The 53705-nt window shown below is 65.4% G+C and carries 62 protein-coding genes and 14 tRNA genes; 52 read left to right on the top strand and 24 right to left on the bottom strand.

The window, feature by feature from the left end; all coding sequences use genetic code 11:
* The first annotated feature begins 302 nt into the window (after positions 1–302).
* Genes AC4ELS_RS06315 through AC4ELS_RS06270 form a run of 10 tightly spaced genes read left to right on the top strand, consistent with a single transcriptional unit; the run spans position 303 to position 10020 of the window.
* Positions 303–1856: an ABC transporter substrate-binding protein gene (locus AC4ELS_RS06315; protein WP_499046408.1), complete on the top strand. Its 1554-nt coding sequence runs from the start codon at positions 303–305 to the stop codon at positions 1854–1856.
* A 5-nt stretch (positions 1857–1861) separates the two neighbouring features.
* Positions 1862–2791: an ABC transporter permease gene (locus AC4ELS_RS06310; protein WP_064883304.1), complete on the top strand. Its 930-nt coding sequence runs from the start codon at positions 1862–1864 to the stop codon at positions 2789–2791.
* An 11-nt stretch (positions 2792–2802) separates the two neighbouring features.
* Positions 2803–3789 (top strand): ABC transporter permease, encoded by a 987-nt coding sequence (locus AC4ELS_RS06305; RefSeq protein ID WP_448445025.1) that lies wholly within the window; start codon positions 2803–2805, stop codon positions 3787–3789.
* Positions 3790–3812: 23 nt separating this feature from the next.
* The gene (locus AC4ELS_RS06300; RefSeq protein ID WP_448445027.1) at positions 3813–4844 is read left to right on the top strand and encodes an ABC transporter ATP-binding protein; all 1032 of its coding nucleotides are present in this window, start codon (positions 3813–3815) and stop codon (positions 4842–4844) included.
* Complete coding sequence (locus AC4ELS_RS06295; RefSeq protein ID WP_064883310.1) at positions 4837–5826, top strand: ABC transporter ATP-binding protein; 990 nt, start codon at positions 4837–4839, stop codon at positions 5824–5826. Before AC4ELS_RS06300 ends, AC4ELS_RS06295 begins: the two co-directional genes overlap by 8 nt.
* The gene (locus AC4ELS_RS06290) at positions 5823–6545 is read left to right on the top strand and encodes a sulfite exporter TauE/SafE family protein (protein ID WP_064883426.1); all 723 of its coding nucleotides are present in this window, start codon (positions 5823–5825) and stop codon (positions 6543–6545) included. Before AC4ELS_RS06295 ends, AC4ELS_RS06290 begins: the two co-directional genes overlap by 4 nt.
* A 1-nt stretch (position 6546) precedes the next feature.
* Positions 6547–7347: an IclR family transcriptional regulator gene (locus tag AC4ELS_RS06285; RefSeq protein WP_064883312.1), complete on the top strand. Its 801-nt coding sequence runs from the start codon at positions 6547–6549 to the stop codon at positions 7345–7347.
* Between the two features lie 25 nt (positions 7348–7372).
* Positions 7373–8722 carry an enolase C-terminal domain-like protein gene (locus AC4ELS_RS06280; RefSeq protein WP_448445031.1) on the top strand — a complete coding sequence of 450 codons (1350 nt, stop codon included), beginning with the start codon at positions 7373–7375 and terminating at the stop codon, positions 8720–8722.
* 1 nt (position 8723) lies between these two features.
* Entirely contained in the window at positions 8724–9683 is a 960-nt protein-coding gene (locus AC4ELS_RS06275) for a 2-hydroxyacid dehydrogenase (RefSeq protein ID WP_448445033.1), read from the top strand.
* Between the two features lie 55 nt (positions 9684–9738).
* Positions 9739–10020, top strand: coding sequence for a WhiB family transcriptional regulator (locus tag AC4ELS_RS06270; RefSeq protein WP_082941700.1), 282 nt, complete (start codon positions 9739–9741; stop codon positions 10018–10020).
* A 615-nt stretch (positions 10021–10635) separates the two neighbouring features.
* Here the strand turns inward: AC4ELS_RS06270 and mbp1 are convergent.
* Positions 10636–10878 (bottom strand): microaggregate-binding protein 1, encoded by a 243-nt coding sequence (gene mbp1 / locus AC4ELS_RS06265; protein WP_064883428.1) that lies wholly within the window; start codon positions 10876–10878, stop codon positions 10636–10638.
* Between the two features lie 218 nt (positions 10879–11096).
* Here mbp1 and AC4ELS_RS06260 point away from each other — a divergent pair, with 218 nt between their 5' ends.
* Positions 11097–12116: an iron-containing redox enzyme family protein gene (locus AC4ELS_RS06260; protein ID WP_448445036.1), complete on the top strand. Its 1020-nt coding sequence runs from the start codon at positions 11097–11099 to the stop codon at positions 12114–12116.
* A 1-nt stretch (position 12117) separates the two neighbouring features.
* Here AC4ELS_RS06260 and AC4ELS_RS06255 read toward each other — a convergent pair whose 3' ends face one another.
* The 8 genes from AC4ELS_RS06255 to AC4ELS_RS06220 form a co-directional block, all read right to left on the bottom strand.
* Positions 12118–12306, bottom strand: a complete 189-nt coding sequence (locus AC4ELS_RS06255; protein WP_448445038.1) for a CDGSH iron-sulfur domain-containing protein — start codon at positions 12304–12306, stop codon at positions 12118–12120.
* Positions 12303–13001 (bottom strand): HemK2/MTQ2 family protein methyltransferase, encoded by a 699-nt coding sequence (locus tag AC4ELS_RS06250; protein ID WP_448445040.1) that lies wholly within the window; start codon positions 12999–13001, stop codon positions 12303–12305. The genes AC4ELS_RS06255 and AC4ELS_RS06250 overlap by 4 nt, the downstream gene beginning before the upstream one ends.
* Positions 13002–13099: 98 nt before the next feature.
* Positions 13100–15283, bottom strand: a complete 2184-nt coding sequence (locus tag AC4ELS_RS06245) for a catalase (protein WP_499046405.1) — start codon at positions 15281–15283, stop codon at positions 13100–13102.
* 171 nt (positions 15284–15454) lie between these two features.
* Positions 15455–15793, bottom strand: coding sequence for an MGMT family protein (locus tag AC4ELS_RS06240; protein WP_448445044.1), 339 nt, complete (start codon positions 15791–15793; stop codon positions 15455–15457).
* On the bottom strand, positions 15790–16335 hold the full coding sequence (locus tag AC4ELS_RS06235; RefSeq protein WP_064958350.1) for a DUF488 domain-containing protein: 546 nt from the start codon (positions 16333–16335) through the stop codon (positions 15790–15792). The genes AC4ELS_RS06240 and AC4ELS_RS06235 overlap by 4 nt, the downstream gene beginning before the upstream one ends.
* On the bottom strand, positions 16328–16543 hold the full coding sequence (locus AC4ELS_RS06230; protein ID WP_499046402.1) for a hypervirulence associated TUDOR domain-containing protein: 216 nt from the start codon (positions 16541–16543) through the stop codon (positions 16328–16330). The genes AC4ELS_RS06235 and AC4ELS_RS06230 overlap by 8 nt, the downstream gene beginning before the upstream one ends.
* Before the next feature lie 37 nt (positions 16544–16580).
* Positions 16581–16874, bottom strand: coding sequence for a molybdopterin-dependent oxidoreductase (locus AC4ELS_RS06225; protein ID WP_499046410.1), 294 nt, complete (start codon positions 16872–16874; stop codon positions 16581–16583).
* A complete protein-coding gene (locus tag AC4ELS_RS06220) occupies positions 16795–18354 on the bottom strand; it encodes a molybdopterin-dependent oxidoreductase (RefSeq protein WP_499046400.1) in 1560 nt (519 codons plus the stop codon). Before AC4ELS_RS06220 ends, AC4ELS_RS06225 begins: the two co-directional genes overlap by 80 nt.
* A gap of 701 nt (positions 18355–19055) precedes the next feature.
* On the opposite strand from AC4ELS_RS06220, the gene AC4ELS_RS06215 reads away from it, so the two are divergent.
* On the top strand, positions 19056–19757 hold the full coding sequence (locus tag AC4ELS_RS06215; protein ID WP_499046397.1) for a response regulator transcription factor: 702 nt from the start codon (positions 19056–19058) through the stop codon (positions 19755–19757).
* Positions 19758–19806: 49 nt separating this feature from the next.
* Here the strand turns inward: AC4ELS_RS06215 and AC4ELS_RS06210 are convergent, their stop codons facing one another.
* The gene (locus tag AC4ELS_RS06210) at positions 19807–20925 is read right to left on the bottom strand and encodes a sensor histidine kinase (RefSeq protein ID WP_499046394.1); all 1119 of its coding nucleotides are present in this window, start codon (positions 20923–20925) and stop codon (positions 19807–19809) included.
* On the bottom strand, positions 20918–21613 hold the full coding sequence (locus AC4ELS_RS06205; RefSeq protein WP_064883431.1) for a response regulator transcription factor: 696 nt from the start codon (positions 21611–21613) through the stop codon (positions 20918–20920). Before AC4ELS_RS06205 ends, AC4ELS_RS06210 begins: the two co-directional genes overlap by 8 nt.
* Before the next feature lie 88 nt (positions 21614–21701).
* Here AC4ELS_RS06205 and AC4ELS_RS06200 point away from each other — a divergent pair, with 88 nt between their 5' ends.
* The gene (locus tag AC4ELS_RS06200) at positions 21702–22226 is read left to right on the top strand and encodes a hypothetical protein (RefSeq protein WP_499046391.1); all 525 of its coding nucleotides are present in this window, start codon (positions 21702–21704) and stop codon (positions 22224–22226) included.
* Positions 22227–22255: 29 nt separating this feature from the next.
* Here the strand turns inward: AC4ELS_RS06200 and pyrE are convergent, their stop codons facing one another.
* Positions 22256–22795, bottom strand: coding sequence for an orotate phosphoribosyltransferase (gene pyrE / locus AC4ELS_RS06195; protein ID WP_499046389.1), 540 nt, complete (start codon positions 22793–22795; stop codon positions 22256–22258).
* Positions 22796–23082: 287 nt separating this feature from the next.
* Here pyrE and AC4ELS_RS06190 point away from each other — a divergent pair, with 287 nt between their 5' ends.
* The gene (locus tag AC4ELS_RS06190; RefSeq protein WP_499046387.1) at positions 23083–23802 is read left to right on the top strand and encodes an alpha/beta fold hydrolase; all 720 of its coding nucleotides are present in this window, start codon (positions 23083–23085) and stop codon (positions 23800–23802) included.
* Here the strand turns inward: AC4ELS_RS06190 and AC4ELS_RS06185 are convergent.
* Positions 23731–24294 carry an HAD family hydrolase gene (locus tag AC4ELS_RS06185; RefSeq protein ID WP_499046384.1) on the bottom strand — a complete coding sequence of 188 codons (564 nt, stop codon included), beginning with the start codon at positions 24292–24294 and terminating at the stop codon, positions 23731–23733. The two genes, AC4ELS_RS06190 and AC4ELS_RS06185, sit on opposite strands and share 72 nt — an antisense overlap.
* A gap of 507 nt (positions 24295–24801) precedes the next feature.
* On the opposite strand from AC4ELS_RS06185, the gene AC4ELS_RS06180 reads away from it, so the two are divergent.
* The 27 genes from AC4ELS_RS06180 to AC4ELS_RS06050 all read left to right on the top strand — a co-directional run bounded on the left by AC4ELS_RS06180 (position 24802) and on the right by AC4ELS_RS06050 (position 35113).
* On the top strand, positions 24802–25533 hold the full coding sequence (locus AC4ELS_RS06180) for a hypothetical protein (protein ID WP_499046381.1): 732 nt from the start codon (positions 24802–24804) through the stop codon (positions 25531–25533).
* Positions 25534–25544: 11 nt separating this feature from the next.
* Entirely contained in the window at positions 25545–25970 is a 426-nt protein-coding gene (locus AC4ELS_RS06175; protein WP_499046378.1) for a PaaI family thioesterase, read from the top strand.
* 76 nt (positions 25971–26046) lie between these two features.
* Entirely contained in the window at positions 26047–26319 is a 273-nt protein-coding gene (locus tag AC4ELS_RS06170; protein WP_499046376.1) for a hypothetical protein, read from the top strand.
* A 191-nt stretch (positions 26320–26510) separates the two neighbouring features.
* A tRNA-Leu gene (locus AC4ELS_RS06165) sits at positions 26511–26598 on the top strand.
* Between the two features lie 60 nt (positions 26599–26658).
* Positions 26659–26731 (top strand) — tRNA-Lys (locus AC4ELS_RS06160).
* 12 nt (positions 26732–26743) lie between these two features.
* Positions 26744–26818: transfer RNA gene (locus AC4ELS_RS06155), tRNA-Lys, on the top strand.
* 9 nt (positions 26819–26827) lie between these two features.
* Positions 26828–26900: transfer RNA gene (locus AC4ELS_RS06150), tRNA-Gly, on the top strand.
* Between the two features lie 11 nt (positions 26901–26911).
* Positions 26912–26988, top strand: a tRNA-Trp gene (locus AC4ELS_RS06145).
* A gap of 38 nt (positions 26989–27026) precedes the next feature.
* Positions 27027–27521: an HNH endonuclease gene (locus AC4ELS_RS06140; RefSeq protein WP_499046374.1), complete on the top strand. Its 495-nt coding sequence runs from the start codon at positions 27027–27029 to the stop codon at positions 27519–27521.
* Between the two features lie 71 nt (positions 27522–27592).
* Positions 27593–27666 (top strand) — tRNA-Asn (locus AC4ELS_RS06135).
* A gap of 4 nt (positions 27667–27670) precedes the next feature.
* Positions 27671–27755 (top strand) — tRNA-Tyr (locus tag AC4ELS_RS06130).
* Between the two features lie 7 nt (positions 27756–27762).
* Positions 27763–27836: transfer RNA gene (locus AC4ELS_RS06125), tRNA-Gln, on the top strand.
* A gap of 5 nt (positions 27837–27841) precedes the next feature.
* Positions 27842–27912, top strand: a tRNA-Glu gene (locus tag AC4ELS_RS06120).
* Between the two features lie 10 nt (positions 27913–27922).
* A tRNA-Glu gene (locus AC4ELS_RS06115) sits at positions 27923–27993 on the top strand.
* Between the two features lie 12 nt (positions 27994–28005).
* A tRNA-Ser gene (locus AC4ELS_RS06110) sits at positions 28006–28093 on the top strand.
* Between the two features lie 2 nt (positions 28094–28095).
* Positions 28096–28172 (top strand) — tRNA-His (locus tag AC4ELS_RS06105).
* An 11-nt stretch (positions 28173–28183) separates the two neighbouring features.
* A tRNA-Arg gene (locus AC4ELS_RS06100) sits at positions 28184–28257 on the top strand.
* Between the two features lie 11 nt (positions 28258–28268).
* Positions 28269–28342: transfer RNA gene (locus AC4ELS_RS06095), tRNA-Arg, on the top strand.
* 144 nt (positions 28343–28486) lie between these two features.
* The gene (locus AC4ELS_RS06090) at positions 28487–29569 is read left to right on the top strand and encodes a catalase family peroxidase (protein WP_499046372.1); all 1083 of its coding nucleotides are present in this window, start codon (positions 28487–28489) and stop codon (positions 29567–29569) included.
* The gene (locus tag AC4ELS_RS06085; protein ID WP_499046370.1) at positions 29566–30141 is read left to right on the top strand and encodes a cytochrome b; all 576 of its coding nucleotides are present in this window, start codon (positions 29566–29568) and stop codon (positions 30139–30141) included. The genes AC4ELS_RS06090 and AC4ELS_RS06085 overlap by 4 nt, the downstream gene beginning before the upstream one ends.
* Before the next feature lie 19 nt (positions 30142–30160).
* Entirely contained in the window at positions 30161–30613 is a 453-nt protein-coding gene (locus AC4ELS_RS06080; RefSeq protein ID WP_499046368.1) for a COG4315 family predicted lipoprotein, read from the top strand.
* Between the two features lie 5 nt (positions 30614–30618).
* Positions 30619–31164, top strand: a complete 546-nt coding sequence (locus tag AC4ELS_RS06075) for a sigma-70 family RNA polymerase sigma factor (protein ID WP_236735471.1) — start codon at positions 30619–30621, stop codon at positions 31162–31164.
* Positions 31161–31808 (top strand): zf-HC2 domain-containing protein, encoded by a 648-nt coding sequence (locus tag AC4ELS_RS06070; protein WP_064958360.1) that lies wholly within the window; start codon positions 31161–31163, stop codon positions 31806–31808. Before AC4ELS_RS06075 ends, AC4ELS_RS06070 begins: the two co-directional genes overlap by 4 nt.
* Positions 31809–31815: 7 nt before the next feature.
* Entirely contained in the window at positions 31816–32730 is a 915-nt protein-coding gene (locus tag AC4ELS_RS06065) for a ribonuclease Z (RefSeq protein WP_499046365.1), read from the top strand.
* An 82-nt stretch (positions 32731–32812) separates the two neighbouring features.
* The gene (locus tag AC4ELS_RS06060; protein ID WP_131811651.1) at positions 32813–33376 is read left to right on the top strand and encodes a hypothetical protein; all 564 of its coding nucleotides are present in this window, start codon (positions 32813–32815) and stop codon (positions 33374–33376) included.
* A 300-nt stretch (positions 33377–33676) separates the two neighbouring features.
* Positions 33677–34357: an MspA family porin gene (locus AC4ELS_RS06055; protein WP_064883362.1), complete on the top strand. Its 681-nt coding sequence runs from the start codon at positions 33677–33679 to the stop codon at positions 34355–34357.
* Positions 34358–34420: 63 nt separating this feature from the next.
* The gene (locus AC4ELS_RS06050) at positions 34421–35113 is read left to right on the top strand and encodes an MspA family porin (protein WP_064958363.1); all 693 of its coding nucleotides are present in this window, start codon (positions 34421–34423) and stop codon (positions 35111–35113) included.
* Here AC4ELS_RS06050 and AC4ELS_RS06045 read toward each other — a convergent pair.
* From AC4ELS_RS06045 to AC4ELS_RS06020, 6 genes are all read right to left on the bottom strand, one after another.
* Positions 35089–36558 carry a glyceraldehyde-3-phosphate dehydrogenase gene (locus tag AC4ELS_RS06045; protein WP_064883367.1) on the bottom strand — a complete coding sequence of 490 codons (1470 nt, stop codon included), beginning with the start codon at positions 36556–36558 and terminating at the stop codon, positions 35089–35091. The two genes, AC4ELS_RS06050 and AC4ELS_RS06045, sit on opposite strands and share 25 nt — an antisense overlap.
* A gap of 118 nt (positions 36559–36676) precedes the next feature.
* Positions 36677–36958 (bottom strand): Ada metal-binding domain-containing protein, encoded by a 282-nt coding sequence (locus tag AC4ELS_RS06040; RefSeq protein ID WP_448445076.1) that lies wholly within the window; start codon positions 36956–36958, stop codon positions 36677–36679.
* The gene (locus tag AC4ELS_RS06035; protein ID WP_448445078.1) at positions 36955–37677 is read right to left on the bottom strand and encodes a 2OG-Fe(II) oxygenase; all 723 of its coding nucleotides are present in this window, start codon (positions 37675–37677) and stop codon (positions 36955–36957) included. The genes AC4ELS_RS06040 and AC4ELS_RS06035 overlap by 4 nt, the downstream gene beginning before the upstream one ends.
* Positions 37674–38225: a methylated-DNA--[protein]-cysteine S-methyltransferase gene (locus tag AC4ELS_RS06030; protein WP_448445248.1), complete on the bottom strand. Its 552-nt coding sequence runs from the start codon at positions 38223–38225 to the stop codon at positions 37674–37676. The genes AC4ELS_RS06035 and AC4ELS_RS06030 overlap by 4 nt, the downstream gene beginning before the upstream one ends.
* Positions 38226–38281: 56 nt before the next feature.
* On the bottom strand, positions 38282–38791 hold the full coding sequence (locus tag AC4ELS_RS06025; protein WP_448445080.1) for an RNA polymerase sigma factor: 510 nt from the start codon (positions 38789–38791) through the stop codon (positions 38282–38284).
* 55 nt (positions 38792–38846) lie between these two features.
* Complete coding sequence (locus AC4ELS_RS06020; protein ID WP_236734781.1) at positions 38847–39446, bottom strand: TetR/AcrR family transcriptional regulator; 600 nt, start codon at positions 39444–39446, stop codon at positions 38847–38849.
* Between the two features lie 90 nt (positions 39447–39536).
* Between AC4ELS_RS06020 and AC4ELS_RS06015 the strand changes: the two genes are divergently transcribed.
* Positions 39537–41141, top strand: a complete 1605-nt coding sequence (locus AC4ELS_RS06015) for an FAD-binding protein (RefSeq protein ID WP_498886838.1) — start codon at positions 39537–39539, stop codon at positions 41139–41141.
* Here the strand turns inward: AC4ELS_RS06015 and AC4ELS_RS06010 are convergent.
* The gene (locus AC4ELS_RS06010) at positions 41133–42047 is read right to left on the bottom strand and encodes a L,D-transpeptidase (protein WP_498886836.1); all 915 of its coding nucleotides are present in this window, start codon (positions 42045–42047) and stop codon (positions 41133–41135) included. The two genes, AC4ELS_RS06015 and AC4ELS_RS06010, sit on opposite strands and share 9 nt — an antisense overlap.
* Positions 42048–42154: 107 nt before the next feature.
* Here AC4ELS_RS06010 and AC4ELS_RS06005 point away from each other — a divergent pair, with 107 nt between their 5' ends.
* The 4 genes from AC4ELS_RS06005 (at position 42155) to AC4ELS_RS05990 (ending at position 45126) form a co-directional block, all read left to right on the top strand.
* Complete coding sequence (locus AC4ELS_RS06005; protein WP_448445087.1) at positions 42155–42895, top strand: DsbA family protein; 741 nt, start codon at positions 42155–42157, stop codon at positions 42893–42895.
* Positions 42892–43731, top strand: coding sequence for a cytochrome c biogenesis CcdA family protein (locus tag AC4ELS_RS06000; protein WP_448445089.1), 840 nt, complete (start codon positions 42892–42894; stop codon positions 43729–43731). The genes AC4ELS_RS06005 and AC4ELS_RS06000 overlap by 4 nt, the downstream gene beginning before the upstream one ends.
* Positions 43732–43816: 85 nt before the next feature.
* Positions 43817–44191: a BlaI/MecI/CopY family transcriptional regulator gene (locus AC4ELS_RS05995; RefSeq protein WP_064883381.1), complete on the top strand. Its 375-nt coding sequence runs from the start codon at positions 43817–43819 to the stop codon at positions 44189–44191.
* Positions 44188–45126 carry a M56 family metallopeptidase gene (locus AC4ELS_RS05990; protein ID WP_064958369.1) on the top strand — a complete coding sequence of 313 codons (939 nt, stop codon included), beginning with the start codon at positions 44188–44190 and terminating at the stop codon, positions 45124–45126. Before AC4ELS_RS05995 ends, AC4ELS_RS05990 begins: the two co-directional genes overlap by 4 nt.
* Before the next feature lie 7 nt (positions 45127–45133).
* Here the strand turns inward: AC4ELS_RS05990 and AC4ELS_RS05985 are convergent, their stop codons facing one another.
* On the bottom strand, positions 45134–45553 hold the full coding sequence (locus tag AC4ELS_RS05985; RefSeq protein WP_064883443.1) for a DUF5313 domain-containing protein: 420 nt from the start codon (positions 45551–45553) through the stop codon (positions 45134–45136).
* Positions 45554–45620: 67 nt separating this feature from the next.
* Between AC4ELS_RS05985 and AC4ELS_RS05980 the strand changes: the two genes are divergently transcribed.
* Complete coding sequence (locus tag AC4ELS_RS05980) at positions 45621–45998, top strand: ArsR/SmtB family transcription factor (RefSeq protein WP_055110904.1); 378 nt, start codon at positions 45621–45623, stop codon at positions 45996–45998.
* Here AC4ELS_RS05980 and AC4ELS_RS05975 read toward each other — a convergent pair whose 3' ends face one another.
* Positions 45999–46691 carry a thioredoxin domain-containing protein gene (locus tag AC4ELS_RS05975; RefSeq protein ID WP_448445092.1) on the bottom strand — a complete coding sequence of 231 codons (693 nt, stop codon included), beginning with the start codon at positions 46689–46691 and terminating at the stop codon, positions 45999–46001.
* A 139-nt stretch (positions 46692–46830) separates the two neighbouring features.
* Here AC4ELS_RS05975 and AC4ELS_RS05970 point away from each other — a divergent pair, with 139 nt between their 5' ends.
* Both AC4ELS_RS05970 and AC4ELS_RS05965 read left to right on the top strand, forming a co-directional pair.
* The gene (locus AC4ELS_RS05970) at positions 46831–48123 is read left to right on the top strand and encodes a lipase family protein (RefSeq protein ID WP_082941705.1); all 1293 of its coding nucleotides are present in this window, start codon (positions 46831–46833) and stop codon (positions 48121–48123) included.
* A gap of 118 nt (positions 48124–48241) precedes the next feature.
* Entirely contained in the window at positions 48242–48805 is a 564-nt protein-coding gene (locus AC4ELS_RS05965) for a TetR/AcrR family transcriptional regulator (RefSeq protein WP_064883385.1), read from the top strand.
* On the opposite strand, the gene AC4ELS_RS05960 is transcribed toward AC4ELS_RS05965, so the two are convergent.
* The gene (locus AC4ELS_RS05960) at positions 48745–49407 is read right to left on the bottom strand and encodes a TetR/AcrR family transcriptional regulator (RefSeq protein ID WP_498886830.1); all 663 of its coding nucleotides are present in this window, start codon (positions 49405–49407) and stop codon (positions 48745–48747) included. The genes AC4ELS_RS05965 and AC4ELS_RS05960 overlap by 61 nt on opposite strands.
* Positions 49408–49475: 68 nt before the next feature.
* Between AC4ELS_RS05960 and AC4ELS_RS05955 the strand changes: the two genes are divergently transcribed.
* The 3 genes from AC4ELS_RS05955 to AC4ELS_RS05945 all read left to right on the top strand — a co-directional run bounded on the left by AC4ELS_RS05955 (position 49476) and on the right by AC4ELS_RS05945 (position 52885).
* Positions 49476–50585 carry a DUF1214 domain-containing protein gene (locus AC4ELS_RS05955; RefSeq protein WP_448445098.1) on the top strand — a complete coding sequence of 370 codons (1110 nt, stop codon included), beginning with the start codon at positions 49476–49478 and terminating at the stop codon, positions 50583–50585.
* A complete protein-coding gene (locus AC4ELS_RS05950) occupies positions 50582–51844 on the top strand; it encodes a sulfotransferase family protein (RefSeq protein WP_448445100.1) in 1263 nt (420 codons plus the stop codon). The genes AC4ELS_RS05955 and AC4ELS_RS05950 overlap by 4 nt, the downstream gene beginning before the upstream one ends.
* Positions 51845–51907: 63 nt before the next feature.
* Positions 51908–52885: a glycoside hydrolase family 6 protein gene (locus tag AC4ELS_RS05945; protein ID WP_064883449.1), complete on the top strand. Its 978-nt coding sequence runs from the start codon at positions 51908–51910 to the stop codon at positions 52883–52885.
* Positions 52886–52891: 6 nt separating this feature from the next.
* Here the strand turns inward: AC4ELS_RS05945 and AC4ELS_RS05940 are convergent, their stop codons facing one another.
* Positions 52892–53521, bottom strand: a complete 630-nt coding sequence (locus AC4ELS_RS05940) for a hypothetical protein (RefSeq protein WP_064883392.1) — start codon at positions 53519–53521, stop codon at positions 52892–52894.
* Positions 53522–53705: the final 184 nt, after the last annotated feature.

Raw genomic sequence — 53705 nt, 5'->3', positions numbered from 1 at the left:
GGGATGCAGCTACGGTAAGCCTGCGTGCAAATACCCGTCCAACACGGAAATAGCATGGGTTGATACGCAAGCTGCATAATTCTCCCCGCGGCATTGCTGCGGACGTATCGGTCAGCCCCGTTTTTGGTCGGAACCCCAGTTCAGAACCGCTTTTAGGGTGACCTTGCCCGCTGTTCAGCGCGCTCCATCAGCGCTATTTCTCCCGATTTCGGCGGGTTGACGGGCGGAGTGAGCCGTTCTTAGCGTGTGTCTGCGGTCACAACCAGCATCTACATACGTGGACATCACACCCTGGAGGATCCATGAGGCGAGTTCTCGCCGCTCCGGCAGTCGCTCTGGCCGCCTGCGCGCTCACCGCGGGGTGCACCGTCGCCAACACCGCGCACGGCGGCTACGACCCGGACACCTTGCGGATCGTCATCTCCCAGGAGCCGCCGACGCTGGAACCCTGCGAGAGCTCGTTGACGTCGACCGGCATCGTGGTGCGGTCCAACATCACCGAACCGCTCATCGAGCGCGATCCCGATACCGGCGACCTGCAGCCGCTGCTGTCCACCGCTTGGCGCCAAACCGCGCCCGACCAATGGGCATTCGACATCCGCAGAGGTGTCACGTTCTCCGACGGTGCGCCCTTCACCGCCAAGGACGCCGCCTTCTCCATCGACCGGGCGGTCAACTCCGATCTGCAGTGCAACGTCGACGGCTACGTGTTCGGCGACGACAAGCTCGTCGTCACCGCGCCTGACGACAACACGGTCGTCATCGGCACACCGAAGCCGGATCCGATTCTGCCGCTGCGGATCTCGTTCGTGGAGATCGTGCCGTCAGGAACCAGCACCACCGAGAAGGTGCGCGAGCCCATCGGCACCGGCCCGTATGCGATCGCCGACTGGGAGTACGGCCAGAAACTGCTGCTCAAGCGCAACGACCGCTACTGGGGTGCCAAGCCGGCCTTCGCCCGCGCCGAATACCAGTGGCGCAGCGAGGGCAGCGTGCGCGCCGCCATGATCACCAACGACGAGGCCGACATCGCCACCTCTCTCGGCCCCGAGGACGGCGCCGGCGACCGTGGAGTTCCGTTCCAGAACAACGAGACCACCGCGCTGCGCATGCAGGCGGGAGAAGCGCCGCTCGACGACATCCGGGTCCGGCAGGCCATCAACTACTCCGTCAACCGGACCGGCATCGTCAGAGCTCTGTTCCGAGGACTCGGGGAGCCGGCCTCCCAGCTGATCCCGTCGGGTGTCGTCGGGTACAACGACCAACTGCCGCTGTGGCCCCACGATCTCGACAAGGCCAAGGCGCTCATCGCCGAGGCAAAGGCGGACGGGGTACCCGTGGACCGCCAGATCCGGCTGATCGGCCGCACCGCTCAGTTCCCGAAGATCTCCGAGACCATCGAGGTGCTGCAGAGTGAATTCGCCGAGATCGGTCTCAACGTCAAGATCGAGATGATGGACACCGCAGGCCAATTGCAGTACCAACTGCGCCCGTTCCCCGCGGACACCGGGCCCTACCTGCTGATGATCATGCACGGCAACCAGGCGGGCGATGCCGCCTTCACCATGGACCAGTACATGCTCTCCGAGGGGCCGCAGAGCGCCTACGGCACACCGGAATTCGACGGCAAGATCCGCGCCGCCGAAGCCCTTACCGGCCAGGCCCGCCAGGACGCGTTCGCCAAACTGTTCGCCGAAGAGCCGCAGCAGATCATGCAGTTCGCCTACATCGCCCACATGAAAGGCATTCTCGGCAAGTCCCCGCGCGTGGACTACACGCCCAACTCCGCCACCGGCGACGAGATGCGGCTTTCGGAGATGACGCCCGCCGCGATCGACCGTACCGACAGGAGCTGAGCCCGATGTTCCCCTTCCTCCGTCGCCGGATGTACACCAGCACCATTCCGTTGATCGTCGTGCTGCTCGGCGTGTTCCTGCTCGCCCGGCTCACCGGCGATCCGACCAACCTGTACCTGCCCGAGTCCGCCACCGCCGACCAGCGTGCAGCGTTCGCCCACCAGCACGGGTTCGATCAGCCGTTGTTCACCCAGTTGGTGGACTACTTCAAGGGCGTGATCCACCTCGACTTCGGAACCTCGTTGCGCACAGGAGAATCCGCGTCGGCGATGGCGCTGCGGGCGTTCCCGGCCACGCTGCAACTGGCCTTCGTCACCATGCTCCTGGCGATCATCGGCGCGGTCATCGTCGGCTGCTGGGCCGCCTACCGGCCCAACTCACTGGCCGACCGGTTCTCCAGCCTGCTGTCGATGACCGCGGCCAGCATTCCCGATTTCTGGTTCGCCATCACCGGGGTGTGGCTGTTCTCCGTGCTGATGGGATGGCTGCCCACCTCGGGCACCGACGACGGCATGCTGTCCTGGATCCTGCCGATCGCCACCCTGATGATCCGTCCCCTCGGCGTGCTCACCCAGGTGGTCCGAGGCGCCATGGTCTCGGCACTTTCGGCGCCCTACATCCGGCTGGCCCGGAGCAAGGGTGCCGGCGATCTCAGGGTGGTCAGCCACCACGCGCTGCGCAACGCCGCCGCACCCGCGCTGACGGTGGCGGGCGATCTCGCGGTCGGCCTGATCAACGGCGCTGTGGTGGTGGAGGCCATCTTCGGCTGGCCCGGCATCGGCAAGCTCATGATCGACGCGATCCTGCAGCGCGACTTCGCGGTCCTGCAGGCGGCCGTCCTGCTCACGGCGGTGAGCATCTTCGTGCTGAACATCATCATCGACGCCTGCTACGCGCTGCTGGACGCACGTGTGCGGGAACCGGCAAAGGTCTAGGGGTACGAATCGTGAGCACGCAAATCGACCTGGTACCAGTCAAACCCACCACCGCGATCGTCGGCGAACCGGAGGCCGAACCGACGCGGAGGCGCTCGGTGTGGCTCCGGTTGCTGGTCAACGACCGGGTGGCCGCCGCGGCTGCCGTGGTGCTCGGCCTGGTGGTCCTCACCGCGGTGTTCGGGCCCATGCTGGTCGGCAACCTCGCCACCCATATCGACCTGGACAACTCGAATCAGGCGCCGTTCACCCTCGCCCACGGCTGGGCCAACGTGCTCGGCACCGACCCGCTGGGACGCAGCATGCTGGCCCGGCTGATCGTCGCTTGCCGCACCACATTGTCGGTGGCCATCCCCGCCGTGGTGATCTCGGCGGTCGTCGGTTCGCTGATCGGGATGTGGGCCGGCTATTACCGCGGCTGGCGGGAAACGCTGGCCATGCGGGTGGCCGACGTCATCATGAGCTTCCCTTCGCTGTTGCTGGCCGTGGTGGTTCTCTACGTGTTCTCTCCCAGCGCGGCCAATATCGTTGCGGTGCTGGCGATCACCCGCATCCCGGTGTACCTGCGCACGGCTCGGGCCGAGTCGGCCGAACTGTCCAGCCGGGTATTCGTCGACGCGGCCCGCACGTTCGGGGCCAGCGGACGTTCCATCATCGTGCGGCATGTGGTGCCGATCGTTCTGCCCACCCTGCTGACCGTGGCCACTCTGGACTTCTGCTACGTCATGTTGGCCGAATCCTCGCTCAGCTTCCTGGGTATCGGCATCCAGCCGCCGGATGTCAGCTGGGGCCTGATGGTTTCGCAGGGCCGCACGTACCTTCACACCGCATGGTGGCTCTCGTTCTTCCCCGGGCTGGCCATCGTCATCACCACGGTCTCGGCCACCATCCTGGCCGCCTGGGCCCGGATCGCGACTGATCCCGGCCAGCGCTGGCGGCTCACAGTCCCGCAGAAACGACTGTCCCGCTTCACCAAGTCCGGAAAGGCCCTCGGATGACCTCCCAGTCGAGAAGCAGTGTCATGGAACAGCCGGCCAGGTCCGAGCACGCCGACAGAGATCCCGCACTGGTGGTGGACGGGCTCACTGTCGACATCCGCACCATCACCGGAACGGTGCGCGCCGTCGACCATGTCAGCTTCGCGGCGCACCGCGGTCAGACCCTGGCCCTGCTGGGCGAATCAGGTTGCGGCAAATCGATGACCGCCACCGCGCTGGTCGGGCTGCTCGAGCCGGTCGCGGAGGTGGTCGACGGTACCGCGACGCTGGCCGACGTGGACATCCTCGCCGCCGACCGCAAGACCCGGCGCAAACTGGCCGGACCCGAGTTGGCCATCGTGTTCCAGGATGCGCTCACCGCACTCAACCCGCTCTACACCGTCGGCACGCAGTTGGCCGAGCCGTTCCGCATCCACCACGGGATGAATGCCAAGGACGCCAAGCGCAAAGCGGTGGAACTGATGGCGCGGGTGGGTATCCCGCAGCCGGAGGAGCGGATGAAGTCCTATCCGCACCAGTTCTCCGGCGGGATGAGGCAGCGGCTGCTGATCGCGATGGCTGTCGCGTTGAACCCGCGGGTGCTGATCGCCGACGAACCGACCACCGCACTCGACGTCACCGTGCAAGCACAGATCATGGCGCTGCTCAAGAGCCTGCGCACCGAGTACGACATGGCCGTCGTCCTGATCACCCACGACCTGGCGCTGGTGGCAGAGGAAGCCGATAGCGTCGCGGTCATGTACGCCGGCCAGGTTGTCGAAACCGGACCGGTGGCAGAGGTTTTCGCCAACCCCAGGCACCCCTACACCAAGGGGCTGCTCGACTCCGTCCCGGTGAGCGCGGTCCGCGGCGAGACCCTCAAGTCCATCGGCGGTGCCCCGCCCGATCTGCACTCGATCCCGGCCGGCTGTGTCTACCAGGACCGCTGCCCGTTGGCCCGGGACATCTGCGTGACAAACAGGCCCGCGCTCGAGGGCGGCAGCCGGCGTAGCGCCTGCCACTTCGCCGATGAGGTTGAGGCCGGCACCCGAGAAGGAGAAGCAGCAGATGTCTGAAAACCTGCTCACGGTCCGTGATCTGCGCAAGTCGTTCCGGGTGGGCAAGAAACAGCTCGCCGCGCTCGACGGCATCAACCTCGACCTGGGACGTGGCGAAACACTCGGCCTGGTCGGCGAATCCGGGTGCGGCAAGTCCACCCTGGCGCGGACCCTGATGATGCTCGAGCGCCCGGATTCGGGCAGCGTGACCTTCGACGGCATCGACCCATTCCGCCTGCGGGGCGCCGACCTGCTGAAGTTCCGGCGCCGAGTCCAGATGGTGTTCCAGGATCCCTACGCGTCGCTCAACTCCCGCATGACCGCGGGCGACATCATCGCCGAGCCCTGGCGCACTCATAAGACCCTGCACCCGAACCGCAAGGACCGGGAGATGCGGGTGCGAGGCCTGCTCGACATGGTCGGCCTGGGCGCCAAGGCCGCGGGCAAGTACCCGCAGGAGTTCTCCGGCGGACAACGGCAACGCATCGGTATCGCACGGGCGTTGGCACTCAATCCCGACGTCATCATCTGCGACGAACCGGTATCGGCACTCGACCTCTCGGTCCAGGCCCAGGTGCTCAATCTGCTGAACGATCTACAGCAGGAACTCGGTATCTCCTACATCTTCATCTCGCACGACCTGTCGGTGGTCCGCCACGTCGCCGACCGCGTCACGGTGATGTATCTGGGCCACATGATCGAGAGCGGCCGCACCGAGGACGTCTACCAGAATCCTCGGCACCCCTACACCGCTGCCTTGATGTCGGCAGCGCCGAAACTCGATGCGGCCCAGCGCAACAACCGGATCCTGCTGAAGGGCGAGGTACCGTCACCGCTGAATCCGCCGTCGGGCTGCCGCTTCCGGACCCGGTGTCCGAAGGCCACCGAGATCTGCGCGGCGCAAGCGCCGACGGCTACCGCTGCCCCGGACGTCGACGGTCATATATCCGAATGCCATCACCCGTTGGAACCGGCGGTGCCGGTTTCGGTGCCGGCGTGACCATCGCCGGTTACGGGATCGTCGCCGCCGCCATCGTGCTGGCGTCATGCATGCAGGCCTCCATCGGATTCGGCATGGGCATGCTGGCGGCGCCGATCGTGGCGATCGTGGACCCTGGGCTGATCCCGGGCACCCTCATCATGCTCGCCACGATGGTGACGCTCATGGTGGTGATCCGCGAACGCGAGGACATCGATCTCGCCGGAACCGGATGGGCCCTGGCCGGACGGGTTCCCGGCACCGTGGCCGGGGCACTGCTGCTGGTGGTGATGCCGAAGGAGATGCTGGCGTATGCGTTGGCCGCGGTGGTGCTCGGCGGCGTGGCGCTGACGAGCATGGGCTGGATCCCCACGCCCCATCGACGGAATCTGGTGCTGGCCGGCGCTACCTCGGGCTTGCTCGGTACCGCGACCTCCATCGGTGGTCCGCCGATGGCACTGGTGTGGCAGAACAACACCGGAGCCCGGTTGCGCGGCACGATGAGCGGATTTTTCCTCGTCGGCTCGGCCCTGTCGCTCGTGCTGCTCGCGCTCACCGGTTCCGTTGATCACCACACTGTCGTGGTGTTCGCGATGCTCGTCCCGGCGTGTGTCGTCGGCTATGCGTTGTCGCGGTGGGTCAACCGGCATCTGGATCGGCAGCGTCAGCGGTGGGCGGCCATCGCGATATCCACCATCGGCGCCGTGGTGCTGATCGTCCGTCAGTTGATGGGAGGCTGAAGTGACTACCGAGGACAGTGTTTCGGTGCGCAAGGTGAAATCCGCGGTGCGCACGGTCGAGCTGCTGGAGTTCCTGGCGGCTCGACCCGATCAGCCCGTGCGTATCAGGGAAATCTGTACGGCACTTGAGATGCCGCGCAGTTCCGCGCATGCGCTGCTTCGCACGCTGGTGGGGCAGGGCTGGGTGAGGTCCGACGATGCGGGCACGCAGTACAGCATCGGCATGCGGGCCCTGCTGGTGGGAACCAGCTACCTCGATGCCGACCCGTACCTGCCGATGATCGCGCCGTTCCTCGAAGACCTCCGCGGTCAGCTCGACGAGACGTTCCATCTCGCCCGGCTCGACGGTCACGACGTCGTCTACCTGGCCACCCGGGAATCCCGCCAGTATGTACGCACCGCCAACAAGGTGGGCCGCCGGTTGCCGGCCTATGCCACCGCACTCGGCAAGGCGCTGCTCGCCGAGCGGTTCGGTGCCGAACTGGATTCGCATATCCCGGACGCGCTGGCACCGCTGACTCCCCGCACGTTCACCGACCGGACCGCTCTCGACGCGGCTCTCGACGAGGTCCGGGTTCGGGGCTATGCCACCGACGACGAGGAAAACACGCAGGGTATCAAGTGTTTCGCGGTCACCCTGCGCTACCGGCATCCAGCGCAGGACGCGATCAGCGCGTCGGTCCCGCTGTCGCGACTCACACCGGAACGCGAGCGCGAGATCGTCGACGCCCTGCGCCTGGTGTGCGACAAGGTGTCTCGGGTGGTCCGCCCGGTTGCCAACGGGGACAAGTGGTTCGCATGAGTTTGCCCACCAGATTGGAGTACCGATGAGTGCACAGAACTCGACCCCGGTCGTAACCGAGTTGATCGTGATACCGATCGCCGGCCACGACAGCATGCTGCTCAACCTCAGCGGCGCCCACGGCCCGTTCTTCACCAGAAACCTGTTGATCCTCAAGGATTCCGACGGGAACACCGGGGTGGGGGAGGTGCCGGGCGGCGAGGCCATCCGGAGAACTCTGGACGACGCGAGGCCACTGGTGGTGGGCCGCTCGCTCGGTGGCTACCACGCCATCCTGGGGAGCATCCGCCGCGAGTTCGCCGGCCGCGACAGCGCGGGACGTGGCGCACAGACCTTCGATCTGCGGGTCATGGTGCACGCCGTCACCGCCGTGGAGTCCGCGCTGCTGGACCTGCTCGGCAAGCACCTGGGCGTCCCGGTCGCCGCACTGCTGGGCGACGGTCAACAGCGCGCTCGGGTGCGGGCGCTGGGCTACCTGTTCTTCGTGGGGGACCGCAACCGCACCGATCTGCCGTACCAGTCCGCGGCGGACGAGCCGGCCGACGCCGACGCCTGGCTGCGCATCCGACACGACGAGGCGCTCTCACCCGAAGCCGTGGTGCGACTCGCCGAGGCCGCGCGCGACCGCTACGGATTCCACGATTTCAAGCTCAAGGGTGGAGTGCTGCCCGCGGCCGACGAGGCCAAGGCCGTCACCGCACTGGCCGAACGATTCCCGGATGCGCGGATCACCCTGGACCCCAACGGCGGCTGGCTGCTGGCGGACGCGATCCAGACCTGCCGCGGGCTCACCGACGTGTTGGCCTACGCCGAGGACCCGGTCGGACCCGAAGGCACGTTCTCGGGGCGTGAGGTGATGGCCGAGTTCAAACGGGCCACCGGCCTACCGACCGCCACCAACATGATCGCCACCGACTGGCGCGAGATGGGGCACGCGATCCGGGCCGGTGCCGTCGACATCCCGCTGGCCGACCCCCACTTCTGGACGATGAACGGCTCGGTGCGGGTGGCGCAGCTCTGCGACGCCTGGGGCTTGACCTGGGGTTCGCACTCCAACAACCACTTCGACGTGTCCCTGGCCATGTTCACCCATGTGGCCGCGGCCGCGCCGGGCGACATCACGGCCATCGACACGCATTGGATCTGGCAGGACGGTCAGCGGATCACCAAGGCGCCCTATCGAATTGTCGACGGCTACCTCGACGTGCCCGAGACCCCGGGGCTCGGCGTGGAGCTCGACGAGGAGCGGGTCGCCGCGGCGCACGAGCTCTATCTGGCGAACCGATTGGGCGCCCGCGACGATGCGGTGGCCATGCAGTACCTGATCCCGGGCTGGAAGTTCGACAGCAAACGACCTGCACTGCAACGGGGTTGACATGAAGATCGTCGTCATCGAACCGAATATTCTCGTGCACCGCGATCGCTTCGAAGCAGCGTTACCGTCGAGTGCCGAGGTGGTCTGGAACGGCGGCATCGAAGACCTGCGGGACGCCGACGTGCTCGTGGGTGGCCGGTTCACCGCCGAGATGGCGTCCGTCGCCGAGAAACTGCGCCTCGTGCACGTCGCCGGGGCAGGGACCGAGAAGATCGACTTCGCCGCGCTGCGGCCAGAGGCCCTGGTAGCCAACACCTTCCACCATGAACGCTCCATCGCGGAGTACGTGCTCGCGGCCGCGGTGTTGCTGCGCCGCGATTTCCTGGCGCAGGACCGGGCGCTGCGCAGGGGGGTCTGGGCCACCTCGGTTTACGACGCCAACCTGCCGCAGTTGCCCGCGATCGGAGCTGCCCGCATCGGGCTGGTCGGTTTCGGCCACATCGGCAGGCGCGTCTGGGAATTGTTCCGCGGCCTCGGCTCGACCGGGGCCGCGGTGACCGGATCGGGTCGGGTCGACAGCGCGGCCCACGGCCTGTCCTGGGCGGGTGACACCTCCGCGCTGAACCGGCTCATGACGGAGTCCGACGTGGTCGTGGTGTCGGCGCCGCTCACCGCGGCGACCGAAGGGATGATCGGCGCCGAGCAGCTTCGGGCGCTGGGCGCCGACGGCGTGCTGGTCAATGTCGGGCGCGGGCCCCTGGTGGCCGAGCGCCCGCTCTACGACGCGCTGTTGGAGGGCTGGATCCGGGCTGCCGCCATCGACGTCTGGTACCGATATCCCGGTCCCGGTGGGCAAGGGGTGCCGAGTGAGCTGCCGTTCGGCGAACTGGCCAATGTGCTTATGACGCCGCATTCGTCGGGCGTCACCACCGACACGTTCGGAAGCCGGGCCGCGGAGATCGCCGCCAACATCGGCCGGCTCGATCGCGGTGAGCCGCTACGCAATGTGGTGTCGCAGTAGCGCGCACGGGAACTGGTCTGAGGGTCTGGTTGCCCCTCTTGGTTAGGAGTTGACAATGCAATTGCCGCAGCAGCTGCCGGGTCCGAATGTGGATCATTGGGATTGGCAGATGGGTGCGCGTTGTCGAGGTGTGGACTCTTCGGTCTTCTTCTCGCCCGAGGGTGAACGCGGCCGTGCACGGGCTGAACGTGAACTGCGGGCCAAAGCGTTGTGCCGAAACTGTCCTGTCCTGGCGCAGTGTCGAGCCCACGCGTTGGAGATTGTCGAACCGTTCGGAGTGTGGGGTGGGTTGTCCGAGGGGGAGCGCCAGCTCTTGCGGAAGGGCAGCGGCCGATGACGTCGGCAATGGTGTCTCCCCGATAACCTTCAGGGCGGGTCGATGTCGGCCAGTGCAGGCTCGGGGAAAAGGTAGTCGGTGACGTCGACCGATCGCTTTCGCACGAGCATGACGGACGCGGCGGCGATCAGGCTGGCGACAGCCAGTGCGTACGACCCACGCGCAGTTCGCTTGACCGAGGTGTCAGAGTGTCAATGATTCCGGCGAGTTCGTTACATAACGTAACTCCGGCCCCGTCGGCGCGCGGCCTAAGGTCTGCGTTGTGCGCGACGAGAGCGTACCGCAAGAGCGTCAGTTCGTCCGTAAAGGTTGCTTCATGAGTGGTGTTCTAGAGCGGCTGCAAACTGCCATATATCTAACGCTCACGGCAGCGTTCTTGGGGTTGGCACTCTCGGCTCTCCTCGCGGTCCTCGTCGCTGCCGCGCCTCTCAAGCTCTTGGCATTGATCGACAGACAAGCTTGATCGGCAACTCGTCAAGCTCCGTGACGACCGGCCTTCCGTAAGCACAATCGGCAGTTGGGTCTGGTTCTGAGCCAGAAGGAGGCCGCACTGGCCTCCCGACGAGAGATAGCCCAACCCGCAGGGGGCTGGGCTATCTCTTCAAACACGCCCGGTTACGGTCGCTGGTAAGCCTCTTGCCGCTTCTCGGCCGCCTTGGCTCCGGCCCGTGCCGACTCCGCCTCGGCCTCCTTCTTCGCGACGTCCTTTTGAGCGTCGGCCTTGTCTTGCTGAGCTTTGCCCTCGCGAATCAGATCGTCGCGACCGGTCACGGTACCTACAGCTTCCTTGGCCTTGCCCTTGACATCCTCGACGACGGCCTTGATGCCTTCTTCAGGACCTGAGTTCTTCTCGGTCATGCTTGCCTTCCGTTCCTGGTGTTTGGCGGGTTCCACGAGGCCTCGGCCTCTCCAAGCGGCAGCAGGATTGCCCAAATGGCCTCGCAGTAAACGGCTGCCCTTTCGGCTGCGACGGGGTTCACACTGCTGTCGGCGATTTCGTCGATGTTCCGCCGCCCGCCCGGCAACCGCCCGAGCATCCCGATTACTCCGCCGCTCTTCTGGGTAGGTATACCGCCGTGACGTCTGCGCCAATCCTTAACGAGCCCACGCTGCCAGACCCCCGTGGTCCGTTGTCGGCTGCGGTCATCAGGTTGTTGGGGGAGCGGGCGCCCTGTAACCAGCTGTCTCGCGTCGAGGCGTCGCTGGCCGATTCCGACCCCTGCGGTCTCGACCTACACCTGGCGCTCTATGTCTGCTACGAGCTGCATTACCGCGGCTTCGCCGGCGTGGACCCTGGCTGGGAGTGGGATGCCGGTCTGCTGCACTTGCGTGGGAAGTTGGAGCGGGAGTTCCTGACGGAAGTGCGGCGTGGCGTCGGTGAGGTTCACCCCGGAGACACCGCGCCGGCCGAGATGGAGAAGATCTCGATCGAGCCGGTCGACGGTGAAGGCCTGTCATATCACCTGCGCGACAAGGGAACCTGGGAGCAGATGCGCGAATACTTCGTGCACCGCTCGCTGTATCACCTCAAAGAAGGTGATCCGCACGCCTGGGCCATCCCGCGGCTGACAGGCCAGGCCAAAGCGTCCTTCGTCGCGGTGGAATTCGATGAGTTCGGCGGCGGCCGCGGGCCGCGGCTGCACCAGCAGTTGTTCGCCGACCTGATGTGCGCCGCCGGCTTGGATTCGAGCTACCTCGGCTACATCGGCAATGTGCCGGCCGAATCGCTGGCGGCGGTGAATCTGATGTCCCTGTTCGGTCTGCATCGCAAGCTGCGCGGTGCGGCGGTCGGGCACTTCGCCTCAACTGAAATCACCTCCTCACCGGGTTCGCGGCGGCTGGTGGAGGCCTTGGAGCGCCTTGGTGCTCCGCAGGAGTGCGTTGGGTTCTACGCAGAACATGTAGAAGCCGATGCCGTGCACGAACAGGTGGTCCGCACCGACGTGGTGGGTGATCTGTTGGCCCGCGAGCCCGACCTCGAGGCGGATGTGGTGTTCGGGATTCGAGCCCACGCTCTGGTTGAGGACCGGCTGGCCGATCACATGATGGGTCGATGGGCCAAAGGTCAGTCCTCGCTGCGCTGTCCGCTGAGCTGAGTCATCGCCGGCGCCGGTGGCTGGTGTCGCACAGCGGATAATCCTTGCTGCGCCGGCACGCGCAAATAGCCACCATGAAGCGGTCGGAGCCCACCACCGTGCCATCAGGCATCTCGATTCGAACGGGGCCCTGCACCATCACAGGGCCCCCTTGCACCGGCCGCACAGTGCGGCGGTCGGCGTCACTCATGGCTTGTCCGCGCGGATCACCAGCAGTTCCTCCTCGCGTCGGCCGGGTTCAAGACGCCCGGTTTCTTCGAGCCAGTCCGCGCGGGACGACAACACCGGGCCGAACGGAACCCACTGCCAGGCAACGATATCGGCGTCCAGGCCGGCAGCGGACAGATCCGCCAAAGTCTTACGGGGGTTGGCGAATTCCGATTGGACCAGCAGTAGGCTGCCGCCGTCGGCGAGCAGGTCGGGCGCCGCGGCGCACAGCGGGTCCAGAATCATTCGCCCGTCCTCACCGGCATCCCACGCGCGCGCCTGACCGGTCACTCCCGTCGGCGCCGCGTTGTCCGGGTCATGTGGAACGTACGGTGGGTTGCAGGTGATCAGGTCGAAAGGCCCGAACTCGGCGGCCCGGGCCCAGGATCCCAGATGCACGTCGACGGCGACATCGTGCGCCAAGGCATTGGACCGGGCGCACCGCACCGCACGCTGGCAGATGTCGAAGGCCGCGACGGCCGACGCTCCCTGGGCCGCGGCGTTGATCGCCACCACGCCGCTGCCGGTGCACAGATCCGCAACGGTCCGGCCGACTGCCAGGCCGGCTTCTTCCATCACATCGATCAACAGTTGAGAATCTTCTTGTGGGGCATAGACACCATCTGCCACGACAATCGTGCTGATCGGGTGGAGCTCCGGGTTGTATGCGGTTGTCACATCGGCCTCTCAACGGTGAAGGGGTCAACACTGCCCGTGGTTAATGCCCGCTATCGCCGCTGTTCAAACGCTGTTGATCTCAGCCGAGCGTCGGTGTCCTACTTTGCGCGGGCGCGCCGAGTCGCCTTCTTGGCGGCAGACCGTTTACCCGAGACCGCGGGCGGGAGAGCGGGTTTCGACGGTGGAATGGCAGAAGCGGTGACCACATCGGCGCGGTCCCAGACCCGGTGCAGGCCGAGGGCGGCGACGAGTTCGGTGGTGAACGTCTTGTCTGCCTCACCGGCCAGCAACACTCCGGGCAAGGTGCGGTCGATCCCCGCGGCATCGAGTTGCGCAACTCCGTCGCCCCAGGCGCCCAGTGCCTTGCAGTGTCGCAGCAGTTCCTGCAACAACACGATGGCCCGGATGTCCGTGGTCGGTGCCGTGCCCGCCGCCACGACGGCTGCGTCGAATTCGATCGAGCGGGCGGTGGCGAACGTGCGTTCCACCACCACCGAACGCCGCCCTGATTTGAGGGTGCCGCCGTGCGGGGCGACGACCAACGCCTGCACACCCAGTTTGTCCAGAGACTTTGTCAGCGTGGCGATTCCGGCCAGATCTGAATTCGCATCAGCGATTACCGCGACCTTGCGCCCCGCGACGGGACCAGGCTCGGTGACGATCTGGGACAACGCCGGTGAGATCAGAACGTCCTTGGGCGGGTTGCCCTTCGGCGCAGGCAGACCCAGACCGGCGGCCACTTTCTGGCACAGTTCGGTGTCGACGTTGGCGAGCACCTGCAGTTCGCGTTCTTTGATGGACTGCTCGAAGCACTTGCCGAGTTCGAAAGTGAACGCATCTGCGACGTGGTCCTGCTCGATCTTGGTCAGGCTGCGGTAGAACATCGCCGCCTGGCTGAAGTGATCGTCGAACGACGCCGGCTGTGCCCGCTCTACCGGGCCGTCCACGACCCGCGGCGTCGGGACGTAGCCGCCTTCCTCGGCGTCGGCGACCAACGGTTCCCCACCGTCGATGCTGTTGGGCCGGTAGGGCGCCTGGCCGGTGTGCACGGCGGTCTGATGCATGCCGTCGCGCAGCATGTCGTTCACCGGGCAGTGCGGCCGGTTGATCGGCAGCTGGGTGAAGTTCGGCCCGCCCAGGCGGGTGAGCTGGGTGTCCAGGTAAGAGAAGAGCCGAGCCTGCATCAGCGGATCGTTGGTGACCTCGATGCCGGGCACCAGGTTGCCAGTGTGGAATGCCACCTGCTCGGTCTCGGCGAAGAAGTTGGTGGGGTTGCGGTCCAGCGTGAGCTTGCCGATCAGCTGCACCGGAACCAGCTCCTCGGGCACGATCTTGGTCGGGTCCAACAGGTCGATGCCCTGAAACGCGTCCGTGCCGTCGTCGGGCATCACCTGGATGCCGAGTTCGTATTCCAGTGGAGCACCGGCCTCGATGCCGTCGGCCATGTCGCGCCGGTGAAAGTCCGGATCCACCCCGGCGGTGATCTGCGCTTCTTCCCAGACCAGCGAGTGCACCCCGGCGATGGGCTTCCAGTGGAACTTCACCAGGCTGGTTTCGCCCTTGGCGTTGACCAGTCGGAAGGTGTGTACGCCGAATCCTTCCATGGTCCGGAAGGAACGCGGGATGCCGCGGTCGCTCATGTTCCAGAACACGTGGTGGGTGGCTTCGGTGTGCAGCGACACGAAGTCCCAGAAGGTGTCGTGCGCCGACTGCGCCTGTGGGATCTCGCGATCTGGATGCGGTTTGCCGGCGTGGATGATGTCAGGGAACTTGATGCCGTCCTGGATGAAAAACACCGGCATGTTGTTGCCGACCAGGTCGAAGTTTCCCTCGTCGGTGTAGAACTTCACCGCGAACCCGCGGGTGTCACGTACGGTGTCGGCCGAACCGCGCGAGCCCAGCACGGTGGAGAACCGGCAGAAGACCTCGGTCTTCTTGCCCTTCTTGCCCAGAAAGTCCGCTTTGGTGACGCCGGCGGCATTGCCGTAGGCCTCGAATGTGCCGTGTGCGGCCGCTCCGCGGGCGTGCACCACCCGCTCCGGAATACGTTCGTGGTCGAAGTGGGTGATCTTCTCGCGGAGGTGGAAGTCCTCCATCAGGGTGGGGCCGCGGCGACCGGCCTTGAGTGAGTGATCGGTGTCTGGGATGCGTACGCCCTGCGCCGTGGTCAGATACCGTCCGGTCTGTGCTCGTGAGTCCGCCTGTCCGAGAAAACCTTCGGCGACCCCCGCGGGTCCGACGGGGGCGGGGGATTTCTGGTCTCGATTTCGTGAAGGGGGCATCGGACACTCCAAGCGTAGAGAGAGTTGGGGCTGTCAGCGCCACACCGCGGCCCGCACGGGACGGCGCGGCGGCTGCGCGCCGGGAGTTACCTGGTACCCGGCTGCATCGGATCGCAAACGCAGCGGGTCGAACGAGAGCCAAAAACCTACGGCGCCTGCGTGACCCGACCTCTACGCGGAAGGGTCGTGGTGATCAGCATGGTCCACGACGCGTGAAGCGTCCCACGGATACCGGGCCCGGGCCAGGTCGACGCGTCCGCCCTGGAACGCAACCCCTTCGGACTTGAGCAACACCACAGCGCGACCATCGCGGCAGGCTGCCGGTTCGCCATCCGCACGCACGACGCGCCACCACGGAACATCGTCAGGCACTCTGCTCACTTCCTGTCCAGCTTGTCGTGGCGAGATGCCCAATCGCCGGCCGACGTCGCCATAGGTCGCGACGAATCCCGGCTCGATGTCGTCCAGCACCGCGCGTACTGCCTCGTTGAGAGCTTCTCGCCTGGTCATGGTCGTTCTCCGGCGGCTGGATAGGTGACTGTGTCGGCAGGCCCGATGACGGCGCCGACGCTGAGTTGCGCCGTCTCGACATGTCCCGGGCCCATGATGTGACACACCGTCTCGTTGTGGGAGAGCAGATGATCGGCGATGATCCGCCGGTGGCAGCGCCACCACACTGCCTCCGAGCACATCACGGCGATCCGTGAGGTGCGTCTCCACTCGCGTAACTCATCGAGGGCGCGCCGGAAGTCCTCGGACATCGCGTAGTCGGCATAGTTGTGGAAGCTGCGGTTCTTCCACCATGCGTTGACCGCGAACGGCACTTCGGTGCTGACGGTACGGCGGCCGGTCAATCCCGGCGCGTACTGATAGCCGATTCCCGCATCGCCGAGCGACGCCGACAGCGAGTCCTGATCGAACTGCGGATATCGAGTGGAGCCTGGCAGCTTCCGGACATCGACGATCAATTGGACGCCGCTGTGGCGGAGCAACCCCGCGAACTCGGCGAACGTTCGGGTGGAGTGTCCGATCGTGAAGACGGGTTCACTCATCGACGAGTCGCAGGGCGCCGCCTTTGTGAGCGGCGACGTGGTCGGTCTTGTCGCTTTTGATCTCGTACTGTGGATCGTCGGTCGAGGCCCGATGGGTGTGGCCCTTGTACTGGAAATCCTGCGTGTGGACCTTGGCCACCGTGCCGGAGACGTGCCCGGCTTCCGAGTTCCACGTCACGTGGTCACCGACATTGAATCTGTCAGGCATAGCAGCCCCTCTCTGCCGACCGTTGTCATCCATCGATCTATATGGGCATGCGGTAGCCATAGTATTCGTGGTCTTCGTTGTAGCCGCCCTGTCCCCATCCGATGGCACGGAAATCCGCGACGAACTCGATGGCGGTGATCCATTTGACTTGTTTGAAGCCGAGTTCCAACTCGTTGCGCAGGCGGAGCGGCGCGCCATGGGTTTCGCTGAGCGGTTGTCCGTTCATCTCATAGGCCAACAGCGCCATCGGTTCACGCATGTGCTCGATGCGGTGGCAGTCGTAGTAACGCCCGTGGCCGGGTTCTGCACCGTTGGCGAACGAGTAGAACACCACCCATCGAGCCTCGGGGGGGGCTGCACCATCGACAGAATGTCGGCCATTCGACCCCGCCCCATTTGGCCACTCCCGACCAGCCCTGAATGCAGTAGTGCCCGGTGATCTGTTCGTGTTTGGGCAAAGCCAGCAATCCGGCATAGGAGAGCTGAAGGGGAGTGGCCACCAAACCGTCGATGGGCAGCTGATAGTGCTCCCAGTTCTCGTCGCGCAACCTGCGGTAGTGCTCGGAGTCGGGCAGCGTGCCGTTGGCCCACAGGTAGGGCGAGATGTCCTTGTCTGTGTAGGACGCTCGGGGGTGTACGCGCTCCATCCAGGCTTTGGCCCAGCCGACGACGAACCGACCAGTGTTCTGCACGAGCCGGGGATAACGAATTGTCAGCGGCGATGCGGCCAGCCACAGCGTGATCACCACCGCGGCGGCCAGGCCGAATATCGCCAGTGCCCAGTACGAGTGGGTATCGGTGCCCAAGGCCATGTGGTTGAGGTTTTCCACTGCGCCGGTGGTCATCACCATGGTGACGTGGGCGGCGATGAAGTTGACCATCCACAGCCAGACACCGAAATGCACGGTGCGCGCGACCTGGCGGTTGAGCGGCCCCCGAGCTGTGCCGAAGCGGGCGGCGACCGCGGGTGCTTGCAGCAGGCCGGTGGCGAAGGCCAGTGGTGCGGCGATGAACACCGTGATGAAGTAGGCCAGGATTTGCAGGCCGTTATAGGCGATGAACCCCTCGTTGTCCGGGAATTGCAGCGAGGCGTACTGCACCGCGGTCGACAGTGCATTGGGGAAGACGTCCCACGAACGGGGCACGATCCGCTGCCATTGCCCGGTGCTGAACAGCAGCACATAGAACAGGGCACCGTTGACGAGCCAGAGTAGATCGAAGCTGAGGTGCCACCAGCGGGCCAGGCCGACAGAATGGCGAAAACCGGGTATCCCAAGCCATTTCGGCAGGGCCACTGCATCGTCCTTGGAGGTCCACACTCGCGGCGGAACACTCTTGTCCATCCGGTCGGGAGGTACTTCCATCCGCATCCGCATCCACTCACTGCCCGGACGGCAGCCCGAGTTCAGATACAGCCTCGGATGATCGGCCAGGATCTGCAGCCCCGATCGGAGGATGAACATCATGAACATGATGTTGAAGAAGTGTTGCCAGCGCAGCCAGGCGGGAAATCCGCCGCGTACCGGCCCCACAAAGGTCGATGACGTACCCGGATAGCGCGCGATGAAGTTCTGCATCCAGTCGTACTGACGAAGTTGTTGGGCTACCGCAATGACGACGATCAGCGCGGCGGCCCCGATCGGTACCAGCCATAACGCACTGAGCCAGCGTCTTCCGAACCGTATCGACGGAAACCGGGCAGGCACTTGGGGAATGCCGCCGCCGAACTGCTGTTGGTCGACGTGTTCGCGCAGAACATTGCTGGGCCGGTGACGATCCAGCATTGTCTCCAGCCGATTACCCCTTGCCATTCCCCGACCTCCTGAGCGCGACCCTCCCGCGCCCAATTACACTAGTTCCCAACAGGATTGGATCCCACTCGGCTGGGCCGATTGAACAGGCACGTCCTGGCGGCGCTGGACAGCCAGCCACATTCGGTTGCCCGACAACTTCGGTAATAAACCCCTGCCTTGGGTGCCGCTACCTCAGCGGCGGGACATTGCCCCAGGGCCCATACGGGCCGTTGGCGCCGATGCCCATCCCTGGGTTGGTGCTTGGCGGATCTGAGTAAACCTGCGCGTTACCGGGTGTCTGGCATACCACTGAACCGCCGTTATTCCTGCAGTTCGCGACTGGTGCCGACAAGGCGCCCGGCGCCACGGCAAGCCCCAAAGCCGCGGCGGCGCCTGCCAACGCCGACACCACGGCAACTGACTTTGACTTCGTCATAGTCCGTCTGGACGTCCTGTTCACGGTCCACGCTCCTTGATTGCTCGTCTCACGTCTCTATGTTCAGCGTTCCCCCGGTGCGCCCCGGTGTAACTGGTGCTGGCCCCCAATTGGAATCCGGACAGCCGGTATATCGACTCCAACTCCTGCCAACGGGGCATTAGGTGACGAGACGCCCACGTCGCGAGGAAAGTAGGGCAAAACGGGTATTTCCTGACGCCGACGACAATCGATTTCCTGACGCCGACGACAACCGGTAGAGCGGTATCAGTGGAGGGGCGCGATGACGGATCCAAACGATGAACAGCCCGATTCAGTGAGCCCCACGGCAGCGACTCCGCAGCGCGTGATCGTGGCCGGAGACGATGTGCTGTTCCGTGAGGGACTGGCGTGTCTTCTCGCACATTGGGGCTTCCGCATCGTGGCGAAGACCGGTGGTGTAGGCCAACTACTACCGCTGGTGCGCTCCACGTCGCCCGAACTTGTGGTGATCAGCATCCCGATACCGGCTGATCATCCGGAAGAGTACGAAGCGGCTCGGTTGATCCGTACTGAGTTTCCTGGGACCGGCGTGCTGGTCTTGTGCGCCCATGTCGAGGTTCAGCATGCGATCGACGCGTTGTCCGGCGGCGGCGGAATCAGCTACCTGCTCAACAGTCGGGTAGCTGACGTCGAAGACTTTGTCGACATCCTCAAGCGCATTGCCAGGGGGGCCTGCATCATCGGCCCCGCGGTAGCTCAAGCACTGGTCTCAGCGCGAGAGAATGCTGACCCGCTCGTCGCCCTCAGCGGGCGGGAACACGAGGTGCTGCGACTGATGGCAGAAGGGCGCTCGAACGCCGGTATCGCGCGCCGACTGTATCTGGCCGAAGGCACCATCGAGAAGCATGTGCACAGCATCATGACCAAGTTGGGGATCCTTGAGACGAAAGATGACCATCGGCGGGTCCAGGCTGTTATCGCCTTTCTTCATGGCGGTGACTGACGACTTCGCACTGTCGCCGTCGTGTGAACTCGCCACCGGAGCCGCATCCTCAACTGTGCTTACTTCTCAACAATTCCGGTAATCGCACTGTGACACGCAGCCCGCCGCCGGGGCGCGCAGCGAGGGTGAGTGTCCCGTCGTGGGCATGGATGATGCTGTTGACGATCGCCAGACCGAGCCCGACACCGTCGTGGTGGGTACGCACGCGTTCACTGCCGCGTTGAAACGGCTCGACCAGCGTGGAAACCATTGGTGCAGTGAGCTTGTCGCCGGTGTTCTCGACAGAGAGCATCACGGAGGTCGGGTCTACCCTCGTGGTGACCCACACGGTTCCATGAGCGGGCTGATTGTGCACGATCGCGTTGTGCACCAGGTTGGTGGCCATCTGCAGCAGGAGCGCGGCAGAGCCCGTGGTGGGCGCCACGTCGCCGGACGTCTCGAGGATGATGCCGTGTCTTTCCGCCAGGGGCAGCAGCGTTTCGGTGGCTTCCTCGGCGATGAGCGACAGGTCGATGTGTTCTTGAGTGAAGGACCGTTGATCAGCACGGCTGAGTAGGAGCAGCGCTTCGGTGAGGTCGATCGCCCGGGTGTTGACGGCGCACAGGCGTTCGACCAGCTCACCGGTGTCGGTGTTGGGATCCTGGCGGGCCACATCGAGCAGGGTCTGGGTGATCGCCAACGGGGTGCGCAGTTCGTGGGAGGCGTTGGCGGCGAATCTCTGCTGTTCGGCGACGTGTGCTTCGAGCCGCTCGAGCATGGTGTCGAAGGCGTCGGCGAGTTCGCGAAGCTCATCTCGTCTCCCCGACAGCCGAATTCGGTGTGACAGTGATCCTTTCGAGGCCATGCGGGTGGCGGCTGTGATGCGCGTCAGGGGTGCGAGCATTCGGCCGGCCAGCAGCCACCCGCCGACCAGACCGAATACCAGCAGAAACGCCATCACGACGGCGGCTCTGGGAGCGAAAACGTGCAGGAGCCTGGACCGGATGGGAAAGACATCGTTGGGGAATTCGATGTCAGTGCTGCCCGGGATGATCATCATCCGGTCTGGCACGTACCGCAGCAGGAACACCCACACGGCGGTGAGCAGCAGAGCGCCGGCGACCATCAGGAACCCGGCGTAGCTGAGGGTGAGCTTGAGCCGAAGGCTCAATCCCGGTGTTCTATCCATCGTTTCGTTCCCCCTGCCCGGAGCCCGCTGCGTTCTCGATGCGGTAGCCGACGCCGGGCACGGTCGCGATGATCCGGGGTTCGCCGAGGCGTTTGCGCAGCGCCGACACCGTGATGCGCACGGCATTGGTGAACGGGTCGGCGTTCTCATCCCACGCCCGCTCCAGGAGCTCTTCGGCACTGACGACACCGCCTTCGGCCGCGACGAGAACCTCGAGCACCGCGAACTGTTTCCTGGTAAGGCCGACATATCGGCCGTCGCGGTACACCTCGCGCCGGAACGGATCCAGCCGCAGGCCCGCGATCTCCCACACCGGCGGCCTGCTCTGGGCGCGCCTGCGGTCGAGTGCTCGCAGCCGTAGCACGAGCTCTCGCAGTTCGAACGGCTTGGTCAGATAGTCGTCGGCACCGAGTTCGAATCCCGAAGCCAAGTCATCGAGCCGGTCTGCAGCGGTCAACATCAGGATCGGCGTCCCGCTGCCCGAAGCGACGATACGTTCAGCAACCTCGTCGCCCGAGGGGCCGGGGATGTCGCGGTCGAGCACGGCGATGTCGTAGGTGTTGATGCTCAACAACTCCAGCGCGGTGTCCCCGTCGCCGGCGATATCGGCGGCGATCGCCTCCAGACGCAGACCGTCGCGGATGGCCGTCGCCATATAGGGCTCGTCTTCGACGACCAACACACGCATGCTCTCCACGCTACGAGCTCGCTCATATCGTCGGCATATCGAAAATCGCATACGCGCCGACAACACCGTCGGGCCTTGACTGGCGGCCATGACAAACGACAACTCAGCACACAACCGACGCCCCTTCGTCACCCTCGCCGTCGCCGCATTGATCGGCGCGGGAGGTGTGGCCTTCGCCTCCCAGGCTGTCGCCGACCCGGCGGGTCAGCAACAGACGACCAGGTACTCCGAGTGCATGCGGGCCAACGGCGTCGCGGACTTTCCAAATCCCAACGCACAAGGCCAAATTAGCTATGGGGGCATCTCTGTGCCGAAGGCCACCTGGCAGAACGCGATCGGTGCGTGTGCGAATCTCCAGCCCTCGGGTTGGTCCGACGCCCAGCGCACGCCGGCGCAGCAGGCCGCGGCGCTCGAATTCGCGCAATGCGTGCGCGACCATGGTGTGCCGGACTTCCCCGACCCGGGCACCGCACGCGATCCGCTCATCGACACTTCGAGGATGCGTGGCGACGTCAGCGCCGGCAGCATTCCCGAGCTGAAGCCCGCGGTCGAGGCGTGCCACGACTTCTTCGCCGCCGCGCTCCCGCCAGAGGGGACTGGCCGGCCGGGCTGAGAACCCAAAGGCTCGGGGTTGACGTCGAGTTAATCGGTTGTGCTTGGTCGGACGGCGTCGAGGTCGTCCTTGGTCAAGACAGCACGAACGGTCAGTCCGACGTCTCGTAGGACGGTGGTGGGATCAGCACTTCGGTTGATCGCGCAGATTACGGTCGAGACCTTGCCGTGCTCGCTGCGTATGGCCTGAGCTGCATCCCGGACGGCACCGCCGGTGGTGATCACATCCTCTATCAGAGTGATCGTTCTTCCGGCGGTGTCGGCACCCTCGGCGAGCCTGCAGGTGCCGTAGGTCTTGGCGGCTTTCCGTACGAATAGTGTTGGTATGCCCGTGAGTTGACTCAAAACGGTGGCCAGTGGGACGCCGCCGAGTTCCAGGCCACCGAGCAGGTCGGTATCGGCAGGAATGAGCGGAACCATGGCCTCGCACACGCGTCGTAATAATCGAGGGTCTGTCTCGAACGAGTACTTGTCGAAGTACTCGTGAGAGATCTGGCCTGATCGAAGCTGAAACTGTCCTCGGAGGCGACAGGCGCGGTACACATCCGAAGCGAGCAGTTGGCGGTCCATGCTGTTCATCGTGGCACTAGGTGTGACGAGTGGGGCGGCGTGTGGGGCTGTCACACACGCGAGATCTGGGGTTGGATTCCTCATACGGAACGGCGTCGGTGGGAGGGGCTGCGTTGTTGGGGAGTGCTCACGCCGGGTTCAGGAGCGCATCTGCCCGGCTGCGTTATCTGGACTTGTATGAGGAGCTACGGGCTTTGAGTCCGCCGGCGGATGTCATGCACGATGTTGCGACGAAGTTCGGCACTGTCCGGGTGTACCGGCACGGCCCGGTCGGACGAGTGCCGATCGTGCTTCTGCACGGCTATTTTCTGACTTCCGCCATGTGGGCGCGCCAAGTAGCTGGTTTGGCAGGCGATTTCACCGTCTACACGATCGACATGCCGGGCCAGCCCGGCGCAAGTATGCAGTCGAAATCGATGCGCACTCCAGCTGATTGCGCGCGCTGCATTGACGACGTACTCACCGGACTCGGCCTGCAGGATGTGCATCTGGTCGGGCACTCATACGGGGGCTGGCTCGCTACACACACAGCTGCACGGTTCCCCCAGCGGTTGGCGACGATGACATTGATCGACCCGGCCAGCACGGTGGCCCGAATCTCGGCAAAGTTCTGGACGAGCCTGGTGATCGTGACGTCATTGCCGCGGTCGGCGCGTGCTCAGCGCGCAGCGGCGTGGGTGACGGGTGGTCCCGAGCCGGGCAGCTTTGTCGACCAGCTCGCCGGGCTGTTTCTCGCGGGATTCGCCGCGTTCGCGCCACCCCTGGGCACGCCGACTCCGCTCTTCGTCAGTGCTCGCGTCCTGCGTTCCGTGAGTATTCCGTCGCAAGTTCTCTTGGCGGGCCGCACTGTTCACGATTCGTCAAAGGGTCTCCAACGGATACACGCGGTAGTGCCTGACTGGGAGTACCAGCTGTGGCCCGGCACCTCGCATGCTCTACCGATCGAGCTTCCTGCCGAGGTTAATGCGACTATCCGCCAGTTTGTGATCGACCGCCGCACCGCCTGACGTCAACAATGCGGTCAGCTCCTGCAACGAGTCCACGCGCAGATCTGCAAGTGCCGCTTCGTCTTTGAGAGCGTGGAGGTAGCCCCACGGGCCGCGCCGAACAAAAACCGTCCGCATCCCGGCTGCGTGGGCGGGCAGCACATCATTGTCGAGACGATCGCCCACGTACAGGATGGTCTCGGCGGGAACGCCCGCTTCGGCGATCAGATGGACGAAAAACGCGGGATCTGGCTTGGCCACTCCCCACGCCGCTGACGAGGCAACAAAGTCAACCTCCAGACCGGCGCCGGCCAGCACCTGTTCGATCACCGCCGGCTGGTTACCGGCGACACCGACGGCCAAGCCGGCCCGACGCACCGCTGCGACACACTCCAGAGCGTCGGGATACAGATCGCACTGACCAGGATCGAGACCCGTCGCGGGCCGATCGACACCGATCACATCCCACAGATCGTGATGATCCTTGCCCGAGGCGATCAACGCCCCGACCACGCCGCACAAAGTGAACGGCGTCAACCCCACCTGCTGTGCGAGCGCAGTCCACATCCGAGTTTCGTCGACCAACGTCTCGCCGACGTCGAACGCCACACACCGGATCTGCGCCAACCACCCCGAACCCACAGACCACAGGGTTTCACACCTGTGTCTCCCCGCTGAGGTGATAGAGGTTCTCCGCGGTGAACGCGGACGGCGGTCGACCGCTGGTCACACCACCCGGGTGTCGCGGTCGTTCCCTCGCCTACAAAGCTGGCAATTCCGGTGATGAACTGGAAGTTTGTAGCTGAACCAGAAGGCGGCGGGGCCGTCGGACGACGCTGGCGCCGAGGACCGACGTGCGGGGGACATGACATGCAGGGAGCCAATGAACCGCCCCAGCGTGGGTGGTCATCACATCAGCCGCAACCTATGTACCCGCAATACGCCATTGGGGCAGCGCAGTTCGGTTCCACACCGCCTCAACGCGGGCGGATGTGGCCATGGATCGTCGGTGTTGTCGCGGTGGTCGCAGTTCTGATTGCTGTTGGGGGCTTCTTCGCCGGGCGGGCCCTGCTGTTGGGCAGGGAACACACCTATACGTTGGTTTTCGAGGTCGGGGGCAGCGCAGCCGCGGCGAACGTGCTCGTGATCCTTCCTGACCAGGAGACGTCCGCTGCCGACGAAGGCGACGGACCGAAGGTGACCTTGCCATGGCGGCAGGAACTCACGGTGAAGGCGCGGGGCAACTACGCATTCGTGCGCTTTCAGGCGATCGCGAGCGGGCCGAAAGGGGAGGTCACGTGTCGGCTCACCTCGAACGGGCAGATCGTCGATGAGGACGTCGACGGCGGTGGGTACGCCAGTTGCAGCGGCGACGCCAACGTTTCCCCGGGGGATTGGACGCCAGAACCGACTACACCGAGTTCGACGCCATCGGGCCCGCCCCCGCATTCGGACATCATCCCCGAGTTGGCCCTGCCGGTTGGGTCGGTCACTGCGCCGGGCACCAGAGAAGGTGAGCGGTGGGAAATGCCCGTGCCTTACCCCCAGGCAGTCGAGGAGATTCGGCAACAGTTGCCGGTCGGCCGGGACTACCAGGGTCTGCGGTGGTGCGATGAGCATGTCGAAGACGAACTGACGATGTGGGCCTGGGGCGACAAGAACGACCTGCTGTATGTGATGGTCGACGGGAAGGTGCGCACCGGCAGCGCCGTCGCCATCAAACGTGCAGCACCATCGCCAACAGGGTGCTGAACGGGGACGACATGGAACGGACAGGTGCGTTCTGGGACGGCGTGACGGGACGGGCGCCCATGCCACCCGCGGCCCGTACGCTCGGCTTCGAACTTGTCGAGGCCGATCCGGAGGAAGGCTCGATCATCGTCGCCTTCGCCGGTATCGAGGCCTTCACGAATCCGTTCGGAGAAGTGTTGGGCGGCTTTGTTTCTGCGATGCTCTACGACACCGTCGGCCCCGCGCTTCTGGCGACGCTGCCGGCCGGACAGTTCATCGAGACGCTCGAACTTCATGCGCAATTTCTCGGCCCGGCGAAGACGGGGCGACTGATCGGCCGAGGTCGGGTGGTGGCGCGGAGTGGGGCGCGGGCCGAACTGGAAGCAACACTTGAGGACTCCATGGGTGAGGTTGTCGCCACTGCGACTGCAACCGAGCGGATCATCGAACGCACCTGAGTGATCCGAAGAATTCAACGCCGTCCCGCTCAAAAAATCGCTGGGACCTGTCGCAATGCGGTGTTACCGTGACGCCGTGACCACGTACTGCGACGACAAGGTGCTGCTCGCCGGGATGTTCTACGCATCCACGGCGAGTTTGTCGTGCGCGGGCACCGAGGGGGCCAAAGGCCTTGCCCGGCAGTCGGTCGAGCGCAATGCCCTGTGGCATCGCAGTTGCTTCCGGTCAACACGTCTGCAAACTTCCACCCGCTCGTTGGGTGCGCGCCCCGGCCGGGAGCATGGGCCCGAAGAACAATCTCACAAATCTCTCAACCTCGCCGTTGTCGCTGGCAGGAACGTCGCCTGACGTTTCTGTAGTTTGACGCACCCAATTATGTTGGTGTGCAGCAAGTTTTGGCGAAAAATACTCTCGACAATCACACGTTCGACAGCGCATTCTGTTGGCGGCAAGGCGCACGGATGAACGTGTGCATAGCGACGTGACACACGAAATATCCTGTCCCGTCGGATCTTTGAAAACTACAGAATGTGGCATCCGCGCTCGTGGCGGAACTGGAAGACGCGCCCGGCTCAGACCCGGGTGCCCTACACGGGCATGCAGGTTCAACTCCTGCCGAGCGCACCATCGATGCTCTGGCTTGGGGGCCGCGGTCTCGTACCGCTTCGCCGGCCAGCATCGTTGAACGGGTCGTTGGTGAAATCGTGTATCACTCGTGGCTTTTACCCATGAGTTCCGGGTTCGAGTCCCGGGCGGCCCACCGCACCCACTCGCGCCGTTAGCTGAGTTGGGATAGCACCAGGCTCTTAATCTGGGGACGGGGGATCGAAACCCCCACGGCGCACCAATATTTCATGCCGTTGAGGTGTAACAGGTTTGCACGCCAGTCTTCCAAACTGGCAGAGCGGGTTCGAGGCCCGTCAGCGGTTCCGACCAACAAACGGATGTAGCTCAACAGAGGAGAGCAGCGGTCTCCAAAGCCGCAGGTTGGGGGTTCGAGTCCCTCCGTCCGTGCCATCAGTCCGCGACGACAATCAGAGAGGAGGCACGCGGTCATGAAGGACTTTCGTCAACACACGAACCGTCAGCAGGCCGTGACGGTCTACAACGCCGACTACCGCGTGCTGACCCACGTGACCTGGCAGGAGGCGATCCGGCTGCTGCTGCGGGGTTCGGTCTACGTGATCGAGCGCCACAGCCCAGCCGTACACATACACAGCCCGTCGACGGTCATCGAGTTGCCCGTGTCGGTCGCGCTACGTGAGTACATCCACGTGCCGTACCGGCCTGGCCATCGTGCAGCCCGTGCCGGGGTGCTGGAACGTGACGGCTACACCTGCGCCTACTGCGGGGGACACGGCGACACGCTGGACCACGTCGTGCCGGAGTCGCGTGGGGGCCAGAACACCTGGCTCAATCTCGTCGCTGCGTGCGCACCGTGCAACGGACGCAAGGGGAATCGCACTCCCGAAGAGGCTGGGATGCGGTTGTTCTGGGAGCCGTACGAGCCGCGTGAGCGGGACCGCTACCGCGTGCCGGCGATGGCCTGAACAATGATGCTTCACCCGCCGGGGCGGACGACGCAATGAGTGGAAGTCGTCCGCCCCGGCCGCCCATCTACTCCCTCGTAGCTCAATTCGGTAGAGCCGCGCCCTGTTAAGGCGAAGGTTGTTGGTTCGAATCCAGCCGGGGGAGCGATCTGCGCGCGGTGACGATGGTGTGTCACGGCTGGCTGTAAACCAGTTGCTTCGGCTCAGGGGGTTCGAATCCCTCCGCGCAGACCACATTCTCTGCCCGCTAGCACAATTGGTAGCTGCATCTGGTTTTGACCCAGAGGGTTTCAGGTTCGAATCCTGAGCGGGCAGCGCAGGGTCCGTTGGTGTAATGGCAGCACACCTGGTTCTCAACCAGACAGCAGGAGTTCGACTCTCCTACGGACTACGTTGTGCAGGCCCCGTTCGGATATGGGTAGTCTGCTGCCCTTTCACGGCGGCGGAGCGGGTTCGAGTCCTGCGCGGGGCACTGGCAATTCCGGGAAGTGTGGCAGAACGGTAATGTAGCGGCTTGCTAAGCCGTGGTCGCGGTGACCCCGCGGCTGGGGGTTCGAATCCCTTCACTTCCGCTGTGGCGGTAGCTCAATCCGGTAGAGCTCCAGGTTGTGATCCTGGTCGTTACGGGTTCGAATCCCGTTCGCCACCCCACCCATGTCCATGCCCCTGTAGCTCAATCGGATAGAGCGTCGTCCTCCGCCGGCGAAGGTTGACGGTTCGAGTCCGTCCAGGGGCACGGCACGGGATGCCCGCGTAGCTCAAATGGAGAGAGCGCCTGTTTACGAAGCAGGAGGTTGCTGGTTCGAGTCCAGCCGCGGGCGCGCACGACGCTGCTCCAGTGTGGCCTGGGCTGGGCAAGAAGACCCCGCATCGATCGCGGTGAACCTTCGGTGCCGGTCCGGCGTATACCCCCGGGTACTGGCCCAACAGGTATAGGTAGGTCGTTCATGGTTCGCAATTCGGTCGTGCACTCATCACGGCGTAGCGGTGTGGTCACTCGACGCAGCGTTGTCCTCGGTATCGCGGTGGTCGGCGGGTTCCTTGCCACCGACCTGGGTGCGGTGCTCTACGCCCGCGGTCCACTTGGATCGCGGAGCAGGTTGACCCCTCAGGCGTTCGTCGACGCGTTTTACAAGGTTGCCGGGGTCCATCGCGGTTATCGGCTGAATCATGCGAAAGGCGTTGCGGTAAGCGGGTTTTTCGAGAGCAACGGTGCCGGGTCGGAGATCACCAAGGCTGCGGTTTTCCAGGTCGGCCGCACCCCGTTGGTAGGACGGTTCTCGGTGCCGGGAGGAAATCCCACGGTGGCCGACACCGTCGATGCTCCGCGGGGACTGGGCCTGGCCATGGGGTATCCGGGTGGTGGGCAGTGGCGAACCGCGATGCTGAATATTCCGGTATTCCAGGATAATTCCGTACAGGGATTCTACGACCGATTGCTCGCCTCCAAACCCGTGCCCGGGACCGGCAAGCCTGATCCCAACGTCATGGCACGTTTCCTGGCCGACCATCCTGAAACCGCGAGCGCCATGTCGGTGATCAAGCAGCAACCGCTCACCTCGGGCTTTGCCGACAGCACCTTCCGGGGGCTCAACGCCTTCTACTTTGTGAACGCGAACGGTGACCGCATACCCGTGCGATGGTCACTGAGCCCGCTGCGGGAGGTAAGGCCACCCGACGAAACTTCGAGCAATCCGAACCGGCTGTTCGACAGCGTCATTCGCGATATCCGCACCGAGCCGTTGCGGTGGCGCCTATTGGTGACGATCGGTGAGTCGGAGGACGATGTGCGCGACGCCACCGTCGCGTGGCCGGCTGATCGGCGCACGATCGACACGGGGACCGTGGTGCTGGACTCCATCGCGACGGAGTCGGCGGGCAACGCCCGCGATGTCAATTTCGATCCCATGGTGCTGCCGGACGGCATCGAACCCTCGGAAGACCCGCTACTCCCCGCACGCTCGGCGGTGTACGCGGCATCGTTTCGTCGGCGCGCCGGCGTTGCCGGCGAAGCCCCGCAGGTCGAGGCCGGGGAGGCGGCGCAGTGATCGCGTCGGCCATCCGATCCGGCTCCCGCTATGCGCTGGGCACCCGCGTTCTGCATTGGTTGGCCGCAGTGCTCGTGTTCGGCACACTGGTGGTCGGGTTTGTCCTGGCCAACTCCCTCGCGGACTACGCAGTGCTCCGCAGCGTGCACAAGGTTCTGGGCGCACTCGTGTTCGTGGTGTTCGTGATCCGTGTGCTCAACAGGCTCACTGATCGTGGGCCCGCTCTCCCCGCGACCGTCGGCCGGGTCGAGCGCATCGCGGTTGTCGGCTCCGAACTCGCCATGTACGCCTTGCTGTTGGTACAACCGCTGCTCGGATGGGCGATGCTGTCTGCGAGCGGAGTGCCGGTTGTGTTGGGCGGCGCGCTTCGGCTGCCACCGGTCGTCCCTGTGACTGCTGAGCTGTTCGGTCTGCTTCGGGACGCTCACTCGGTCGTGGCGTACGCCCTGGTCGCGATGATCGCGGCACACGTGTCGGCGGTGCTCTGGCACACGCTGACACTGCGCGATGGCATGCTGCGCCGAATGACGTTCGGGGGCGATGAACCTCTTGAGCTCCATCGGCGTACGTAAGCCCGTGGATATCACTCGGATGAGAAGAACTATTGGTGCAACGCTGTTTTCCGCAGGCGTGGTCGTCGGATTCGCAGCGCCGGTTCACGCGAACGCCGACGAGCCGGCCGGGCCGGAACCGATCCTCGCAAAACAGGTATCGGACCTGGGTGAGATCGTCGTCGACGCGCGCGGAATGACGGTGTACGCGTTCCAGGGCGACACTCTCGCGACCAGTGGCTGCGGCGAGCGCTGCCTACAGAAGTGGCCTGCCGTCGCCGCCCCCGATCCGTTGCCTGCGCAGGTGGCAGGTGTTGATGGAGTATTGGGTGTGTACCTACGCCCGGATGGCACCCGCCAGTTGACCTTGAATTCGCGCCCGCTCTACACCTTCATCCAGGACAAGACGGTCGGGCAACATGAGGGCGTGGGTAAGGAGCTGGCCAATTCCAAGTGGGGGATTGTGCAATCTGACGGGCTACCCCGGTACTGAACGTGGTGAACCGTCCGCGACGTCGCCGATCGTCGGCCGCACAGCGTGAACGTGCGGCCGACGACCGGCTCTTGACCATGCTGTACACCATGCACGGCGAAGCGGTCCGGCGATTCGTCGCCGGACATGTCGTCGATGTACAGCACCGTGAGGACGTCGTGCAGGAGACGTTCGCGCGGGCCTGGAAGAACATCGACCAGATCGACGCTGACGACGGCAATCCCAGATCATTCCTGTTCACAGTGGCCCGGAACGTCATCGTCGATCAATGGCGGCGACGGTCACGGCGAGGTGAGGTGCTTGTGGACACCGATATTGGACTGCCCAGTGCCGATGTCGTCAACAAATCCTTGGAGCGGATCGTCATCGGTGAATCGTTGCAACGGTTGTCCCCCGAACATCGTGAGGTGGTCAAAGCGCTGTACTTCGACGACCTCACTGTTGCTGAAGCAGCGGATAGGCTCAATGTTGCTGTGGGTACCGTGAAGTCACGCAGTTACTACGCAGTGCGCGCATTGCGAGCGGTGTTCGACGAGATGGGGCTGCTGTGATCGACGAACCTCATGTTCTTCTCGGCGCCTATATCCTCGGGGGTCTCGATGCCGAGGAACGCGGGCGGTTCGAGGCGCACCTCAAAGAATGCGCACAGTGCCGCGCCCAAGCTGCAGATTTCGCGCCCCTGCCGGCTCTCCTGAGCAAGGTCGACCGGGCGGATCTGGATACCCAGCCCACCGACGATGGGGAGTCGGAACTGGCACTGCGCGACATGCTCGCCGACCGCCGTGCCGCAGCGACCCGCCGTGTCCGCCACCGGGTGACGCTGGCTGCGTGCGCCGCGATACTGGCCGCCGTCGCACTGGTGCTGGTCATCCCGCGCGGCGATACGGCCCCGCCGGGTACGGGCACCTTTGCGATGCATTCGGTCGCTGCGGCCGGCGCCTCCGGGTCAGTGACGTTGACGCCGAAGCCGTGGGGGACCGCCATCGTGCTCGACCTGAAACAGTTGCCGCCTGATGGCGTATTCACACTGCGGACGATGGACGACAGCGGACAGATGCAGCCGGCCGCCACCTGGGCCGCCATGCCTACCGGGGCGGGCGTCGTACAAGGGGCGACGTCGATTCCGATGCCGAAGCTGCGAAAGCTGAACATCGTCGATGCCGACAACACTGTGCTGGCCAGCGTGGAACGCTGAGCAGCCTGTGTCGATCCGCGAGCTGATCGTGCTCGGTACCGCCAGCCAGGTGCCGACACGTCACCGCAATCACAACGGATATCTGCTGCGTTGGGACGGCGAGGGCTTGCTGTTCGACCCCGGAGAGGGATCACAACGCCAGCTGATCCTCGCAGGTGTTTCGGCCAGTGCCGTCACCCGGCTGTGTCTGACCCACTTTCATGGCGACCACTGCCTCGGGGTCCCGGGAGTGCTGCAACGCATGTCGCTGGACGGGGCGTCGCATTCGCTGCACGCCTACTATCCGGCGTCCGGCCAGGAGTACTTCGCCCGCCTTCGGCACGCGAGCATTTTCCACGACACACTCGACGTGCAGCAGCACCCGATAAGCGCCGACGGCCCGGTCGCCGATGGTGCATTCGGCCATCTGGAGGTGCGCACGCTCGACCATTCGGTGCCCTCGATCGGCTACCGGCTCGTCGAGCCCGATGGCCGGAAGATGGTGCCTGACTCGCTGGCACGTTTCGGGGTTGCCGGACCACTCGTCGGCGAACTGCAGAAGACCGGAGAAGTGCGTATCGGTGACCGCCGGGTGCGGCTGTCCGAGGTCAGTGAGCCTCGGCCGGGCCAGCGTTTCGCCTTCATCATGGACACCCGCCTGTGCGACGCCGTGTACGCCTTGGCAGAGGACGCAGACCTCCTGGTGATCGAAGCGACGTTCCTCAACGGGGACGCCGAGCTGGCTTCGCGTTACGGCCATCTGACCGCGCGGCAGGCCGGTCAGGTCGCCGCCGCGAGCAACGTGCGGCGGCTGGTGCTGACCCATTTCTCCCAGCGCTACGACGATGCCCGGCATCATCACGACGAGGCAGCCGAGGTCTTCGGCGGCGAGGTGATCACGGCCGAGGACCTGGCCAGGATCCGCGTTCCCCGACGGTTGTGAAGGCGCCGATCCCCACGCGTGCATGACATGAAGTTGATATGAAGTCTCCGGCGGACACCGTTAGTGTCCGCAGAATGTCAGAGTGACGATGTCGGTCCCCTCCTGCGATCAGCAGCGTGCCGGCACATCGATCCGAGCGCTGAGTGTTGCCGATGAGCCCGAGAGGCTCGATGCTGCCGCGGAGCGCGACGAGGTCGTCCAGCTGACCCGTCAGCAGGAGCTGCGGCAGGCCCGCTACTACCGGGGACTCCTGGAGTCGCAGCGGGCTGAGGTCGAAGAAGAGTTGGCCCGTGACTGCGAACTGCTCGTCAGACACGCGGCCGACGATCGCAACCGGCGTCGGACGCCACGCCTTCGTGAAGCCATCAGACGCAAGCGCCGGGAGCAGTACCAGATTGACTGTCTGCTGGAATCTCTGAACATGCGGTTCTTTCGGCCGCGGCCGATGCCGTTACCGGATCACCGCTTCACCATCGAGGTCGAACCCACGCGGCACGGCTACCGCGTAAGGATCCCCGAACTCGATCAAGTCGTGACCGCCGTCAGCCGCGATGATGCTGCAATGACGGCCCGCGAGTACATCGCCGTGAGCATCGGCATCGCGATCAGCCGGATCTCCGTCACCCCAGGGCGCTTGGGCACGTAGTTCTGATGGGTGCTCCTGTCGAGCCCCTCATCTCTGCGTCAATGCATGAGTTTCTAAAGTGTTTCGCAACTCTCGTGCGGAAAACGCCTGTGGGACAAAGTATTGCGTCAGTGTGATGGCTTGCCATCTGTGGCTACCGGTTAATGTCCAGGCACAGTTTCCCCGTCATTCACCTACGGGAAACGCTGCGTCCCAACTATTTATGTGCAACTGATCGCTGGCTGGTGACACCGCTTCACGGGCACTGCTACGTTCCCTCGGGAAGAAATCTTCGATTACTGAGAGGCCCGCCGCCGCACCATGCTGAAAACCCTTGCACCACTGGCTGTCGCCTGTTCGCTCGGCGCTTTTGCTTCTCTTGCCGGCGCCAACCAGGCTGGAGCCCAGCCGATTCCAGCTCCGCCGGCGCCCGATGTTGCACCTGCGCCCGAAGTCGACAACGGCACCGTCCCGTCGGCGGCGCCGGGGATCTTGCCGACACCCGAGGGCTGGACGCTTTCGGTCAAGGCAGTGGACGAAACGCAGCTCGACGTGGCTCCGTTGACTACCGCCGTGTCCTCGCGCGAATACCTGGTGGGTGGAACGTTTCTGGGCGAGGTCACCGGCTCTGGCAAGGCCGCGCTGGCCGGTGGCACGTTGGAGGCCGGATACCAAATCGGTTGTGGCATCAGTGCCGATGTCGTCGATGCGAGGTTCGGCGGCAATATCACGCCCTCGCTGAGCTCCGCGGGAGTGCCGAGCGTCGGAGGTGGTCTCTTCGCGCAGATCCGCCCCACTCTCAAGCCGGGCACGGCATCCGTCGTCCCCGTGACGAAGATCGAATATGAGGGTGATGCGGCACGTGTGACGATCACCGGCCTGCGGATCAAGATCGACAGCTGCGTCGGCCAGTCCTTCATTCGCTCATACGCGACCTTCACCAGCTCCACCGCCGACACGCAGGATGTCGTCTCCTACGTGGGCGTGACCAAGGCCGTGTGAAGTCCCGGCCTCAAACTCACACTCGCTCAATCGTTTACGTTCCGAGAGGTGTCAACAACTGACATGACCAAGATTCTTGCTGCATTGTTTGCGGTAGGTGCGCTGGCGGTGCCGGCGCCCCACGCGACCGCCGCTCCCGAACCCGTCCTGCCGCACGAGCCGAACGCAGATGCTCTGCCGCCCGTCGAAGGCGAACCCGGAGCCCCGCCGGACACCGGGACCGTCGGCTCCGCGGAACCGTCCGTGGTCACGACGCCGGACGGTTGGGTATTGAAGCTCACGGCCAGGGATGAGACGCAATTGCCGATCCCAGCCCTGACCACCGCGACCTCGTCGCGTGAGTACCTGGCTGGTGGGACATTCACCGGCAACATCAGCGGTAGCGGCACCACGTCGTTGCAGGGCGGCACGCTCGAGGCGGGTTACCAGATCGGCTGCGGTATCGAGTTGGGTTCGGTTCGCCTGACCGGCAGCCTCGGCCTTTCCTCGTCGGTCAGCCGGACTGGCCTCGGCGGGATCAACGCACCGATTCAGGGCAATGTCGAAGTGCGCCCGAAACCGGGCGAGGTCATCGACGTCCCGGTCACCGAAATGAAGTTCAAAGGCAAGGATTCCCGGGTCACGCTCAAAGACGTGCACATCAAGATCGATGGGTGCGTTGGCCAGTCTTTTCTGCGGTCATTCGCAAAGCTGACCAGCGCAGCCCCGGGGTCCCAAGACGTCGTCGCGTACTACGGAGTGACCAAGACCGTCTGATCCGCGTCGGCCCCGATCTGCGGATACGTCGGGTACTCGATGCCCGACAGGTACTGCACCGTGCGCACCACCTGGGACGAATAGCCGAATTCGTTGTCGTACCAGACGTAGAGGATCACGTTGTCTTCGTCGACGATCGTCGCGTTGGCATCGATGATGCTGGCCGCACGTGACCCGATGAAGTCGCTGGACACTGCGTCGGTCGCCGCGGTGTAGTCGAGGTTGCGGCTCAACGGTCCCGACAGGGACGCCTGGCGCAGGTACTCCAGGGCCTCTTCCTTGGTCGTCGGGCGGTGCAGCTGCATGTTCAGGATCGCCACCGAGACATCCGGGGTGGGAACGCGGATCGAGCTGCCGCTGATCTTGGCCTTCAGGTCAGGCATGGCCTTGGCGACAGCGGAGGCCGCACCGGTTTCGGTCAGGACCAGGTTGAACGGCGCGGACCGGCCGCGACGGTCGGCGTTGTGATAGTTGTCCAGCAGGTTCTGGTCATTGGTGAACGAATGCACCGTCTCCACGTGGCAGCGGGCGATGCCGTACTCGTCGTCCATTGCCTTCAGCGGGGGAACGATCGCGTTGGTCGTGCATGATGCGCACGAGAAGATCTGCTGTTCGAGGTCGAGGGTGCGGTGGTTGACCCCGTGCACGATGTTCGGGACGTCGCCCTTGCCCGGGGCGGTCAGCAGGACCTTCGCGATGCCGGGCCGCAGGTGCTTGGACAGGCCGTCGCGGTCACGCCACTTGCCGGTGTTGTCGATCAGGATCGCGTTGTCGATGCCGTACTCGGTGTAATCGACGGTCGCCGGATCGTCACTGTGGATGAACTTGATGACGTTGCCGTTGGCGATGAGGCTGTTGGTTTCAGTGTCGACCTTGATCGTGCCGTCGAACTGGCCGTGCACCGAGTCGCGGCGCAGCAGCGACGCCCGCTTGGCGAGGTCGCCCTCCCCGTTGCTGCGGATCACCACAGCGCGCAGGTTGAGGCCGTTTCCGGAGCCGGCCTTCTCGATCAGCAGGCGCGCGACGAGCCGGCCGATCCGGCCGAACCCGTAGAGCACCACGTCCCGCGGACCCTGCGGTTCGCTCTTGTTCTCGCCGGTCACGTCGCTGAGGACCTGCGCGGTGAACTCGGGCACCGACAATCCCTCATCGCTGGCGCGGTACGCCATGATCAGCAGGCCGAGGTCGATCTTCGACGGGCCCAGGTCCAGATCGGCCAGCGCCTGCAAGAACGGGAAGGTCTCTTCGACCGACAGTTCTTCACCGCCGACCTGTCGCGCGAACCGGTGCGTCCGCAGGATCTTGATGACGGACCGGTTCACCAGCGACCGGCTGTGCAGCAGGACTGTCACGCCCTTCGCCCGGTACAGGGTGCCGATGATCGGGATCATCGCCTCCGCGAGTGCTTCCTGAGCATTCCAATGGGCGAGTTCTGGCGAGTTCAAATCAAGCGTCCTGTGGGTCGTGTGGGCTGGCCCCTCGGATGAGTACCGCCTTGATGGTAGCGATTGTCCGATCTCACAATGCGTCGCGGTTCGCCGGTGAGAATTGCAGTGGCCCAGGTCACAGGGGGAAATGGCGCGCCGTCTGTTTCCAGAACCGGTAGTCGTCGGGCAGGCAGACCGAACAGGGCCGGTAGCCGGCGGCGACGGCGGTGGCCTCGTCGGCGAAGAAGACACGGTTGCGCACGTATCCGCCGGCCGCGATGGCTCGCAGGGCCGACGGGCAGTCCAGGCGGCCGTAGAGCTTGCTGCCGCGATGCCCACCCAGGATTCCGGGTGTGACGCTGCGGTATGGCTGACCATCCGCTCCCGTCAGCGTGTACCGCTTGATGTTCGACGTCATGCGGCGTCGTGGAAGACAAGCCCCAGAGTGAATCGCGTACCGCTACGAACCACGGAAACCCCATGCCGCACCGGCGCTGCCGACCATCCGCGGGCCGAGGGCACCGGCCGGTCCCGGGTGGTGAAGACCAGGCCGTGCCCCTGCGGTATGACGGTGGCGGTGCCGCGCGACTGCGCGCGCGGCCGCTGTTCGTAGAGCAGGAACTCCCCGCCGGTGTGGTCGACGCCGGGGCTGGTCAGGTTGATGACCACTTGCAGCGGAAAGACCAGCTCGCCGTACAGGTCTCGATGGAGGGCGTTCCAGTCGCCGGCCTCGTACTTGAGCAGGATCGCGGTGGTTTTGGTCTGTCCCGCTGCGTGGCACATGCCCAGCCAGTCGTCCAGATCGTCGGGCCATGGCGCTTCCCGGCGAAGTTTGGTCCACCAGTCGCGCGCGATCGGCAACAGCCGGGGATAGAGCGCGTGCTTGAGCGCGACGACGGCGTCGGGATAGGGGGTGGAGAAGTAGCGGTACTCGCCTTCCCCGAAGCGGTATCGGCTCATGTCGATCGTGGAGCGGAACCGGCGCTCGTCGGGGTAGAGCGCGGCGATCCGGTCGGCCTCGGCAGCGGTGAGCAGCGGACCGGTAAGAGCGCAGCCCACGCTGTCGAGGTCCGAACGGATCGCATCCCAGTCGGCTGCGGCCACGCGGTCTGCCCACGGCCCACCTGCGACGCTCATGCGGCGGCCTCCAAATCCAGCAGAAGTCGTTTGGCTTCCACACCTCCGAGGTAGCCGCCCATCGCCCCGTCGCTGCGCACGACGCGGTGGCAGGGCACGACGACCGGCAGGGGGTTGGTGGCGCAGGCGCTCCCCACTGCACGTACGGCTTTGGGGTTGCCGGCGAGCTGGGCCACAGCTGCGTAGCTGGCGGTATGCCCGTAACCGATCTCCGGGAGGTGGTGCAGCACCGTGCTGCGGAATCCCGCGGACAACCGCCAGTCCAGCACGATGTCGAAGGTGCGGCGGGTACCGGCGAAGTACTCGTCGAGTTCCCGGGCCACGGTGTCGAGACGGGTTGGTGCGCGCAGGATGCGTGGGCTGACCTTGTCGGCGAGCTGCTGCAGGACGACGTCGTGGTCTTCATTGGCATAGGCGACGCGCACCAGGCCCTGGTCGGTGGCGGCCACCAGCAGCGGGCCCACCGGGCTGTCGACGATTCGGTAGGCGACGTCGAGAATGCCGTCGCGGTCGGCGGCAACGGCCAGTCGTGTCCGCAGGGTGGCCATGTGGTCGGTGCCGTCGGCCATCTGCGCCAGATCGTGGATGAGGTCGTGGTCGGTGTTCATCGGGTTTCTCCTCTCCGGGAGGTACTGATGGCGGCGGAGCCGCTCCGATAGGTACGTCTGAGGGTCGCGATGCCGTCGGCGGCGGCGCGCCGGGCGGCATCGGTGCTGCCGCCGAGGATGGCCGCGATGTCGGCATAAGGCAGGCCGGCCAGGTAGTGGTAGGCCACGGCTTGCTTCTGTTTGGTCGGTAGGCGCTCGAGCACATCGGCCAGGTCGTCGTCGCGGTCGTGCTGCGGTGTGGTGGGTGTCTCCGGCACGGTGTCGGTGGGGATCGCGTGGCGCGACCGGGCCCGGGTGATGTCGATCGCCTTGCGGTGAGCGACCGTCACCAGCCACGCTTCGATGTTCGCGTCAGCCGGAAGGTCCGGATAGGCCTTCATCGCGGCCAGGAACGTTTCCGACCACGCGTCGTCGGCGTCGATCGGTCCGACGACGGCCCTACACACCCGCAGTACCGTGGGGCCGTGGTCCTCGACCACTGCCTCGAAGGGCTGTTTGGCTTTCACGTTCTGTAGACGCTCCGACCGCAGGTTTCGTGAGATCCCAGTTTGGAATGGATGGTCAGCTCGGCGGCGCGAGGCCGTTGAGGATGAAATCCATGACCTCGTCGGCGATTTCGTTCTGGGTCTTGGTCGAGTTGATGACGCTGTGCAGCGCGGCGGTCATCATGATCGCCCCGAAGATACTGATCGCGGAGCTTTCTGGGTCGGCAAGACTGCGCAGTGAACCGTCGGCGGCCCCGGCCTTCAGCACGCGGGCGATGGGTTCGTAGAAAGCCTCTTGAACTGCCGACGCGAGATCGGGCAGGCGAATGGCGCGCCCGAGGTCGCCGACCAGCGCCTGGCTGGTGCCCGGTCGGCCCATGGTGTGGGCAATCTGGACCTGGACCACGGCGGCCAACCGGTCTCGGCCCGGCCCGGGAGCATCGGTGGCCGCGGCAACATCCCGGGCGAGCGCATCGAGGGAATCCCGGAACAGGAAGGCGAGGATGTCGTCCTTGCCCTTGAAGTAGTAGTACAGCGTTGCCTTCGGGACTCCCGATGCTGCGGCGATGTCCTCGATCTTGGTCTTCTGCAGCCCGCGGGTGGCGATGAGGTCCGTCGCTGCGTACAGCTTCTCGGCCACCGCAGGAGGCACGGTGCGCCCGGTCAGTTCAGCCACGAGCGCAGTCTACGAGCGTCCTTGCGCAGAGTTTGTACTTTGAGTACAAACTAGATGTCTAGTTCGGTGGTAACGATGTGCGGGAGAGTCATGACAGAGGCGCAGACAACCGACGTCCTCGTGGTCGGATACGGAGCCGCGGGGGTCTGCGCAGCGCTGGAGGCGCGCTCGAGAGGCGCCGACGTCCTGGCCATCGACCGTTTCAACGGCGGCGGCGCGACGCAGGTGTCCGGCGGCATCATCTATGCCGGTGGCGGCACCTGGGTTCAGCGCCAGGCCGGAGTCGAGGACGACGCCGAGGCGATGTACGCCTACCTGCAGGCCGAGATCGGCGACGCGGTGCGTCCCGAGACGCTGCGGCGTTTCGTCGACGACAGTCCGGCGATGATCGACTGGCTCACCGAACACGGCGTGCCGTTCGAGGCTTCGGTCTGTCCGTACAAGACGTCGTATCCGAACAACAAGTACTACCTCTACTACTCGGGCAGCGAGAACTCCGGGCGCTTTCGTGAGATCACGCCGCCGGCGCAACGTGGTCACCGGGCCAAGGGGCCGGGGGCTTCGGGCAAGAAGATCTATCAGCCTCTCGCGGCATCGGCAGCCGCACGCGGCGTGCGCACACAGTTCCTCACTCGCGCTGTCGCGTTGTTGACCGATCCCAGCGGCCGGGTGGTCGGTGTGCGGACGAGCACGCTTGCGCACGCACCGGCGTGGGTTCGGCGCCGCTATCGCGCGTATGCCGAGCTGGCGGTCAAACCGGGCATCTACTATCCGCCGCTGCGGGCCGCGATGGAAAAGCTGTTGGACCGCTTGGAAAGTCGGTACGCCCGCACTGTCGACATCCATGCGCGCAAGGCGGTCATTCTCAGTGCGGGTGGATACATCGCCAACCGCGAGCTGATCGCCGAGCATGCACCCGCGTACCGCGAAGGGCTTCAGCTGGGCACCACCGGGGATGACGGTGCCGGCATCGCGCTGGCCGCCGAGGTCGGCGCTGCGGTCGATCGCCTCGACAACGTGTCCGCGTGGCGCTTCATCACCCCGCCCAGCGCGTTCCTGGGAGGCCTCGTGGTCGATGAACACGGACAGCGATTCATCGACGAGTCCCGCTACGGCGCCGCGGTCGGCCACGCGATGATTCAAGACCACGGCGGACGCGGCTGGATCCTGGCCGACCACCGGCTGCTCAAGCAGGCGCGAGCCCAGCTTCCCGAGCAGGCCATCTGGTTCCAACGCCTGCAGATGGAAGCCATGTTGCGTACCGACCGGGTCGTGGCCGACACCCTGGAAGAAGTTGCCGCCAAGGCCGGTGTCGACCCGGCGGGGTTGGTGGCGACCGTCGCGGCACACAACGCGGCCGCCTCGGCCGGGCTGCCGGATCCGATGGGCAAGCCGGCAGAGTTCGTCAAACCTGTTGAACAGGGGCCGTTCTCACTGATCTCGATATCGATCAGGCCCAGCCTGCTCAACCCGTGCCCGATGTTCACCCTGGGCGGCCTGATCGTCGACGAACTCACCGGTGCGGTGACAACCCCTGCCGGCGAGTCGATTCCGGGTCTCTACGCGGCGGGGCGGACGGCCATCGGACTGTGTGTGAACTCCTACGTCAGTGGATTGTCGATCGCCGACTGCGTCTTCTCGGGCCGTCGCGCCGCAGAGCATGCTGTCGCGATGGAACCCACGCCGTCACCGTAGGGCGCTGCCGCCGAGCCACTCGTCCCACGGCACACCCCAGTCGCCGTTCTGCCAGATGGGCAGCGGATCGCCGCCGGTGTTTCGGACCTCGAACACGTCTCCGGGTTGGGAGAACTCGTAGAACCATCGCCCATTGTCGGCATTGACATTCAGGCATCCGTGCGACGTGTTGGTCTTGCCTTGCGCCCAGATCGTGCTGTCGAGTTGGTGGACGTAGATTCCGCTGTTGGTCAGCCGTACCGCGTTGTTGACGGTCACCTTGTAGCCCAGGCGTGAGTCGACGGGCAGGCCGTAGGTCGACGAATCCATGACCACGGTGTCGGACTTGTCCATCACCGTGTACACGCCGGGCTGAGTCCAGAACGAAATGGTCTTGCCTGCAACGGTTTCTGATCCGCCCATGCCCATGGAGGTGGGAATCGTGCGGACCAGCTCGTCATTGCGGTAGACGCGGATCTGTTTGGTGGCGTCGTCGGCGACGGACACGTGCGACTCCCCGATCCGGAAGGAAATCCGGCCGGCGCCCCGGTCGTCGGCCGCCGCGACCACCTCGGTGCCGGGACGGTAGTAGCTCTGCGGCCGCCAGTGGGCGTGCCGGTTGTCCATCCAATACCAGGAACCATCAACGGACGGATCGGTTTTCACCGACAGCCGTTTTTCCGCTGCGATGCGGTCGGCAACGGGTTCGTCGAAGTTGGCGACGATCACCGTGCCGACACCGTAGGTCCCTCCGTCGACCAAGGTGGCACCCGACGTCGCGGTGAAGCTGACCTGGGCCTGTTCGCCGGCGGTGAGTTCGGTGGGCATCGACGTCGGCCGGGCCAGCCAGAGGGTCGCGCCGATGGCGACGATGAAGGCCAGCGACAGGATCGGTAGTGGTCGCCTCCGCGGTACAGCCGCCAACATCCCGGCGCCTCCCCTCTGTCGGCCGCGTCCCGGCGGCGCAGTGTGCTAGAACGGAATACGTAGCTACGGCGTAGCTACGTAGGGTGAGGCTAGCATGGAGGTGCGTAGTGAGTGGACGGCGAGAGAGCGTCAAGAAGGACCTCATCTTCATCGGAGTCCTGATTGTCATCGGCGCCGCGCTGATCGCCTACCTGCTGATACGTCCCGGCACTGACGCCGTCACCGCGGCACCCGCGGCGGGCCCGGCGGCGACGTCGCAGGCGCCCGGCGCGGCGGGCGGTGATGCCGACCGGGGCCACAGTCCGGTGGAACGCCGGCAGCCCGGTGACCCGCTGGCGTTGGGGGATCCCGACGCACCCGTGGCGTTGGTGGTGTTCTCCGACTACCGATGCCCGTTCTGCGCGAAGTTCAGCCGGGACACCGAGCCCGAACTCGTCAAGCGCTACGTCGACGCCGGCCAACTCCGGATCGAGTGGCGTGACTACCCGATCTTCGGCCCGCAGTCGATGACGGCAGCACGCGCCGGACGCGCGGCGGCCGAGCAGGGCAGGTTCTGGGAGTTCAACCGGGCTGTCTATGCGGCCGCGCCGGAGCGGTCGAAGGCCGACCTCACGGACGAGGATCTGATCGGCTTCGCCAGGCAGGCCGGTGTCCCCGACATCGACAGATTCACCGCATCAATGCGCGGCAGCACCTTCGACGACGCGATCAACGCCGATCTGGCGCAGGGCACCGGGATTGGTGTCCCCAGCACTCCGGCCTTCCTGATCAATGACGTGCCCATGCTCGGCGCGCAGCCCACGGACGATTTCGTGACGGCCATCGACGGGGCACTGGCCAAGCGATGAGTGGCGTCGGTCTGCTCGGAGCCTTCCTCGGCGGGCTGGCCTCGTTGCTCAGCCCGTGCTCGGCCCTGCTGTTGCCGTCGTTTTTCGCCTACGCCTTCGACCGGACGCGCTTGCTGGTCCAGCGCACTGTGGCGTTCTGGGTGGGTCTCTGTGCGGTACTGGTGCCGTTGGGAGCCGGCGTCGGGGCGCTGGGCAGCATCGTCACTCGCTATCGCAGCGAAGTCACCATGGCTGGAGGGCTGGTACTGATCGGCTTCGGCCTGATGGCGTTGCTGGGCAAGGGGTTCGGCTTGTCGGGTATGCAACGGATGACGGCCCGGATCAAGATCTCCGGCACCGTGTCGGTGCTCGCGTTGGGCGCTGTGTACGGACTGGCGGGCTTCTGCGCAGGCCCGCTGCTGGGCGCGGTCCTGACCATGTCGGCGATGGGCGCCGACCCGGCCTACGGGGCACTGCTGATGGCGGTCTACGCCCTTGGCATGGCGGCGCCGTTGTTCCTACTCGCCTGGTTGTGGGAGCGCTTCAACCTGTCCGAACGCACCTGGCTGCGGGGCCGGCCGGTGCGCTTGGGCCCGCTGGAGACCCACACCACCTCGCTGCTCACCGGGGCGATCTTCATCGTTTTGGGCGGGCTGTTCCTGTTCACTGACGGCACCGCGAATCTCGGCGGGCTGCTGTCCGTCGACGCCCAGTATGACCTGCAAGTTTGGCTGGGCCGATTGTCGTCGGGGGTCAGTGATCTCCGGCTGATCCTGGGCGTCGTACTGGCACTCATCGTGTGGAGGTCGATCCGGTTGTGGCGAAAGCGTGCCGTCGGTGAGAGCACGGTCAGATGAGCCGAGAAGCTACTATCGCGCTACATAGGTTTGATGCGCGAGACCACCAACTGGTGACGGCGCACCCACGCAGGCGGTAATGAATATGGGAATCAAAGGGTTTGGCGATCTCGAAGCTGTGGTGATGGAAGTGCTCTGGTCACGTGCGGAGCCGTCGACGGTACGCAGCGTGCACGACGAGCTCGTCACCAAGCGACAGATCGCCTACACCACGGTCATGTCGACCATGGACAACCTGTTCCGAAAAGGCTGGTTGGAGCGGGAGAAGGTCGGTCTGGCGTATAGCTACCGGCCGGTCATGACCCGTGAGGAGCACTCCGCGCAACTGATGCGCACGGTGTTCGAATCCGGCGGCGACAGTGAGTTGATCCTCAACTTCTTCCTCGAGCAGATCGTCGATGACGATTCGAAGAAACTCCGGCAGGCGCTCAAGCGGTTCACCGAGGAGCAGTCACGATGAACGCGGTCACGTTTCTTCTCGGCTACGCAATGGCGCTGAGCTGGCTGGCACCGGTGTTGTTCACCGGCCCGATCTCGGTCAACGTGCATCCCAGACTGTCGGTGGCAGGCTGGCTGGTGGTCGTCGCAACGGCGTCATTCGCCTGGGTGGCGGCGTTGGTGATCCTGATCGCAGGCGCCGCCCACAGCCTGATCACCCACACCGCACCGACGTTCTGCGTCGAGGCACTGGGGATCGCCGGGGCGGTGACGTTGCCGCCCACCGTGGCGACGGTGTTGGTGGTCGCCCTGCTTGCGGTCACTGCCGCAGTGGCGACCAACACCACGCGTCGTGTGATCGTCACATTGTACCGAACGCGGCGCGCCAATCGTGAACACGCAGAAGCGGTTCGGATCATCGGCCGGCCCACCGGCCACGATGGCGTCATCGCCATCACGGCTGACCAGCCCGCGGCGTACTGCGTGTCCGGCGGCCGGCACCGCGCGATCGTCGTCACGACGGCTGCGTTGGAGTTGTTGAGGCCGCCCGCGCTCGCGGCGGTCCTGGCCCATGAGCGGGCGCACCTGCGGGGCCGCCACCATCACGTCATTGCGACGCTCAACACCCTCGCCGCAGCGCTGCCGCGTCTGCCCCTGATGCGGGCGGCGGCCCGGTCGGTGCCGGCGTTACTGGAGATGTGCGCGGACGACGCGGCCACCCGCAGACACGGCCGTGAGCCGCTGTTGGCGAGCCTCGTCGCGTTGAGTACCCGGCATCGGCTGCCCGACGGCGTGCTGGCGGCGGCGGGGACGGCGGTGGCCGACCGGGTCACCCGACTCCTGCAACCTCAGCGAGCGATCTGGTGGCGACCACAGTCCTTGGCGATGGTTCTCATCGTCATCGCGACGGCCTCTGCACCGGCCTTCGCGCTGACGTTGTGCACCCTGCAGCCGTAACTGCCTGTCAGATGTCGCCGCTACTACTCGGCCCCGTGCGGGGGCCGTAGCGCTCGGCGTAGGCCTGGTGGATGTGCGCGTTCTTCTTCCGCGAGAGCTCGTCGATGAGGGCCGGGTTCAGACCGTGCTTGACGAGCATGTGACGCCGCCACACCTTGTTAAGGGCGTGGGAGAAGTAGACGAACGGGATGAAGATCGGCACCGTCATGCTGGCGTGCAGGTAGAGCGACATCGGGATGAACCAGATCGGCGCCAGAACCAGGATTGCCGGGATCGCGACACGGACCATCATCCGGATGGTGGCGCCGGGGCCTGCGAGGTCGTTGGCCACCCACTCGCGCATGGAGTCGGGTAGCCGCTTGCCGTAGCAGTACCCGATGTACTGCAGCGGGCCCGGTTTTGTGCGGGAGGCTTGGCCGGTGGGCATTGCAGCAGGGTAACGCTCGGTATCATGGATTGCGAATTTCATCAATCCATCAATCATTGGGGCAGCGGTGACCGACAGCGTCCTAGATGGTCCCGAGCGGCCGTTGTACGAGATCAAGGCCAACCTGTTCAAGGCGCTGGCGCATCCGGCGCGGATCCGGGTGCTGGAGATCCTTTCGATGCGCGACGGCCCGACTCCGGTCAGCGAGATTCTGGCGGCCAGCGATATCGAACCGACCCTGCTGTCGCAGCACCTCGCGGTTCTCAAGCGCCATCACGTGGTCAGCGGGCACCGGGTCGGCAACGCGGTGTACTACACGCTTGCGCACCCGAAGATCGCTGAACTGCTGCTCATCGCCCGAACGTTCCTCGCCGATACCCTTGCCGCCCAGCGCGATCAGATCGATGCCATCGGCTCGCTGCCGCCGATCGGCACCGCGCGATAGTCAGCGCGGAAGCTGGTCGAGCCAATCGGAATTCCCGTCGACAGCGTTGCCGTCGATGGCCACCAGCGGCACCCCGGGATCGGGGAAAGCTCGCAGCAGCGGAAGGTTGTTCGCGCCGATGGTGTGGCCGTCGTAGGGGATCGGAAGCCCCAGCTTGATCATGTCCTGGGCTGACGGCGGTGCGCCGGCGCGGTCGGCCAGCCCGGCGAGCTGATCGTTGCTCAGATCCGTCTCGCCTTCTTCTTTCGGCTGTTGATCGGCGGCGAAGATCTGCTCGATGAACTGCCAGGTGATGTCGCTCGATTGCGAGTGGTCGGCGACGATGTGGGCGGCATAGATGGCGCGGCTGTCGTAATTGCCGCTCGCCGAATACTTTTCGAGGAAGTTGACGAGACGCAGATTGATGTGGAGCTTGCCATCCGCGATGCGCCGGCCGATCTCGGCGCCCTGGTCGCGCACCATCTTCCCGCTGTAGGGGCACAGCGGGTCCAGATAGAGGTCGATCTGACCCGGCGCCGCGGGGTCGCCGATGGAGAGAACATCTCCGGCCGACGATGCCGGCGCCGCCTGCGCGCGACCGGCTCCGGGGCCCCACATGAACGCCATCGTGAGTAGGCCGGCCAGCAGCAGGAGGTGAATCGTTCGGTATCTCGACCGATTCGCGGTGCCTGGTCCAAGCGGGTTCGCGTTCATGACTTCCATCCTCGCTGACCGCGACGCACGCGACTCGGGTGAGGGGTGGGACGGCCCTCAACCTCGACGTTTACTGTATTTCTCTAGTTATTTAGAGGAAAAGTGGCAGAACGAGACAGTTTGTTGTTACTGTCCGGTAATGCGCAATGCCGGGGGGATTGTGGTCGTCCTCATGCTGATCATCGGGTCGCTCGTCGCATCTACGACGTTGGCATTCGCCGACACGGGGGATGAGCCGCAGTACGCCGATTTCTATCTCCCGCCGGACCCGCTGCCGGCCGGTGTGCCCGGCGACGTGATCCGCACCGAACCCAGCCGGCTGGTGCTCGAGCCATCCGGTCAGCTGGGCGCCATCATGGCGACCGGAACGCGGATCATGTACCGCAGCATCGACTCTCGGAACAATCCGATCGCCGTCACCGGCACCTACTTCGAGCCGTACAACGACTGGCCCGGAAAGGGGCCGCGCCCCCTGCTCGTCTATGCGCCCGGTACTCAGGGGCAGGGCAATCAGTGCGCACCGTCGCGCCAGTTCAACCAGGGCATCCACTACTCGGGTGGCTGGGACATCATGGTCAACTACGAGGAGGCGTTCGTCGCGACCTTGGTGGCCCGCGGCTTTGCCATCCTGATGACCGATTATCAGGGTCTCGGCACCGACTCGATGCACACCTACGTGAACCGCCTGGCTGAGGGGCACGCCGTCCTCGACGCCGCTCGCGCCGCCATGAAATTGCCCGAGACATCGCTGGATCCGCATGGCCCCGTGGCCTTCTGGGGATATTCGCAGGGTGGTGGTGCAACTGCGTCCGCGGCGGAGCTGGCTTCGGCCTACGCGCCCGAACTGAACATCGTCGGCACCTATGCCGGTGCGCCGCCGGCCGACCTCAAGGAACTGCTGCCCTACGCCGACGGTAGTGCGCTCGTGGGCGTCGTCGGCTACGCACTCAACGGCGTCATCGCCGCCTACCCGGAAGCCGCCGACGCGATCCGGTCGAAGCTCACCCAGCGCGGCAAGGACATGCTCGAGTCGGTGTCACGCCAGTGCGTGGGACAGACGATCGTCGACTTCGCCTTCCGGCATCTGCAGCCCTACTTCAACGAGGACATCAACAAACTCGTCAACGAAGAACCGTTCAGCAGCCTGTTCGATCTGCAGAAGCTCGGCCGGTTCAAGCCGAACGCGCCGGTGCTGATCAACAGCAACCGCTACGACCCGCTGGTGCCGTGGACCGCGGCCAACCAGCTGGGCCGGGACTGGTGCGCGCAGGGTGCCGACGTCGAATTCCGCACCAACGAGGAACCGCCGTTCCTCAACAAGCTGGTGATCAACCACGCGCTCCCCATGCTCGTGGACGGAGAGCCGGCCATGCAGTGGATCGCCGCCCGCTTCAACGGAGAACCCACCACACCCAACTGCGGCCAGTTCTGACGGTCGGGGCGATATCCCGGACCTCGAATGCCCGCTCGATAGACTGCGGGGCATCGCTGAACGCAGGAAGTACAACGCCGCCCAGCGTCGCCGCGAACTGGCTGACGCTGCCATCGAACTGCTCGGCAAGGACGGTTCGCGCGGCGTCAGTCACCCCAAGGTCGACAAGAAGGCAGAGGTTCCCGACGGCACGACGTCGTTCTATTTCCGGACCCGAGATGCGCTGATGCACGCGATCGCCGCGCGCCTCAACGAACTCGACCTCGCCGACCTCTCCCTGCTCACCGAGTTGACCGATGCCGATCCGACAGAGTTCGCCGGCACGCTCGGGTTCGCCACGCTGGTCATGTATTCGTCGACCGAACCGTGGCTCACCCGGGCCAAGGCCCGCTACGAGTTGGCCCTGCAGGCCGGCCGTGACGACGAACTGGCTGCAACGCTCAGCGCGTCCGTCGAGGGGTTCTACGGGGTTGCGCGCGCAGTCGTGACGGAATGGCATGCCACGGACGAGAATCCGATGGCGCCCGACGTCATCGACGAGCAGGCCAAAACCCTGTTCTCGTTCATCAACGGGGTGATGATGACCTTTGTCATCGGACAACCGCTGGTGGACAACGCCGATCAGCTCGACCGGCTGATCCGAGGAGTCCTGGCAGGCTGGCCGGTCGAGGGAACTGCCTGAACGGCGTTGTCGAACAACGGCGACGACAACAGCATGGCGCTCACGTGGTCGACGAACACGTCATGGTCGGAACCGAGGTTGCCTTCCGTCCATTCGATGAACAGCGAGATGATGGCGCCGAAAACGGTGGCGTACTGCATCTTGACCCGCGCCGCCGCGACGGTGCCCGCTCGGTCGGTCGGTGCCGTCAGTCCGGTCATCGCGCCGACGGCGTCGCGTACGAAATGACGAAGCCTGAGGTCAGCGATCGGCTCCACCAACAGGATTCGGCAAATCCGGGGATCTTCTTCGACCAGTTGCGCTGCTGCTCCCACTCCCGCACGGATGCGTGTGGGTAGATCGGCGTCCGGGTCGGCGGCGGCGTAGATGACCTGACGTGCGTGCTCGAACGTGCTGCGGTAGACCTCGCGGAGCAGGTCGTCGGTGTCGGTGAAGGTCTCGTAGAAGAACTTCTGGCTGAGCTCTGCCTCGCGGCAGACGGCGCGCATGGTCATGGCGGCGACTCCCTGGGTGCCGACCAGGTCGGCGCCTGCCTGGATCAGTCGGGCGCGGCGGTCCGCCGACCGTGCTTCGGCGGCCTGGCCGCGGTACGGCCTTGACATTCCGTGAGCATAGCGAGCACGATCCAATTCTGGAAGCAACCGCTTCCGGATTGTGAGGGGGATGCCCAGTGACCGCGCCCAGTGAAGGTGACGCAGACCGGGCTCGCCCCGAGGTCGCGGCGTGGACGGCGTTCGTCGACGGATTGCGCACGGCCGGTGCGCAACTCGCGGCAGACACCGCCGCCCTGCCGGAATCCGAACGCGCCGACGGGTTCCGTGCACTGTTGCGCGCAGTGTCAAATCAGCTGGGCCGCTTGGAAGTTGATCGCGACAAGCCTGAGTTCGTCGCGTTCAACGGCTGGCGTCAGAAATTCCTGATGGACAATCCCGACTTCCAGTACTGGGTCGCCGATGTCCGCCCCGGCGGCCGCTACCTGATCCGTGGCAATCGCGGCGACGCCGCGTACGTGTCGATCACCGCCTATTCCGGTTCGGGCGGGGCGGCTGCCCAGGCGAGCTCCCGAATCGACAGTGATGCAATCACGTTCGACGCCGACGGCGATTACCAGGTGACGGTCGGCGGTGGCCGTCAGGAGAACGACTGGCTGGACCTGCCCGATCGCGCGATCGTCATCTGGGTACGTCACTTCCACGATGACGCACAGACCGATCGCATCGGGTGGTGTGCCATCGAGCCGGTCGAGCCGCCCCCTGTCCCGGCGGCGATCGACCCGCTGAGGTTCGGCAAGCAGCTGTCGAAAGCCTCGGCGGCCATCGCCGTGCTGCCGCGCATCTGGGATGGCGCGGTGGCCGCCGATCACGAGTCGCCGAACCAGTTGCACCACTGGACCGAGATGGCCGGGGGAGCAGTGTTCACCGAACCGGCCATCCACTACCTGCGCGGCGGTTGGCAGCTCGGTCCCGACGAAGCGCTGCTCGTCGAAGGCGATCTGGTGCCGTGCCGGTACTGGAACATCTTGGCGTACAGCAGATTTCTCAATTCGCTCGATTACCGGCACCGGCGGGTCTCCTACACTGGTGCCACCGCGAACCTCGATGGCGGACGCTACCGGTTCGTGGTCTCGGCCACCGATCCCGGACCGGCCGCCGGGGACTGGATCGACAGTGAGGGCCGCGCGTTCGGCATTGTCGTGATGCGGTTCCTGCAACCCGAACAGCAGCCCACCCTGCCCACGACGCGCATCGTGTCCCTGACCGATCTGGCGGAGCGCCCATGACCGGCTGGACCGGCCCTGCCCGCACACCGGAGGCGTTGACGGCCTACGCGGCGGCCGAGCAGGATCGGGCCGCGCGCCCGGACCGCTACCAGCTCGGTGCCGACGCCATCGACATCGTCATCGACCGCGGCACCCGCGGTGCCGGCGTCGGCGTTCTGGGCGACCCCGGCGAGTGGCGTCCGGGCGTGGAGCAGTACCTGGCCTCGGCCGAGGAGGACGGCCGGCTCAACGCCCTCGGAGCGTTGACCGCCCAGCGAACCGCGTCCGGGCGGCTCGCGGCCAGGATCGCGATGGCGCGGTATCTGAAGGAACATCCCACCACCGAGCACGGTCCGCTGCTACCCCCGGTGATCATCACCGGCGGCTGGCGCACGGGCACCACCTTCTTGTACCGGTTACTCGACCGCGACCCCCGATTACGTGCGCCGCTGCCAGCCGAGCTGGGCGCGCCGTGGCGGCTACCCGGCGACCTCGACGGCGACGAACGCGTCCGCCGCCTCGAGGCGGCCGCAGCCGGTCAGTACCTGCTGCACGTTCTCAACCCCACGATGGCCGCGGTGCACGACTCCGGACCGAACCTGCCCGAGGAGTGCGTGCTCGGCATGGGCACCACCCTGCGCAACTGGGGCTTCACCGCCACCACGCGCCTCGACGGCTACGCGTCCTGGCTCGCCGGCCAGGACTTCGCCGCCGAGTACGCGCAGCACCGGCGGATGCTGCAGATCCTCGACGCCGGGGACGGCCGCCGTTGGGTCCTGAAAGCGCCGGCCCACACCGCCGAGCTCAGCCACGTCATCGCGACGTATCCGGGCGCCTGCATCGTGCAGTTGCACCGCGACATCGTGGAGACGGTGGCGTCGGGCGCCAGCCTGTTCGCGACGTACCGGTCCACTTACAGCGACGACGTCGACGGGGTCGACGTCGGCCGGTTTCAAACGGCGCAGACCGAGCTGTGGCTGCGCCGCGCCCTCGATGCCCGGGCCGCGGCGTCCACTGTCACCTGGCTCGACGTCCAGTACCGCGACCTGGTGGCCGACCCGGAGGCGACGGTGCGTCGCATCTACGCCGCGGCGCAAATGGAGCCGCCGGACATCCGTGGAATGCTCGCCGATCATCACCGCGCCCAGCCCCACGGCGGGAAAGGCGCGCACCGATACCGGCCCGAGGAATTCGGTATCAACCCCGCCGAGTTGCGCGAGCGGATGCACTTCTACACCCAGACGCTCGACCCGTCCGGCGCGCATCGGATCGAGGCGTGACGCGCCGGCCCGTCGGGGAGCGACTGGCGCTAATCGCGTCGCCCCATTACTTTCCCTGAGGTGATGTCCTCAGCCGTTGGCGCAGTCGCGCGGTCGATCGCTCCCTTCCTGACAGTCGCCTCGGTGGTCGCCGCGGGCCTCGCCACTGCTCCGGGGCCGACGGTCCGTCTGGCCAGCGACGGCAACCCGCTCGAGGGGCACTCGTTCTACGTCAACCCCTCGTCGAAGGCCGCGCGCGCCGCGCAGGGCAACCCGAGCCCTGAACTGCAGGCGATCGCCAACACCCCCACCGCGTACTGGATGGACAACGTCTCCAGCCCCGCGGTGGACGCCAAGTACATCGCCGCGGCGCAGGCCGCAGGCACCATGCCGATCCTGGCGCTCTACGGCATCCCGCATCGCGACTGCGGGAGCTACGCCGCGGGCGGTTTCGGGTCGGCCGCTGCGTACAAGGGCTGGATCGACGGTGTCGCCGCCGCCATCGGCGGTGGGCCGGCCGCGGTCATCCTCGAACCCGACGCACTCGCCATGGCGGACTGCCTGTCGGGCGATCAGCGCGAGGAGCGCTACAACCTGATGAGCTACGCGGTGGACACGCTGACCCGCAATCCGGGCACTGCGGTGTACGTCGATGCGGGGCACTCCCGATGGACGGCCGCCGACGAGATGGCCAACAGGCTCAACCGCGTCGGCGTCGCCAAGGCGCGCGGATTCAGCCTCAACACCGCGAACTTCTTCACCACCGAAGAGGAAATCGGTTACGGCGACGCGATTTCGGGCCAGACGGGCGGCAAGCCCTACGTCATCGACACCTCGCGCAACGGTGCCGGACCGGCCGAAGGCGAGATGTACTGGTGCAACCCGAGCGGACGGGCCCTCGGCGCGGCGCCGACCACGGCGACCGGGAACGGCAACGTCGACGCGTTCCTGTGGGTGAAGCGTCCCGGTGAGTCCGACGGCGCATGCGGTACCGGCGAGGCCGCCGCGGGCACCTTCGTCAATCAGTACGCCATCGACCTGGTCCGCAAGGCGCACGGGTAGAGCGGACTACTGGGGCGGGGGAGCCTCCGCCTCGCACTCAGCGAGCATCGGCGTGGTGAAGTCGACCGAGCCGACACCGCCGAGGGTCATGCCGTTGTCGCGCAGCGTCATCGTCGTCGTGTAGCGGCAGGTCTGATTGACCGTCAGCCCGGTCAGGAACTCGACGTCGTAGGTGTACAGGAACGAGCGCACGAGCTGGTTCGCGTCCCACGGCACATCGAGGGCGAAACCCAAGGACGACCCAGACCGGGCGTTGAGCAACCGCGGGCCGACCTCACCGATCCCCGGCGTCAGGTAGAACGGGGCGCCGTCGAGCTTGGTGCCGGACACACTGACGCTTCTGATGCGATAGCCGGTGGTCCCGGACGGGATCAGCGGGCCGCGCCTGATGTTCGTGCTGAACAGGATCGAGTAGTTGGTCCCGCCGGCAATGGCCGTCGTGCTGAAGCTGGTCGAGGTGAACTCCTGTGGCAGCTGAGCCGCGCAGTTGCCGACCTTGCCGGATGGATCACCGCATTCCTGTGGTGCCGCCAGTGCACTTGGTGCGAGCACCGCAGCGCCGACTACGGGCACCGTGAATGCGGCGCCGCGGATGAACGTGCGTCGGGAGAACGCACTTCCTGAACGATTCGTCATTGGTCTTCCTCCTTGTTCGCTCGTGTTTTTCGGTCTCCAATTCCGAAGCTACAAGGGTGACCCCGCGATGTGGCCGGGTTCGGCAACTAGGGCGTGTCTGACAAACATTTTGGATGTGGCGGTCCAGACTTGGGGTGTGTCGCGTTTTCAGTTGCTTTCCGATGCTCAGTGGGATCTGATCGCT

The sequence above is a fragment of the Mycobacterium shunyiense genome, from assembly GCF_058270035.1.
This window is presented reverse-complemented; position numbering and strand designations above follow the sequence as displayed.

Excerpts from the sequence above, each read along its gene's own strand:
- AC4ELS_RS06315 (WP_499046408.1), top strand. The coding sequence starts at position 303 with ATGAGGCGAGTTCTCGCCGCTCCGGCAGTCGCTCTGGCCGCCTGCGCG.
- AC4ELS_RS06310 (WP_064883304.1), top strand. The coding sequence starts at position 1,862 with ATGTTCCCCTTCCTCCGTCGCCGGATGTACACCAGCACCATTCCGTTG.
- AC4ELS_RS06300 (WP_448445027.1), top strand. The coding sequence starts at position 3,813 with ATGGAACAGCCGGCCAGGTCCGAGCACGCCGACAGAGATCCCGCACTG.
- AC4ELS_RS06295 (WP_064883310.1), top strand. The coding sequence starts at position 4,837 with ATGTCTGAAAACCTGCTCACGGTCCGTGATCTGCGCAAGTCGTTCCGG.
- AC4ELS_RS06280 (WP_448445031.1), top strand. The coding sequence starts at position 7,373 with ATGAGTGCACAGAACTCGACCCCGGTCGTAACCGAGTTGATCGTGATA.
- AC4ELS_RS06275 (WP_448445033.1), top strand. The coding sequence starts at position 8,724 with ATGAAGATCGTCGTCATCGAACCGAATATTCTCGTGCACCGCGATCGC.
- AC4ELS_RS06270 (WP_082941700.1), top strand. The coding sequence starts at position 9,739 with ATGCAATTGCCGCAGCAGCTGCCGGGTCCGAATGTGGATCATTGGGAT.
- mbp1 (WP_064883428.1), bottom strand. The coding sequence starts at position 10,878 with ATGACCGAGAAGAACTCAGGTCCTGAAGAAGGCATCAAGGCCGTCGTC.
- AC4ELS_RS06255 (WP_448445038.1), bottom strand. The coding sequence starts at position 12,306 with ATGAGTGACGCCGACCGCCGCACTGTGCGGCCGGTGCAAGGGGGCCCT.
- AC4ELS_RS06245 (WP_499046405.1), bottom strand. The coding sequence starts at position 15,283 with ATGCCCCCTTCACGAAATCGAGACCAGAAATCCCCCGCCCCCGTCGGA.
- AC4ELS_RS06240 (WP_448445044.1), bottom strand. The coding sequence starts at position 15,793 with ATGACCAGGCGAGAAGCTCTCAACGAGGCAGTACGCGCGGTGCTGGAC.
- AC4ELS_RS06235 (WP_064958350.1), bottom strand. The coding sequence starts at position 16,335 with ATGAGTGAACCCGTCTTCACGATCGGACACTCCACCCGAACGTTCGCC.
- AC4ELS_RS06230 (WP_499046402.1), bottom strand. The coding sequence starts at position 16,543 with ATGCCTGACAGATTCAATGTCGGTGACCACGTGACGTGGAACTCGGAA.
- AC4ELS_RS06220 (WP_499046400.1), bottom strand. The coding sequence starts at position 18,354 with ATGGCAAGGGGTAATCGGCTGGAGACAATGCTGGATCGTCACCGGCCC.
- AC4ELS_RS06215 (WP_499046397.1), top strand. The coding sequence starts at position 19,056 with ATGACGGATCCAAACGATGAACAGCCCGATTCAGTGAGCCCCACGGCA.
- AC4ELS_RS06210 (WP_499046394.1), bottom strand. The coding sequence starts at position 20,925 with ATGGATAGAACACCGGGATTGAGCCTTCGGCTCAAGCTCACCCTCAGC.
- AC4ELS_RS06205 (WP_064883431.1), bottom strand. The coding sequence starts at position 21,613 with ATGCGTGTGTTGGTCGTCGAAGACGAGCCCTATATGGCGACGGCCATC.
- AC4ELS_RS06200 (WP_499046391.1), top strand. The coding sequence starts at position 21,702 with ATGACAAACGACAACTCAGCACACAACCGACGCCCCTTCGTCACCCTC.
- pyrE (WP_499046389.1), bottom strand. The coding sequence starts at position 22,795 with ATGGACCGCCAACTGCTCGCTTCGGATGTGTACCGCGCCTGTCGCCTC.
- AC4ELS_RS06175 (WP_499046378.1), top strand. The coding sequence starts at position 25,545 with ATGGAACGGACAGGTGCGTTCTGGGACGGCGTGACGGGACGGGCGCCC.
- AC4ELS_RS06140 (WP_499046374.1), top strand. The coding sequence starts at position 27,027 with ATGAAGGACTTTCGTCAACACACGAACCGTCAGCAGGCCGTGACGGTC.
- AC4ELS_RS06080 (WP_499046368.1), top strand. The coding sequence starts at position 30,161 with ATGAGAAGAACTATTGGTGCAACGCTGTTTTCCGCAGGCGTGGTCGTC.
- AC4ELS_RS06055 (WP_064883362.1), top strand. The coding sequence starts at position 33,677 with ATGCTGAAAACCCTTGCACCACTGGCTGTCGCCTGTTCGCTCGGCGCT.
- AC4ELS_RS06050 (WP_064958363.1), top strand. The coding sequence starts at position 34,421 with ATGACCAAGATTCTTGCTGCATTGTTTGCGGTAGGTGCGCTGGCGGTG.
- AC4ELS_RS06040 (WP_448445076.1), bottom strand. The coding sequence starts at position 36,958 with ATGACGTCGAACATCAAGCGGTACACGCTGACGGGAGCGGATGGTCAG.
- AC4ELS_RS06035 (WP_448445078.1), bottom strand. The coding sequence starts at position 37,677 with ATGAGCGTCGCAGGTGGGCCGTGGGCAGACCGCGTGGCCGCAGCCGAC.
- AC4ELS_RS06030 (WP_448445248.1), bottom strand. The coding sequence starts at position 38,225 with ATGGCCACCCTGCGGACACGACTGGCCGTTGCCGCCGACCGCGACGGC.
- AC4ELS_RS06015 (WP_498886838.1), top strand. The coding sequence starts at position 39,537 with ATGACAGAGGCGCAGACAACCGACGTCCTCGTGGTCGGATACGGAGCC.
- AC4ELS_RS06010 (WP_498886836.1), bottom strand. The coding sequence starts at position 42,047 with ATGTTGGCGGCTGTACCGCGGAGGCGACCACTACCGATCCTGTCGCTG.
- AC4ELS_RS06000 (WP_448445089.1), top strand. The coding sequence starts at position 42,892 with ATGAGTGGCGTCGGTCTGCTCGGAGCCTTCCTCGGCGGGCTGGCCTCG.
- AC4ELS_RS05995 (WP_064883381.1), top strand. The coding sequence starts at position 43,817 with ATGGGAATCAAAGGGTTTGGCGATCTCGAAGCTGTGGTGATGGAAGTG.
- AC4ELS_RS05990 (WP_064958369.1), top strand. The coding sequence starts at position 44,188 with ATGAACGCGGTCACGTTTCTTCTCGGCTACGCAATGGCGCTGAGCTGG.
- AC4ELS_RS05985 (WP_064883443.1), bottom strand. The coding sequence starts at position 45,553 with ATGCCCACCGGCCAAGCCTCCCGCACAAAACCGGGCCCGCTGCAGTAC.
- AC4ELS_RS05975 (WP_448445092.1), bottom strand. The coding sequence starts at position 46,691 with ATGAACGCGAACCCGCTTGGACCAGGCACCGCGAATCGGTCGAGATAC.
- AC4ELS_RS05970 (WP_082941705.1), top strand. The coding sequence starts at position 46,831 with ATGCGCAATGCCGGGGGGATTGTGGTCGTCCTCATGCTGATCATCGGG.
- AC4ELS_RS05960 (WP_498886830.1), bottom strand. The coding sequence starts at position 49,407 with ATGTCAAGGCCGTACCGCGGCCAGGCCGCCGAAGCACGGTCGGCGGAC.
- AC4ELS_RS05950 (WP_448445100.1), top strand. The coding sequence starts at position 50,582 with ATGACCGGCTGGACCGGCCCTGCCCGCACACCGGAGGCGTTGACGGCC.
- AC4ELS_RS05945 (WP_064883449.1), top strand. The coding sequence starts at position 51,908 with ATGTCCTCAGCCGTTGGCGCAGTCGCGCGGTCGATCGCTCCCTTCCTG.
- AC4ELS_RS05940 (WP_064883392.1), bottom strand. The coding sequence starts at position 53,521 with ATGACGAATCGTTCAGGAAGTGCGTTCTCCCGACGCACGTTCATCCGC.